Source organism: Pseudoalteromonas rhizosphaerae, assembly GCF_028885455.1.
Lineage (GTDB): Bacteria > Pseudomonadota > Gammaproteobacteria > Enterobacterales > Alteromonadaceae > Pseudoalteromonas > Pseudoalteromonas rhizosphaerae.
In genome coordinates this window covers 4382623-4440293 of the sequence record NZ_CP118496.1, presented here as the reverse complement: position 1 = coordinate 4440293, position 57671 = coordinate 4382623, and the positions used below count along the sequence as shown (strand labels likewise).

Sequence of the window (57671 nt, the reverse complement as noted above, 5' to 3'; positions counted from 1 at the left end):
GTATTTTATAAAACCATCCGGCGAAGCGTGATTTATTATAAAAAGACTATACATTTTAGTTTGTTGCTGTTTTGATAGAGTGATAATTAAACACAATGCAAGAGAGCATAATGAAATACGTTACTTTTTTATTGTTAGCTGTTATCGCAACTTTTAACTTACATGCAAAAGACGAAAATAACGAACTAGAAGGACTCGCCCAGCAATATTTTTCCACCATGACGGCAACTCAGGCGCCTAAAGCTAGCAGTAAAGAACTAGAAGCTTTTTTAGCGTTACTCACTGACGATGTTGCTAATCAACACCTACCTTATCAAAGCGATGATTCTCGTTCACCTGACGGTAAGGCCATGATGCGCAAAGGTATGACTTTTTATCTAGGTGCCCACACTGAATATGAAGCAAAGTTACTTGATACTTTCATATTTAATAATACCGCGATTGCGATTCGTTACACGCAACACGCGAAAGGTGTGCACCCGCAAAACAAGCAACTGATTGAATACACCCAAACGTTGATGGATGTTCTGGAAATTGAAAACGGTAAGATTGCGGTGATCCGTAAATACCATGAGTAATTTTTAAATAGCGGTGTGAAGGTTATTTTTAGTTTTTGCTTAAATCAATATCTTAGCGTATTTTTAGAGATTACCTCTGTTAGCTTTAATAGGAATTAAAATGAATAAAGTAATTGGTATTGTGCTGATCTGTATTGGAGCTGCACTGGCTTTTTGGGGTTATGACGTTTATGACTCTGCAAGTGCGCAAATTACGCGAACTTTTAGTGGTGATACACCCATTGAGGCTTGGGCTGGAATGGTCGGTGGTGTTGTCTGTATCGTATTGGGTGCGCTGAGAGTTAAAAATTAACAGTAACTGATTCTTTTAAGATAAATGATCTAACTTGAAGAACTACTTACATTTACGATGGTATTAAATACTTTTGGCTCATATTATTATTAATGGTTTAAAGCACAACAGCAGATAGTATAAAAGAAGGTAAGAAAGGTGTTCCCCAAGTATGCGGCACTCGGTGTCAGTCCTGAAACCATAAGGTCTCAGGGCGGGAATCTGCGGTTTGCCGTAGGCTTCTCGGTACATGCCGAGCTTGCACAATAGCAGACGAACAGAAACCCTAACATAAAATTTATCGGCTCAGGGACTTAACCAAGCTCCAACACCCTAGGGAACAAATTCAGTATATAAGACATAAGCCAATCCTTACACCCCAAATTCAAAATAATTATACTGTTCGAGTGATTTTCCAGCACTGGTAACTGGCTATTTACTTTTCGGATTGCTTTTTGACCTCAATCATACTTTTCATTGGAGTTGCTATTTATCGAGTGGTAGCATTGACTTAATTAGCCAAGCGAAGATCTCAGCATGAACGAATTACCAGATTACCAACAAGCCCAATTACTATTGGAAAAAAACGAAATATTTGTCACTCCTTCAGAAGCACACGGCGTGATCAGTGGATTATTAGCCTGCGGCTTGAGTATTGAAGCCAAAGAATACTTAGGCTTATTAAGCGATGTGTTTAATGATGGCCAAGCATTTAGCCATGATCTGAAAGAATTTTTTGCCATTATTTATAAGCAAGTTGTAGAAAGCTTTAACAACGAAGAGTTTCAATTTGATTTATTTTTACCAAGTGATGACGAAACCTTAGTAGATCAAGCGAATGGTTTAGTGTCATGGGTCGCTGGGTTTATGCTTGGTTTTGGCTTAAAGCAAAAAGATTATGGCAAGTTATCAGCTGATGTAAAAGAAGTGATCAGTGATTTTAGTGAAATTACGCGTTTAGATACCATGTTTGATGAAACCGAAGAAGACAGCCAAGCATTGCACGAAGTAATTGAATATGTGCGAGTTTCTGCGCTGTTGTGTTTTGCTGAACTTGGTCAAGAGCAAACGCCAAAAAGCACTAAAAAAACACTTCACTAAGTTAAAATTAACAGTATAAACAGGGTTTATAATGCCAACAGTTAAAATAGAAAAAGCAGAGTTTAAAGCACGCAGAGATCGTTTACTTGCCATGATGGAACCAAACAGTGTGGCTATCATTCCAGCGGCAAGTGAAGTAACCCGCAGCTGTGATACTGAATATGCGTTTCGCCAAGATAGCGACTTCTTCTACCTAACTGGCTTTAATGAACCCGATGCAGTGTTAGTGCTTTGCCCAAGCAGCGATACACCGAGTACGCTGTTTTGTTTGAACAAAGATAAGCTGGCGGAAATTTGGCATGGTCGTCGTATTGGTTTTGAAAAAGCTAAAAAAGATTATTTATTCGACCAAACATGTGCACTGAGTGAACTAACTGAACAATTATTGAATTTGGTGAACGGCCAGCAGATTTTATTTTATGCACAAGGTACTTATCCACAGTTTGACGATAAAGTGTGGGCGTTATTAAATACGCTGCGTGGCGCGCCTAAAAAAGGTTATAAAGCGCCACATACGATTAAAGATATTCGTGGTTTAGTGCACGAAATGCGTTTATTTAAATCACCTGCTGAGGTGAATATTATGCGCCAAGCGTGTGAAATAAGTGCCCAAGGACATATTCGTGCTATGCAGTTTGCAAAGCCAGGCGCTACCGAATATCAGCTAGAAGCCGAGCTTCATCATCATTACGCTATGCATGGTGCGCGTCATCCCGCCTATGGCACCATTGTCGGCGGTGGCGATAACGCCAATATATTGCATTACACTGCTAACAGTGATGTGCTGACCGACGGTGATTTAGTGCTGATTGATTCTGGCGCTGAACTGCAAGGTTACGCGGCAGATATTACGCGTACTTTCCCTATTAATGGGCAATTTAGTCAACCTCAAGCTGAGCTTTATAACATTGTTCTAGCGGCGCAAGCAGCAGCGTTTACTGAAGTAAAGCCCGGTGGTAGCTTATCAAAGGCTAATAAATTAGCGATGACAGTGCTCACCCAAGGCTTAGTTGATTTAGGTATTTTGCAAGGTGAGTTACAAGAGTTACTTGATAACCAAGCATGTAAAGCATTTTATATGCACGGCCTTGGTCATTGGCTTGGCCTTGATGTGCATGATGTAGGCGACTATAAAAAAGACGAAAAAGAACGCCCATTTGAAGCTGGTATGGTACTCACTATTGAACCTGGCTTGTATGTTAGCCTAGATGCGCAAGCACCTGAGCAATATAAGGGCATTGGTATTCGTATTGAAGATAACCTGTTAGTGACCGAGCAAGGCCACGAAAATCTTACCTTGAGTGTGCCAAAAAGTATCAGCGAGATTGAAGCGTTAATGCAAAAGCAAGCAATTAACCGCTAGGAGCATAACGTGGCAGAGCAGTTTGATGTTGTTATTATCGGTGGTGGCTTAGCGGGTGCCAGTTGTGCGCTGAGTCTTGCGAAACATGCGCCGCAATTAACGATTGCGGTGGTTGAAGCAAATCAACCAAGCACTGAACACCATCCTAGTTTTGACGACCGAAGTATCGCCTTAGCACAACAATCGGTGCAATTTTTACAGACCATTAATGCCTTTGATATTGATGCCTCATTTGCTGCGGCAATTAAAAAAGTGACCGTGTCGGATCGCGGTCACTTTGGTAAAACGCAGATCGATTGTGCGCAGTTTTCACAGTCAGCTCTAGGTTATGTTGTTGAGGTAAATCCGTTTGGTCGTGCTTTACATCAACAACTTGCAGCTACCCAAGTGGTCATGTATTGCCCTGACAGTGTTGCAGATATTACCTATCATCATGACTTTGCAAGTATTACTTTGCAGTCTGGTGCTCAACTTAATGGCCAATTAGTGGTGATTGCCGACGGTGCACAATCGGCTACTCGCCAGCTGGCAAAGATCAATTTTACTCCTGAGCCTTATTCACAAGGGGCGATCATTGCCAATATTGAAGTGGCAGGTGGTCATCATAACCATGCTTTTGAGCGCTTTACTGAGCATGGACCAATGGCATTACTCCCGATGAGTAATAACCGTTACTCGTTAGTATGGTGTATGGATAAAGCCGATATTGACGCGCATATGCAGCTTGACGACAGCGCTTTTGTAAGTGCTTTGCAAACTGCATTTGGTTATCGTGGCGGGCAATTTACTAAAGTCGGCATGCGTGCAAACTATCCACTGGTGTATGGTCGTGCAGAGTCATTAAGTGCTCACCGTACGGTACTAATTGGCAATGCAGGGCATGCGATTCATCCTATTGCAGGGCAGGGCTTTAATTTAGGCCTGCGCGATGTGCAACTTCTATGTGAATTAGTAAATAGCGAATTGGCAATTGGCAGTTACCTATTTACCCGTGAATATGCCAAACAACGTAACCAAGATATAACCACTGTAATGACGTTAACAGATTCTTTAGTGCGGTTATTTTCAAACTCATCACGAATACTCGCATTTGGTCGCAGCTGTGGTCTATTCTCCATGGATTTGTGTGCTTCTTTAAAAACACCTTTAGCTAAGCAATTAATGGGTCAGGTTAAACAAGGTAAACGACTATGAAACAGACACAAGTATGTGTTGTGGGGGGCGGCTGTGTTGGCTTAACCCTCGCGCTGGGGCTTGTTAAAGCCAATATAAGTGTAGTAGTAATTGATGCTGCAGCAAAACAAGTATTGCCAGGCGATGAATACGCTTTGCGCGTAAGTGCACTGAGCCTTGCCAGCCAACACTTGTTTGAATCTTTGCAAGTGTGGCCTGAGATCATTGCTCAAAGAGCACGCGCCTATACCCATATGGATGTGCGCGACCAAGATAGCTTTGGCAAAATTGCTTTTAACAGCGATGAACTGGACCTTCCTCATTTAGGTCATATTGTTGAAAACGACATCATTCGTTATGCACTGATCAATGAATTAGAACAATACAGCCAAGCAACGCTTATGTTTGATACACGCTATCAACAAATACACCAAAGTGACAATGACGTCTTTATAACCTTAGACTCTGGTGAGCCAGTTATAGCCAAGTTATTAGTGGCAGCCGATGGCGCAAATTCAGCGATTCGGAAACAGTTTAATTTGCCCATTACGTTTAAAGATTATGATCATAACGCCATCGTTGCGACGGTAAGAACCACTGAGCCACATAATAATACTGCGCGCCAAGTATTTTTACCTACTGGACCACTGGCGTTTTTACCGCTGCCAGATGCCAATACGCACTCAATTGTATGGTCAACCAGTCCTGCGCATTGCCAAACGTTACTAGCCATGGATGATAGCGATTTTAATAAAGCAGTTATGGCAGCCCTTGATGGCCAATGCGGTTTATGTGAGGTACAAAGTGCGCGCACAGCGTTCCCTTTGAAAATGCGTTACGCGCAGCAATGGGTGACAGGTAAAGTGGTATTAATGGGCGATGCCGCACATACCATTCATCCGTTAGCAGGACTTGGTATGAACTTAGGCCTTAAAGATGCCGCTTACCTTATTGAGCTGTTAACTGCTGACAATAAAGAGTTTGCCAGTAATCGACTATTGCGTGATTACGAGCGTACCCGCAAGCTTGATGCACAAAAGCATATTGCCATGATGCAAGGCTTAAAAGAATTATTTGCAGGCGCTAACCCACTTAAAAAACTGGTACGTGGTGTGGGTTTAAGCTTGGTTGATAACTTAGGCCCAATTAAGCACCTGTTTGCCAAGCAAGCGATAGGGAAGTAGCAGAGATTCATTTTGTTTGATTAATACCTAAATTGCATTGCTTCGTATCAGTCGATGGCTAAATAGCATGCAATATTAATTAGGTGTTAATTAATGGAGAACAAAATGAAAAATAAAACGGCAGTAACGCTATTGTGTGCAAGTTTATGCTCAACTTACAGCTTTGCAGATGACGACAAGGTTATCTATTTAACGTTTGATGATGGCCCGATTAATGCCACCTCAGGGCTAATTGATGCTTTAGATGAGGCACAAATAAAAGCGACATTTTTTATCAATGCTTTTCACATGTATGGTGAAGGCGATGAAAATGAACAACACTCACAATTAGCATTAGCTAAGCTTTTAAATAGCGGTCACCTTTTAGCTAACCATAGTTATGACCATATGTTGCATAATTGCACGGATGGAGAGCGCTCTGGTGCTGTTTATTGTAACGAAGTTGGTTTATGGCCAGTTAAATCCTACCAAGATGTAAGTACCGATTATGATTACTTTGAGCTTAATACTCAAAAGGTCTTGGCGTTATTACCTAATGCAGAAAGCTTCCCAAACTTTAAAATGAGAACAATGGCACGCTTGCCGTATACCAATGCGTGGCGTGTTACGAAAACTTTTAAAGGTGATGGTTTATGCGCAACATCTGATAATTTACCACCTTGGGATCCAGCTTTTTCTTGTGATCCACAGGTTTCTACCAATAGCTCACAAGTCGCAGTAAAAATATCTGATAAATTAGCAAGCGAAGACTATAAGGTTTATGGTTGGGATTTTGATTGGGGCCCAGTGAACTGGGGCGTTGATTACCCTGCAGAAACAATGGCAGATGGTATTCAAATGGTCGAAAGCATTAATCAAATCGTCAATACTTGCCCTGGCAAAACAATGGATCCTGTCAATAGCCGCACGCAAAACTTAGATTGCAGCGATGGATTAGCAGCGAATAAAGTAGTGATACTCACCCATGACTTTTTGTTTGAAGATGGTCCGCGCGGGCTAGGTGCGACGATTAACTTGCCCAAAATTAAAAGCTTTGTTGAGCACGCAAGAGCAGAAGGTTATCGATTTGATACACTTGATAATTATGCGCCTCAATGGCAACAAAACAGGCAATACGAAGCTACTAATTTTGTAAGTTATCAAGATAAAATTTATTCTGTGTTACAAGCACATTATTCCCAAAGTAATTGGCAGCCTTCAAACACGCCTGCATTGTGGTTACTTGAAAAATAACGGTATTTATAAAAGGTAGGTAGCCCTACCTTTTTACTCTTTCACACTAATGATTTTTGTTTTAAGCGCTTTCTAAATTGGCTTGGTGTTGTCCCTTTTAGTGTTAAAAAGCGGCGATTAAAGTTAGAGGTATTTTTAAACCCACATTGATCGCTGATAGCCGTAATAGCGCGGTTAGTATTGATCAATAGCTTACAAGCTTGACCAATTCTTAACTGGTTAATAAATTCTGTTAAAGTGCGTTCCATGCGCTTTTTAAAAAAGCGGTGAAAGTGGTTAGTGCTCATATGCGCCATGTTAGCTAATTGTTCTGCGCTTAAGCCCTCAGTGTAATGGCGATAAATATAATCAATCACTTTATCAAATTTATCTTTTGCGGGATCAGTTTTATTAGTGTAGCAAAAACTCGCGCTAGAAAGCTGCTGAGGGACTGCTTCTTGGCTCATTAAATACAGTAATTTAAATAAACCTAAATATTGCTCAAAAGGGTTACTGACCTCGATTTTTTCAAAATATGATTTCGCTATCATCGCTGTTTTAGTCGAGAATTTAAGGCCTTGTCGCGCAGCGATTAATAACTCTTCAAGTATGGCAAATTCAGGGTGACTAGTAATTTGCTGACTAAGCCATTTTTTTGGAATTTGTGCAACGTGAACAACTTGTACACTGTTATCTATATTCGGTGACGATTGCCAAGTATGGGGCAAATCAGCACCAAGGATCACTAGATCAAGTTCGCCATAAGGAGCAATGTAATCGCCAATATGGCATACCCCTTGACTGTTTAAAGTAAGGCAAATCTCAAAGTCTGGATGGTAATGCCAATTAAATGGAATGTAATCAAGCGTATATTTACAATAGCGCCACGATGAATTGGTATTAGGAATGACTTTTTCACACATTGCCCGCATGACGACCTCCTTATTTATTTTAGTCCCTATATTGAACAATTTTTAGCAGTCTAAGTAATACTTTTCAATTCACTTTTAGTATTAATCTATTGCACGCGATTCTTTGCTAACAGGACATTGAACATTTTGCCATCAAAATTAACATTCCTTTGATAGGAAAGTACCGGATAAAGTGTCAATTGTACTGCTTAACACGAATGCGGCGCGATACCCTAGTAACGCTTTCAATAACAATAAATAGGGGACTAGGAATGAAAAACATCAACAAAGCATCGCTTAAACTATCGACATTGGCGATATGTATCTCAGCACTATACGTCAGTCCAATGGCATTAGCTGCAGCTCAAACTCAAGCTGACAGTGATATAGAAACCATTGAAGTGCGTGGCATTCGTCGCTCTTTAGAAGCGTCAATGAACACTAAGCGTTTTGCAGATGGAGTGGTAGATGCCATTACCGCAGAAGATATTGGTAAATTTCCGGATAAAAACATTGGTGATGCACTACAACGTATTTCAGGAGTGACGGTTGACCGCCAATATGGTGAGGTAAATGGCGTAACTATTCGTGGTACTGCACCAGAGCAATCAAGAATATTACTCAATGGTCAAACAGTAGCAAGCACCTCATGGTACGATTTAGGCCCAGCGACACGTACTTTTAATATGGAATTGTTATCAGCAGAGCAAGTGTCGGGTGTGCAAGTGTATAAAACACCGGAGGCAGATATCGAAGAAGGAGCACTGGGAGGAACCGTTAACTTAACGACTCGTAAACCTCTGGAGTTAGATGCAAATACGTTACTGCTCTCTGCAGAGTTGGCACAAAGTTCATTGTATGATGAGACTGATCCTGGTGCATCAATTCTTGCTAGTTGGAAAAATGAAGATGAAAAATTTGGTATTTTAGCTGCGTACTCTTATGAACAATTAACTTCAGGGCGCCATGTACTTGAGTCTATTGGCGGCTACTATGAGTACTTTGCAGAAAACCAAGCAACAGGACAAGAATCGACAGTCGGTGCATGGAGTTTAGGTTCGCAAGCATTTAAGTCTGAGCGTGAGCGGACCAGCGCGCAATTAACCGCGCAGTTTGCACCAACCGATAATATGGAGTTTGTGCTTGATTATTTTCGTTTTGAATTTGATAACCCGCATGTAAACCATAACTTTCTGACGGTTGGCGCCCGTGGTGCGGGTTCTACTAATGTAACCAACAATGCATTAGGCGGTACCGAGCAAGCAACTATATTACCTGCATATGCTTCTATTATTTATAATCCAGTAGTGCGTAATGCCGTTAATATGAAAGCTGATGTACTAAACCTAACTGGTAAGTTTCAAGGTGATGGCTTTGAACTCAGTGGTGTAATTGGAAAATCAACATCAGATGGCGGCACGCAATTTGGCGCATCTTCATGGTGGATCCCAGCCTCAGATGAAGGAGGTAAAATAGGTGATCCTGCATTTCCTAATGGACAAAACAGCACTGATGGTGGTTTTACTTATGATGCTACTGGTCCTTATCAAGTTTGGCTAACTTCGCTAGATGCTACCGATGCAACGCAATTTAAACATGCGCAAGAAGCAAATTTTGATACCACAGTGCAAGAGCATGATGTGAGTTATGCTCAAGCTGATGTTAAATTTGAGTTAGATGGTAATTTCTTTACTGCAATCAAGACCGGCATTAAATTTAATAGTAGCGAATTTTCGCGCATTGCATTTAACCGTAATCCAGACGAAGTACTTGGTTTTGTTCCCGATGGTAATTTATCAAATTGGAGTGATGGCGTATTAACTGGGCTGCATTCACAAAGCTCTGGTCATACGCTTGATGCATATGCCTCACTTGATACAGATAAATGGTGGGATTTCATTAGCGGTAAATATGCAGCTGGCGAACTGACCGAAGTCGCTAACTTAGGTAATACTTTTTCAGTGGATGAAGATATGATCGCCATTTACGCGAAGGCTGATTTTAGTGGCGAAAACTACCGAGGTAATATTGGTTTACGTTACGTTGAGACTGAGCAAACATCGAGCGGCTACGCCGACGGCGCGGTTTTCAAAGAGACGGTCGATTATAATAACTTACTCCCTAGCGTAAACTTTGCTTATGATTTATCGGATGACATTATTATTCGCGCGGCAGCATCACAAGTTATGTCTCGCGCAAACTACAGTGATTTAAAACCCGGCTTAGCAATTAATGCCAATTTTGGTAGCGCCACAGGGGGAAATCCTGATCTAAAACCCTATGAAGCTAACCAGGGCGATATTGCTATAGAGTATTACTTTACAAGCGCTTCTATGGCATCAGCAGGATTTTTCAGCAAACAAATTGATAACGTTGTTTTTTCGACTGAAGCGGTTGAATTTGTAGATGGCTGTGGCGCCAGTCCAGATCTATATGAGCAATGCCGTGTTACTCGTCCTCGTAGTAACGGCGAAGGCTCTGTAAATGGTATTGAACTGCAACTACAGCATAGCTTTGCTAACGGTTTTGGGGTGGTGACTAACTATACGTACGTAGACAGTGAAACAACCACGCCAGATGGCTCAAAAGAAATGGTACCAGGTGTTTCTGAAAACAGTTTTAATGCATCAGTGTTCTTTGAGAACGATATTATCAGCACTCGTTTAGCATATAACTGGCGCAGTGAATGGATTGGTGTTGGTGCAGCCCAAGCAGTTAAAAACGATAACTATCAACAAATTGATGCGTCAATCATCTGGCATGCCATGGAAAACTTAGATGTTAGCCTTGAAGGCGTTAACTTAACCAATGAAGTGGTGCAATCGTACGATACTAACTTTGCTTTAACGCAAAATACTATCGAGTTTGGTTCACGTTATTACCTTGGTGTAAGTTATAAATTCTAATGGAGATAGGCCGCCACTTGGCGGCCTTTTTTAGTTATGGCTATCATAAATAAATTAGTAATTTTAGGCGGTGGTAGTGCGGGTTGGATGTGCGCTGCGTATTTATCAAAGCAGCATCTTGAATTAGCTATTAGTGTTATTGAATCGAGTAAAATTGGCAGTGTTGGCGTTGGTGAAGGTTCAACACCACACTTAAAAAACTTTATGGATTCACTCGGTATTAGTGAACAACAATGGATGCCCAAGTGCGATGCAAGCTACAAAGCAGGCATTTACTTTAATAATTGGAATGGCGATGAACGTTGTTATTTCCATCCATTTTATAGCGACATGGATGAAAAAACTGCCGAAGTTTATTTTGTAAACGCTAATGCCCGAAGGCGCGGTAATGGCGATTGGCAAGCCCCAGATGAGTATTTTTTAACAGGCCATATCGCAAAACAAAATTTAAGTCCAAAAGTACATACACCTATGCTCAAAGAGCAAACTTATGGTTATCATTTTGATGCCATAAAATTAGCGGGTGTGCTAAAAGCCTATGCACAAGAGAATGGGGTTGAACACATTGATGGTGAGTTTAGCCACGCGCATATAAAGAACAATGGCAATATAGCTGATATTACGCTGGTTGATGGACGACAAATTAACGGCGACATGTTTATCGATGCCAGTGGTTTTAATGCACTGTTAATTGAGCAAACACTGGGTACACCTTTTAATTCATTTGCTGATGAACTACTTAACGACCGTGCTGTAGCCGTGGCGACGCCAATTTCTAGCGATGCTGTGATGCCATGTGCCACTCAATCTACGGCGTTAAGTGCCGGTTGGTGTTGGCAAATTCCGCTCACTAGCCGTATCGGTAATGGCTATGTATATAGCTCAAAACATATCACTGATGAGCAAGCCCAGTATGAGCTTGCCCTGCAATTAAACATAAATCCACAAAATAGCGCGTTTCGGCATTTAAAAATGAAAGTCGGCTGTATGCAGTCTGCATGGCAAAGCAATGTCATGGCTATAGGGTTGGCGCAGAGCTTTATTGAGCCCATCGAAGCGACATCTTTGATGGTTACTCAACATAGTATTAAGTTATTTAGCCAAGCCTTAACAAAGCTAAAAAACAACGAGCAGTCATTAAAAGTAGCTGAACACGTCAATCAACAACTCCATCAATTAGTGTATGGCATTAAAGATTATGTGGTTGCGCATTATGCAACTAGCTTACGCACCGACAGTGAATACTGGCTTACAGCCAAGCAACTGAATCACAGCTCTAGTGCTTTAAAGTCTTTACTAAAAGCATGGCTTAATGGCGATGATTTTGATGCGTATTTGTCAAAGCTTACCCAACAGCAAGTTTATTTTAGACCTAGTTGGTATTGCTTACTTGGTGGCATGGACTACCAAAGCTCGCTGTGCCAGCAGTCATTTGAACCCGCTTGCGCTGCAATTTGTAATGGCGCAAAAATGTATTTGCATGAACTGTGTAATAAGCATTGTAAACCACATGCAGAGCAACTACATGCAATGAAGACTGCATAAAGTGAGTTGAAAAGTATCAACAAGCCGTAGAGTAGTGCCGCATAACTCATTTTATGATGGCAGACTTAGCTAATTAAGAGTGGTGATTAATTATTCCCTTGAATCATTTTGTTTGTATGCCCACGAACAGATGGCTATCACCACTCTATTTATTTTTAGAATGAGACTTTCAGGTAGAACAATTATGAAAAGAAATTATTTGATAGTGCTACTAGTACTGGTTACCTTTTTTGTTATTTCATTTATAACGAACTTATTAGCGCCGATATTTCCGGCTCTGATCCAAAGCTATAATATAGGTTTAACCCTTGCTGGTTTTTTCCCATTTGCATTTTTTATCGCGTATGGAGTGATGTCGATCCCCGCAGGGTTGTTAGTGCAAAGCTTAGGTGAAAAAAAGGTCATGCTCATAGCATTCTCACTGGCATTATTTGGCAGTGTGTTATTTGTTAGCTTGCCGATTTTTGCTGTTGCAATGTCAGCATTATTTTTGATCGGTACCGCCATGGCTCTATTGCAAGTGGCAATTAATCCGTTACTTAGAGCCAGTGGCGGCTCTAAACATTTTGCGGTTTTTTCGGTCGCAGCCCAGTTAATGTTTGGTGGTGCAGCGACCTTATCACCGCTGGTATATAGCGCGCTTGTTAAAGCAGATTCACAAGCACAGAGCCAAAACTGGTTATTGCAATTAGTACCCGCCGATATGACTTGGCTAAGTATGTACTTATTATTTGCACTGTTATGCACAGTGATGTTGGTGGTTATTAGCGTGTTACCGATAAAACACAACACCCAAGCAGAAAATCCGCAACAAGGCAGTATCAAACAAAGCTTACAATTATTTAAAGACCCCACCGTGATCAAGTTCTTTTTTGCCATCGTGGCTTATGTGGCGCTTGAGCAAGGAGTGGCTAATTCAATTTCAGTATTTTTACAAACCTATCACCAACTTGACCCAAATACAGGCGGAGCACAGATAGTGAGTCAGTTTTGGCTATCACTGACATTAGGCTGCTTATTGGGCATCGTGCTGTTAAAACTCTTTGATGCTAAACATGTGTTACTTACTTTTAGTGTTGGTGCGGCGGTTAGTCTATTTACCGCATTATTTGCACATACTGAGCTGGCATTATGGGCGTTTCCTGCGGTTGGGTTTTTCTTATCAATTATGTGGTCGGTGATATTTTCGTTGGCATTAAACTCAGTTGCAAAAGGGCATGGCACTGTATCTGGTATTTTATGCACAGGGATTGTCGGCGGTGCATTTGCCTCGCCTATTATTGGTGCGGTGAGTGAGCTTACAGGTAGCTTACAAATATCACTATTACTGCTGTTAATGCCGCTTGGTTATATTTTTAGTGTCGGTATTTGGGCTAACCCACTGATTGCTAATCACACGCTTAAAAGTAATCCACAGGCAGCAAAGCTTGCTGAAAGTAACTAATGACAAAAGAGGTTGTAATGTCACAAACTTTATTATGTGTTGATCTTGGTGGCACCAAAGCGCTGGTCGCAAAAGTAACCGCAACAGGTGTAATAGAAAAACGCTATTTTGATGTGGACGGCTCAGCAAGTAAGCAGCAAACAAACGACTTTTTATGTCGAATCATCAAGCAAGTGATTGACAATACTTGCATTGGTATCGTCGTAGGTGTACCTAGCATGGTGCTAATGGAAACTGGCGAAGTGATCGAAACGGTTAATATCCCCAATTGGAAAAATGTGCAGTTAAAGCAGCTATTAAGCACACATTTTAAACTGCCCGTACGGGTGCATAATGATGCAAATTGTTTTGCTATGGGAGAATTTACTCAAGGTAATTTTAAATCAGATACGAATTTAATTGGCATTTGCCTAGGCACTGGACTTGGCGCCGGACTGGTGCTTAATGGTCGATTATATACGGGTAAGCACTCAGCCGCAGGAGAGTTTGGCAGTTTTAGTTATTTACAAGGGATTATTGAGCACTTTACCTCTGGGCAGTTTTTTATTAATCAAGGTACAACGGGTAAGCAAGCTTACCAAGAGGCACTGGCAAATGACGCATACGCACAACGTTTATTTGATGAGTTTGGCAAGCATCTCGCTCATGCAATAAACCATGTGATACTCGCGTTTGACCCTGACGTTATTGTACTTGGTGGCTCGGTTGCACAATCATCAGCGTGCTTTTTACCTAGTTTGCATATTCAGTTAGCTAAGTTAGTTAATCCAGTTATTTTGCAGTCGTTAGATATTCGTATTAGTGAGCTTGGCGACGATGCTCCATTACTTGGTAGCCATGCGTTATTTATAAACGACATGGCTTATGAACAATCGTTGGGAGCTAGCTATGCGTAGAATTATATTATTGGTGCTTGCCATATGTTCGGCTGCAGTTTTTGCTAAAGCACCATCGCAAACTGAGTTAGATACCCTCGCGCAGCAGTTATCGATAAAATATGAGTTACTTTCGGCAAAGCCCGATACTTGCCCTGCACCTCATCAAAAGCAGTGTTACTTATCGCGTTTGACGTTCAGCACACCTTTTGACGCAAACAGTCAACAGTGGTCAATTTATTTTAGTCAGCTAATGCCAATTTATAGCACTGACTCGTCGCAGTTTACCATTACGCATATCAATGGCGATTTACACCAAATAAAGCCCACCTCGGCATTTGCCGGATTTAAAGAAAATACGCCGATAAGTATAGAGTTTTATAGTCAAGAATCGCAAATTACTCGCGCTGAGTTTATGCCTAATTACATGTTGGCAAGTGCGGGTTTAACAAGCCGAGTTATTAAAAGTACTAAAACCGCGATTGATCCTGACACTAAGCTAGAGTTACAACCATATTTAGCACCATTTTTAACCTATGAACAACTACAAACTAGTAACGACGATGCGACACCATGGATGGACGCTGAGTATTTATATGAAAGTGAGTCTCGGCCTATATTAAATACGCCACCGCTGAGTTTGATCCCAAAGCCGGTCGCTTTAACTTTATTATCGGGTGAGGCGGTAGATTTAAGCCAAGGCCTAAATCTACAACTAGCGAATGATATTGATCAAGTACAACTTACAGCGGCAATAGAACGCTTAGCACGTTTTGGTATTAAGCAGCATAGCCAAGGGATTAAAACTACGCTCAAGTTAGATTTAGCAGCTGATAACCCAGAGGCTTACACGTTAAAAATTCAACATGAGCAAATAACGATTAGCGCAACGAGTTCTGCAGGGATATTTTATGCGTTGCAGAGCATCGCAGGGTTAGTCAGCCTTGATAATTTAACCATCCCAGCACTTAATATTACTGATGCGCCGCGTTATGAATTTAGAGGCATGCACATTGATGTAGCACGCAACTTTCGTTCAAAAACATTTATTTTAAATACCATAGAGCAAATGGCCGCCTATAAGCTTAATAAATTACACTTGCATTTAGCGGATGATGAAGGCTGGCGATTGGCTATTAACGACTTACCAGAGCTTACGGAAGTCGGTGCCAAGCGTTGCTTAGATTTAACCGAACAGCGTTGTTTGTTACCACAGCTAGGCGCAGGACTTGATAGTCAATCAGCGGTAAATGGTTACTACAGCCAGAATGACTACATTGAAATATTAAAATATGCTCAAGCGCACTTTATTGAAGTGATCCCATCACTTGATATGCCAGGGCATTCGCGCGCGGCAATTGTTGCAATGGAGGCAAGGTTTAACCGTTTAATAGGCCAAGGCAAAAGTGTACAGGCGCTACAGTATCGTTTAGTCGAACCCGCTGATAAAACTCAGTACAGTTCAATCCAGCATTATCAAGATAACACCTTAAATGTTTGTTTAGAATCGACTTATCAATTTATCGATAAAGTGCTCGATGAAGTAAACGCATTACATGTGCAAGCCGGTGTGCCTCTTAAAACTTACCATATTGGCGCCGATGAGACGGCTGGTGCGTGGGTTGACTCTCCAAGCTGTCGGCGTTTGCAAAACCAACAACCGGCGCTGCATTCATTTAATGGCTATTTTATTGAAAAAGTCAGTGCCATGGTCGCTAAAAAAGGCTTTAAAGTGGCCGGATGGAGCGACGGTATGAACGACGTTACGCTAAAGAGCATGCCAGCAAATGTGCAGTCAAATGCGTGGGCAACGCTGAGCGATGGTGGGCATGAGGTTGCGCATCGTCATGCTAACCAAGGCTGGGATGTGGTGTTATCAAGCCCGGATGTAACTTATTTTGACTTCCCATATCAGTCGCATCCGCAAGAGCCTGGGAATCACTGGGCGAGTCGCGCGATTGACAGTAAAAAAGTGTTTGAGTTTATGCCGGATAATTTACCTGCGCATGCTGAAATTTGGCGCTCGGTAAACAATCATCATTACAGTGCTGATGATCGTAAAACGATGCGCACAAAACCTTTTATTGGTTTGCAAGGGCATTTATGGTCAGAGCTCATTCGCAGTGACAGGCAAGCTGAGTACATGTTATATCCACGGTTATTAGCGCTTGCAGAGCGAGCTTGGCATAAAGCGCCATGGGAATTAGATTATAACGGGCAAGGCGCTAAGTATGATCAAAATACAGGCCATTTTAATACAACGCTTAAGCAACAAAAAGCAGCTGATTGGCAGCGTTTTGCGGCGTTAGTTGGCTTTAAAGAATTTGCAAAGCTAGAGCAAGCAGGGCGCTTTTATCGTTTACCTAGCGTAGCTGCACAACAACAAAGTGAAGGCTTAGATGCATTTACTTTGTATCCGGGGATTGTCATCGAATATCAAAATAGTCTTGGCAATTGGCTCATTTATGATGATGAAAATAAAGCCACTAATGTAAAGCAAGTTCGTACGCTTTCTCAAAGAGGTATCCGTAAAGGGCGATCATTGGCGGTGAAATAAAAGCCTTTTAAGCGTTGCTTATTATAAAGCCTTATAACAAACAGGGTTGATTTTTTGCTTTTTAAAAATGATAGCGCTGTCATTTTTGTTGGTGTATGATTAATTTAATGTAATAAAAATGATTTTAGGATTGCAGCGCCTTGGTTTATAGAGCTTTCACGGCGTAATGCTAAAATAATTAATTAAAATAAACTGTTGAGATAAATTTATGGAAGCAACTGTCGAGTGTGAAGCAAACACTAAACATAGTATTTGGCTGCCAATGACATTGGCAGGCTCAATGTTTTTCATTCTAGGTTGTATAACTTGGCTAAATGGCGCTATTACACCGTTTTTACAGCAAATGTTGGTGTTATCGCCACTGCAAGCCTCATTTATTATTTCCTCATTTTATATTGCCGTAACAGTCGCTGGCATCCCATCTGCAATGCTTATTAAGCGTGTAGGTTACAAAAATGGTATGGCAATTGGCTGTGCAGTAATGGCCGCGTCAGCCTTGATGTATATTCCTGCTGCTAAAATGCAGATGATTGAAATATTTTTATTTGCACAGCTAATGATAGGTGTTGGGCAAACAATCCTACAAACAGCGGTAAATCCGTATGTTGTTAAAATGGGATCTGAAAAATCAGCGGCAGTTCGTGTATGTATTATGGGCTTACTGAATAAATTTGCTGGGGTTATCGTGCCTGTTATTTTTGCTGCCGTTGTTGTCAGCGGTGTAGTCGCTGATGGTGAGCAATTATCACAACAGCAAAAAGATGCGATGGCGAATAGTCTTATTTTACCTTATATGGCAATTGCAGGTTTGATCTTTGCGTTTGCAGCATTTGCTAAATTTTCATCGCTACCTGATTTGGTTTTTGAAGAGTCTGAAGGTAATGGTAAAGGCGAAGTAAAAGAAGCACTAAAACATCCTCACCTAGTGCTGGGTGTAATTGGTATTGCCTTATATGTTGCTGTTGAAGTGATTGCCGCAGATACCATTGGCTCTTACGCATTACAGATTGGGATTGCCGATTACTCAGTGATGACCTCATACACCATGGCGTGCATGTTGGTTGGTTATGCCATTGGTATCGCACTGATCCCCCGTTTTATGTCGCAGCAAAATGCGCTCGTTATGTCTGGGCTTGCAGGTATCGTAACTGTACTTGCAGTAATAATGGGAAGTAATGACTCATTTATTCTTGCTAATCTATTATTAGTACCATTTGGTGGCCCTGAGCTGCCAGATCCATTGTTATGTATTGCCTTACTTGGTTTTGCCAATGCCATGGTTTGGCCGGCAATATGGCCGTTAGCATTAACTGGCTTAGGTCGTTTAACTGGCACTGCATCCGGTTTACTTATTATGGGTATTGCCGGTGGTGCATTAGGCCCATTACTGATTGGTTTGGGTAACGTAGCAGGCTTAGGTGCGCAAGGTGCTTACGCCTTGATGATCCCAAGTTACTTATTCATCTTATTCTATGCGCTTAAAGGCCATAAAATGAGAAGTTGGAAGTAGATTAAAGTTGGCGAGAGTAAAGTTAGCTCGTTAAGAAAGTTTGTAAGTGAGCAAAAGCGCGATTTATAACACATCGCGCTTTTTCTTTTTTAATCAGTGTTTATTTAATTTCATACTGAGCCAACAACTTATCGACTTCATCTAATTTAAGCTTCAAGTCGCCATATACTTCTGGACAGTCGTTGTAAAAGCAGAGGTTTTCTCTAAAGTGCTGATTAACAAGTACAGCTTTATCAAGGATCTCTTTGTTACTCACTATTCCTTGCTGCAGCTTATCCGCTAAAAGACCCATATAACAACTAGATATACAGTTTGCATCCATAGAGTCATGCCTGCATTTTAAAACATAATTTTGAAAGTGTGGAAAATAAATATTAAAAAGTGGTGGAGTGATTTCCCTTAGCTCACTGGTGCTCTCAATAACACTTATACCAAATTCCACGAATATTTGTTGTTCTGTACGATTGAAAAAGTTTTGTTTGGCATATTTTACGTCAGGGGATGCGTCGGGTATGGCAAAGCATTCATCCCATAAAGCCTCAAGGTCTAATTCAGTTTCCATCAAGTCTACTCCTAGAAAATGAGCTGCAATATGCAGCTCATGAAAATATAGTTATTTTATTCTACAGACGATGCCTGTTATTACTCTTGCAATTCCTCTACCAGAACCTTTACATTGCGACTTTTCTTTTTCTCTTTGGTTTTGATATTTATTTTTTTACTTCCCTGTGTTTTACAGCCCTTTCATAAGCTTTTCTGTATTCATTAGCACGTTTTTTATTTTCTTTTATTTTAATTGCATGCCTACCAGGCTGCCATTTATCGTCCCATTTCTGGTAGTTGGTAGTTGGTAGTTGGTAGTTGGTAGTTGTTTGCTATTAGATTTTGAAATTAAATTGATGTGTGAATACTAGTATTAATTGAACTGTAATGAATACAAAGCAAAAAGCCGTGCTTGATTTAACAAACACGACTTTTATAATTTTAGCCTTTAGCCTTTAGCCTTTAGCCTTTAGCCTAAAACGCGTAGCTGTAACCCATTTGGATTGTGCGTGGTTTACCTGGTTGAATACCACCGTTTGCGCGGTTAGCGATGTAAGTGTTATCAAACAAGTTATCAACCGTTAGATATACTTTTTGATTGTCATCAATTAAATATTTAGCGGCTAAATCCCACACAACACGGCTGTCGATTGCATTCAGGCCGTCAGCACTTAAATCAGCATGTGCGTCAGATACATAACGCACCTGCGTATCAAATGCAAAGCTTGAAAGCACGGCACCAAATGAAAGAGCGATTTGATTCTCTGGAACGTAAGGCATTGCATCACCTTTATTTACTTGCCCCCAGATATCTGATGCAAAATCATTTTTAAACTGTGAATCCGTATAAGTGTAAGTTAAGCGTACAGGGAATGTTGCGCTATTAGTTTCGAAAATACGACCTGCAGAGAACTCAAAGCCCGATACTTCTACTTCGCCGTAGTTGTATTGGTCGCCAATGTTCTCATCACTACAGCCTACAGATGCAGTACAATTTCCATGCATATTGCTGTAATCAGAGAAGAATGCAATGATTTCACCATTAAAACCAGCAACGTTATAACGGCCACCAAACTCAATGTTTACGCTTTCCTCTTCTTCTTGGTCAGCATTACCTGGTGCTGCAGGAGCGTAACCTTGCTGAATACCTGCAAGTAGCGTTAGGCTGTCGCTTACGGTGTAAGTTGCACCCAGTGATGGCACTAAGATTTGTGTATCGTTTGAAACGTCTTTAGTTAAGCCATTTTCACGTTTAGGATCAGACTTTGACCACTCTACGCGGGTAATTGTGATGTCTTCATAACGAAGGCCTGCATTAATCACTAATGCATCGATTGACCACTGGTCTTGAATGAATAACGTTGTTGCTTTTGCACTATCTACACGATTGCTGTCAGAACCCGGAACGCCCTGAGACGTTAAGGTCATACTTAAATCTTGATTAAGTGTGTATTTGTCTTCCCACTGAAAACGATCCATTTCGTCTTCGTGGTAGCGCACGCCAACAGTCACATAGTGATCGCCCGCAGGAATGTGCAACTCTGATTGCACACCTTTGGCTTGGTAGTCGCGGTTATTTGCTTTAATACCAATGCCTTCAATACCTTCAGCTGTTGGTGCCGCTTCAAATTCACTGTACTGTGCTAAATAGCTTTCACTTACTTTGCTCGCTTTGTACCAATTACGATGAAAATCATTGAGATAAGCTGTCGCTAATAACTCATAACCATCACCAAAACGATAAGCATAATTTAATTGGTATGCATTATGTTGCGTGTTCATTTGGTCTTTTTGTGATGCGGCATAACGACGGTTTGGTGACGCTTTATAATCTTCTTCTGTTAAACCCATGTAAGTCTCATCAGATTGTTCATCAGAGTACTTAATTTTCATCTCTAGGTTATGCGCGTTGTTTTCACCAAACTTATAACCAAATTTAAGTAGAACGTCGTTCTTTTCAAAGCCTGTGTTGTCGCTACCTACAGGTAATTCTTTAAAGCCATCTGCGCCATAGCTGAAAACTTCAATAAGGCCGGCTGCATTGTTTTTTTCTTTACCGAAGTAAGCATGGCCCTTATAAAAACCATCGCTACCGAGTTCGGCGTTTACTAAACCCGTTGAACCTTCGGTCGGTAAGCTGCGCGAAAGTAAGTTTAAAACACCACCGGTAGTGCGTGGGCCATACTTAACAGAGGCTGCGCCTTTTAATACTTCAATAGACTCCATACGGCCCATAGTAGGGAAGTAGTAAGCCGATGGCGCTGAGTAAGGAGCGGGTGCTACGAGAACGCCATCTTCCATTACAGATATTTTATCGTTACGGCCAGTGCCTGTTCCGCGCATACCAATGTTAGGGCGCAGGCCATAACCATCTTCTTCTTGCACGTAAACACCTGGTACAGATGCTAAAACACGAGAAATATCGGTAAATTCGAATTTTTGTAATTGTTCGTCTGAGATAAATGTAGCAGAACCCGGAATATCGTTAATTGCGGCTTGCGAGCCAATAACGGTAATTTGCTCAAAGTTCTTTTTTTTATTTGTTGCATCATTTGCAACGGCATTAGCGCTTAATGATAAAGCAATAGCCATCGAAAGTGTTGAAACAATAAGCTTAGGAGGCATTATAGATCCTGTATGTGTCTAATTTTAACTGGCGCAATTTAAACATGTAAAATAATACGAATCAATCCTATTTGTAACAATTCCGATCGTTAAGTAAGTTTTTGAATATAAATATGAAAACATATTGTTGTTAATATTGTATTACTATATTAATTGCGTTAATTTAAATTATCAAAAGGTAACTAAAGGCGGATTTTTGTTAGCTATTAGGTCAAGCGTAATGCAATAAACTCGGCAAGTTTATCTACCGCATGCTCGGCTTGTTCTGCATGCTTTGTTAAGCTAATACCTATTTTACCTAGGCTCGGTAAAATAGCGGTGTTTAACTCATAATTAAGTTCATTAGGCACTGTGCTTCTAGCCAAAACGGTGATCCCTAATCCTTCTTTTAAAGCCGCAGTAAGGCCTGTTAAATCAGCGTTACTATAACTTATGCGGTACTTAATACCTGCAAGTTGCAATGCCTCGATGGCGCGGCGTCGATAAATACAACCTTCCGGTGCAGTCACAAGCGTAACAACGTCATTTTGTGCTATTGATAAATCACCAACCCAGACCAGTTGGTCTTGCATAAAAACAGGGAACTTTTCAGAGTTTAAATCTTCATTTAACGCCAGTACTAAATCAAACTGGTCTTCTCGTGAAACCGACAATAAATGCTTACTTAAACGCGATTTAACCTCTAACGATACTTCAGGGTAAAGTGCCACAAAGTCACCGATAATAGCGGGTAAGATCCGAGCGGCAAATTCGCTGGGTATTCCCAAACGTACCTTACCGGTCACATTCTCTTTAGTAAATAATTGCAAAATGGTGTCGTTTTGCAGCAGCATTTGCTTTGCCATCGGCAGCAGCAGTTCACCGTATTGATTGAGTACTTGGCGCTGGCCTTGTTTTTTAAATAGCTTATGCCCGAGCATTTCTTCTAACCGCTTTATTTGTAAACTTACAGCGGGTTGCGATAAGCCAAGTAAATCACCTGCTTTAGCAAAACCTGCTACTTCAACCACAGTAACTAACGTGCGTAAGCTGTCTGTTGAGATATTTTTCATATTAAAAATTACAATTTATGGGGGTAGATTGATAAGTATTATTTATCAATTGATTAATAATTACAATTTGTTGTTGCTAGACTTGCACAATATACTTTTGCCATTAAAGATTGATAGGTGTCGATAATGACTTTTAGCCCGATAATGTTTGCTCGTCATAGCCAGATTGAAGCAGCTGATAGCAATATGCTGCAGGTCAATACAAACACCGTGGTGATCGATTTTAGCGGCACTGAAGCAATCCCGTTTTTAACCACTATATTAGGGTTAGATTTAAACAAACTAACCGCCAGTGGTTTAGGTGTGAAAGGCACCTTAGATGGTGACCTAAACAGCAATTATAGCTTTGCGTTATATTACTTTAGTGCAACAGCGTTTAGATTCGTGTTGCACACAGATGCAGCGGCTCAATTACAAGCACTGATCAGTGAACAGCAACTGCGCTACGATATTGAGTTTGTTACACGCACTGATTTAGCGACCTTAACTTTGTCTGGTGAGCAGGCATTTGACGCGTTAGTCGAAGCATTTAAACTCACCCCTGGACTGCGCTTGTCAGACGCCAACAGCTGCTACGGTGCGCAAAGTGGTGAGGTATTTATTACCGCTATTGATAAACAATCAATACAGTATTTTCAGCTGGTGGCCAAAGCGCCTGAGCTGACTAAATGGCAAACATATTTACAGCAACGCGGTTTTGATATGTCACTACCAGACGTTGCTTAAACATAAATTGATAAGCTGGCTAGCGTATTTTTTAGTTGCCAGCTTTTGTAATTTATTTGTTAGAACAAATCGCAATTTGGGTGTTAGGTGCATTACAACTTATGTATAATCGCCGCCCATGTTATTCCCCCTCATTAAATTGAGGCCACGCCCAATCTTGGGTTAATTATAAAGTGAAGGAATATTATGACTTCTAAAACAGTTTTACATGCAAAGCACCTAGAATCAAAAGCAAAAATGGTTGATTTTCATGGCTGGGAAATGCCAATCAACTATGGTTCGCAAATCGAAGAGCACAACGCAGTGCGCACCGATGCAGGCATGTTTGACGTTTCACACATGACTATTGTTGATGTCAAAGGCGAGCAAGCACAAGCATTCCTTCGTAAACTAGTCGCTAACGATGTTGCTAAATTAACCGTTCCTGGTAAAGCGCTTTACACTGGCATGCTGAATGAGCAAGGTGGCGTAATTGACGACCTTATCATTTACTTCTTCTCAAATACTGATTATCGCTTAGTGGTTAATTCTGCAACTCGTGAAAAAGATTTAGCGCACATGGCTAAAGTTTCAGCTGATTTTGCCGTTGCAGTAACAGAGCGCCCAGAGTTTGCCATGATTGCAGTACAAGGCCCTAATGCTAAAGCAAAAACTGCCACTATATTAACGGCTGAACAACAAGCAGCTGTTGCAGATATGAAGCCGTTTTTTGGTGTGCAAACTGGTGATTTATTTATTGCTACAACAGGCTATACTGGCGAAGACGGTTACGAAATTGTTGTACCGAACGAGCAAGCTGCGGATCTTTGGCAACAACTGCTAGATGCTGGTGTTGCGCCTGCGGGCCTTGGTGCACGTGATACACTACGTTTAGAAGCGGGTATGAACCTTTACGGCCTAGATATGGACGAGAGCGTATCACCACTTGCTGCTAACATGGCGTGGACCATTGCATGGGAACCTGAAGATCGTGACTTTATCGGTCGTGACGTACTAGTACAGCAACGCGCTGACAAAAGCACTGATAAACTTGTTGGCCTAGTACTGGAAGAAAAAGGCGTATTGCGTAGTGGTTCTAAAGTAATTGTTGATGGTGGCGAAGGCGTCATTACCTCTGGTACTTTCTCACCTACACTTGGTTTTAGTGTTGCCCTTGCACGTGTACCACGTTCAACTGGCGAAACTGCTCAAGTAGAAATGCGTAAAAAATTAGTTAACGTAAAAGTAGTTAAACCAAGCTTTGTACGTAACGGTAAGTCTGTACTTTAAGTATCAATTAAAAGATTTGGTGTTATCACCCAATATAAACCAAAGGATGAATAAAATGAGCAATATCCCTAGCGAGTTAAAGTATGCCTCTTCACACGAGTGGGTTCGCAACGAAGGTGACGGTACTTTCACTGTAGGTATTTCTGAGCACGCACAAGAACTACTTGGCGACATGGTATTTGTTGAATTACCAGAAGTAGGCGATGAAGTAGATGCAGGCGAAGACTGTGCAGTAGCGGAGTCAGTAAAAGCGGCATCAGACATCTATGCACCAATCAGCGGTGAAATCGTTGCAATCAACGAAGACCTTGAAGATGCACCTGAAACAGTTAACAACGACGCTTACGGCGACGGTTGGTTATTCCGCATTAAAGCATCTGACGAGTCTGAGCTAGAAAACTTGCTTGACGCTGAAGGCTATGCAAACACCATCGACGAAGACTAATAATTAGTTTATCGCCGTACTAAAAGCCCCATTATACCTAACATAATTGGGGCTTTTATGATTTTACTGCTTACTTTCCATACACTGTAAGTTATTAAATCAAAAGCTTTTAAGTTATTACTGGTCACCCATTAGTAATAACCATTTATTTTTTGGATCATAGGAATCTGGACAAATGTCAAACGCCAAATCTCTTGAACAATTAGAGCAAACGCAAGATTTTATTCGCCGCCATATTGGGCCAAGCCCAGCACAAGTAAGCGATATGCTAAGTGCTCTTGGAGTATCGAGTGTTGAAGAGCTGATCGGTCAAACTGTACCTGCAAGCATCCGCTTAGAGCAAGGCCTAACAGTGGGCGAAAGCCGCACTGAAGTTGAAACACTAAGCTACTTAAAATCAGTAGCAAGCAAAAATAAAGTGTTTAAATCTTACATCGGTCAAGGCTACCACCCAACTCATGTACCACACGTGATTTTACGTAACGTGCTTGAGAACCCAGGCTGGTATACAGCGTACACTCCATACCAACCAGAGATTGCTCAGGGGCGTTTAGAGTCATTACTTAATTTCCAAACTATGACCTTAGACCTTACCGGTCTTGATTTAGCAAGTGCATCATTACTTGATGAATCAACTGCGGCTGCCGAGGCCATGGGCCTTGCAAAGCGTGTATCTAAAGCTAAAAAAGCCAACATCTTCTTCATCGCTGATGGCGTACACACACAAACTATTGACGTTGTGGCAACCCGTGCCGACCAATTTGGTTTTGAAGTTGTTGTAGGTCCTGCTGCTGACGCTGTAAATCACGAAATTTTTGGTGCGTTATTTCAATACCCATCAACATCAGGTGAAGTAGTCGATATCACAGATTTAATCGCTGGCGTACAAAGCAAAAAAGCGATTGCCTGTGTTGCTGCTGACATCATGAGCTTATTATTATTAAAAGCACCAGGTAAACTTGGCGCAGACGTAGTACTTGGTTCTGCCCAGCGTTTTGGTGTACCAATGGGTTACGGCGGTCCCCACGCTGCATTTTTCGCAACACGTGATGCATACAAACGTTCATTACCAGGTCGTATCATTGGTGTGTCTAAAGACCGTTTAGGTAACGATGCACTACGTATGGCAATGCAAACTCGCGAGCAACACATTCGCCGCGACAAAGCCAACTCAAACATTTGTACAGCGCAAGTATTGCTAGCTAACATGGCTGCGTTTTATGCGGTGTACCATGGCCCACAAGGCTTAAAAACTATTGCACAGCGTATTCATCGCTTTGCTGATATTTTAGCCGCAGGCCTTAAAGCTAAAGGTGTAAACCTTAAGCACAGCACCTGGTTTGATACCCTAACAGTTGTTAGCGATAACAAAGACGACGTAACAGCGCGTGCTGTAGCAAACGGCGTAAACTTTGCTACTAACCATGATGGCGAATACTCAATCTCAGTATCTGAGACCACAACGCGCGCAGACGTAGCACAGTTGTTTGATATCATTCTTGGCGAAGACCACGGCTTAAGTGTTGATGCAATCGCAGCAGACATCGAAGCAAACGGTAGCGATTCAATCCCTGCAAACCTTGAACGCGATGATGAAATCTTAACGCACCCTAACTTCAATTCGTATCACAGCGAAACTGAAATGCTGCGTTATATCAAACGCCTTGAAAACAAAGATTTAGCACTTAACCACTCAATGATCTCGTTAGGTTCATGTACTATGAAACTAAACGCGACCGCAGAGATGATCCCAATCACTTGGCCTGAGTTTGCTAATCTTCACCCATTCTGCCCGCTAGACCAAGCAGAAGGTTACCAAATCATGATGGGCGAACTACATGATTGGTTAGTTAACATCACCGGTTACGACGCCGTTTCATTACAGCCAAACTCTGGCGCACAAGGTGAATACGCAGGCTTAATCGCGATTCGTAAATACCACGAGTCTCGTGGCGATGCGCACCGTAATATTTGTTTGATCCCAAGTTCAGCGCACGGTACTAACCCAGCGTCTGCACAAATGGCGAGCATGAAAATTGTAGTTGTTGATTGTGACAAAAACGGTAACGTAGATATGGCAGACCTCAAAGCGAAAGCTGAAGAAGTCGCAGAAAACCTATCGTGTATCATGATCACATACCCGTCTACGCACGGTGTATACGAAGAAACAATTCGTGAAATTTGTGACATCATTCATCAACACGGCGGCCAAGTTTACATGGACGGCGCGAACATGAATGCACAAGTTGGTGTAACAAGCCCAGGCTTTATCGGTTCAGACGTATCGCACTTAAACTTGCATAAAACGTTCTGTATCCCACATGGCGGCGGTGGCCCAGGTGTTGGCCCAATCGGTGTTAAATCACACCTAGCGCCATTTATGCCTAACCACAGCGTAATTAACGTATCAGGTACGAGTATCGGCAACGGTGCAGTATCAGCAGCGCCATACGGCTCAGCAGCTATTTTACCTATCTCATGGGCTTACATCACCATGATGGGTAGCGAAGGCCTTAAACAAGCCACTGAAATGGCAATTGTAAGTGCAAATTACCTAACTCACGAGTTAAGCGCGCACTTCCCAATTTTATACCGTGGTCGCAACAACCGTGTTGCTCACGAATGTATTGTTGACTTACGCCCACTTAAAGAGCTTTCAGGCATCACTGAAATGGACGTGGCTAAGCGCTTACAAGATTACGGCTTCCATTCACCAACTATGTCGTTCCCTGTAGCGGGCACCTTGATGATTGAGCCTACTGAGTCGGAGTCTAAAGTTGAGATCGACCGTTTCATCGAAGCGATGGTATCAATCAAAGGCGAAATCGACAAAGTGATCTCTGGCGAATGGTCTATCGAAAACAACCCGCTAGTGTTTGCACCGCATACACAAGGCGACGTACTTGGTAACGAGTGGGACAGAGCATACGACCGCTTCTACGCTGCGTTCCCAGTACCAGCAGTGGCTAAAAACAAATTCTGGCCTACAGTAACGCGTATCGATGACGTTTACGGCGACCGTAATCTAGTGTGTTCATGCCCAGCGGTAGAGACATACAGAGATTAATAATTTTATTGATCAGAGTTATTATAGTTTGGGAATGAAATTATAGATTGGGAATCCAATCTCTATTCCCAAACCATAATTATTAAAAAGGGTGAGCTATCGTGGCTCACCCTTTTTTATTTCTAGTCCAATGTTTAGTTATTTTTCAACTTTTGCAACTGGTTCAAGTGACGTCATTTTTAGATAAGTCATACTTTCAATATCTAACTTATCAAAAGGGTATTGGCCTCGAATATTATCATTAAAAACCTTCCCCATTGATGTTGAGTAATACAACTCATCCCATACTAAAATAGGTATATTGTAATAACGATAAACACTTCCTGATTCAAATTTGAGATCAAGAATTTTATTAATCGTTGAATAGCCGATGTGTGAAAAAGCATCTGAATTTACAGGGTGTTGTTCAAATAAGGGGAAAGGAGTTTGGTTTAAAATAGAAGCTTCAATTTTAGCACTTATTGCATTTGCAACTGCATTATTTCTTAGGTATGCATCAATTAACCCATGACCAGTTGAGTCAAATAAAGACTCAGCAGAATAGTTTGAAGGTAAACTACCAAATAAAATCCTTACGGCTCGTATGACCCAGTCTTCGTCAAGTGTAAGGTGTGAAATGATCTCTTTATATTCCTCCCCCAAACTTCCTCCTATTGAACTTGTTGGTGTTGCTATTGCGGCTAGGCTAACCAGTGGATAATCGGAAGCAAGATACCCGTCGCTATATTGATAAGTAGATATGGTTTCCTCAAAAAGAGCATTGGTGTAAAAGTTACCTTGCGAGTGACCAATAAGAATAATACGGTTGCAAGAATGCATCTGAAATTGAAGTCTTTGAAATGCATTTTTATAGTCTGTCTCGTCAATAATAGAGTAATTTACTTCAGTAAATACATCCTGTAAAACAGACTCAATTTGAGCGATATCTATATCTGATAGTGAGCTAACAGTGCCTCCAATTATTGCAGTTATTATACGATACTCAGGTGAAAATACGGGCAAGTCACTATACTTTTGCTGTGCGACTTCATATATTTGTATAAGTATAGCTTCACTTTTATTATAACTTCCCGCAGGAAGTGCTCCTTTTTTAAATTCTGGTAGATAAGAATCTTGAAAGTAACTTAATTCATTTAAATTAGCTTTGTATTGCTTGATATTAGTCCGCATACCATTGACATAGAAAATGCGTACATTATCAATATTTTTAGAGCAGTACCGATCTAGTGCTTGATAATTACCATAAGTCAAAATTGGAAATATAAGTAAGAACAAAATATATGTAGCTTTCATTTTATGTCCTCCTTAAGTATTTTGCAGTCTCTATCAGCGCCGTAATGAAAGTCGTCATCCCAAGCAATATAGTCACTAATTTTATTTTGGCTTTTCCGGTTAGCGTAAGCTCTATCTATCGTATTAAAGTATAAAACTTCGGGTTCTCTAAAGTGTGGGTGTGAATTTTGTAAATATCGAACACAGTAGCTTATGTTGATCATATCCAAAATAATCTGCTTACCGATCTCAGCATCTAAATTTGGTATGCGCCCTTGCTCAATATCAATAACCAGTTGTAATGTTGAAGCTGCACCTAAACTAAAGGTGATGAGCTGTGGAGAATCAAACTTTTCATACACATAGCGCTCATAATCGTCGCGGATACCGTTGTCATTTTGATCAACACCGTCCAGCGTTTTATAGTCGTCAGGGTGTTCAGGTGGTAAATCTGGGGTTTGGTAAAATAAATCTTTAATTTTTTGCCAACTACTGTGGGGGGCGGGTTCGTTATTCTCATTCCAGTAGCGGGCAAGGTAGTAGTCGGCTCCGTGTTTTACAAGGTTGCCGGCTTGATACACTTTGTTTGCTTGCCATTTTTCTATCACAGTATTTTGCAGCCAAATCCAACCATCCCAATGGGGTTGGTTTTCTATCGGTTCAATGCCTTTAACCCAAAAAGCGGCAATAAATAAGCTGTTGTTGTGAGTCACAACATCGCCGGCTACATAAATTGAGCTGGCATTCCATTGTGGGTGGTTTGGTTGAATATCAGCTAAATCTGTATTTTTAGATTGTGAGTTAAGCTTAAAAATATTTGTCGCGTAAGCATGCGAACAAAAAAGTAACCAAGCAATAATGATGAGTTTAGTCATTGCAAATTCCTTTTGATGAAGTTCCATTACTTTTTAATTAAGTTCACTTTTTAGGTAAATGCAAGGTGGGAGGATTAAATATTTCAAAATCATTAATGAGTTTGAAAAGTAGCAATACTTGGTTTTTGAATACAGAGAGCAAGAAAACACAGTCGTCAGCATGATCGGAAGCTTCTTATGGGTGACCACTTTCAGATCTTTGGTGAAAAAGCATGGCGTGAGTGATATTGCTTAGGCAATAGGATTAAATCGTGAAAGCTCGTATAAGGCGGTGAATGGTAAAACCAAAACTCGTTGCGAAACTTTTTTCAAGTGATAAAAGCACTTAACTTTCACCTTACAACGCAAGTGGCGTAGGTTGGGGAGAGTGCAACGAAAGCCTACTGGTGTGGGGTCGTTCTTAGGGCGATAAATGAATTTCACCACAGAGGTCAAAGTGGCGCTTCGCGCTGCACCGAGGGTAAATATTGTTGTAGGGGATGGCTTCAGCCACGAATTGTTTAACGCCACCGTAGGCGCTGAGCTTGCTGGCGCGTCTGGTTTGTAGGTTGGGCTTTAGCCAAAAAAGTTGTATCACCTTGACTGATGGTTTTTACTTCTAACTTGCTAACTTTTGTCGGGATAAATCCGTGACCTACATTAGAAACCTTATTCAAGGTTTTTTGCCAGATTGCTGGCGGCAACCAAGGGGGGCTGCCGCCGACCGCCCCTTGGAACCCCACGGCGCCCCGAGCATCACGCTTAATCCTTCAAATAATTAATTGATGTGAACGTAAGCGGCGAAAATAGGCCATCCATGGCCTAGTTTCGCCTTATCGCGCATCCATGCGCGATATTACTCATCAATTACTTATTTTCAGGGCGTGATGACGGGGGAAAGGGGGTTAAACGTGAGATTGGTGTTTGGTCTTGGCAACAGTCAAGAGCTGCTCCTAAGTTTTGTGTTTTTCCTTATATTTAGTGTATGATATTTTATTGATATTAAAGAGTAAGTTAATTAGCTGGGATGCACTTTGTATTAGCAATACCTAGCATTACTATATTAGGGAAGCTAATAAAATGAGTAAAACTCTTGTCGTTATGATTCATGGTCTCACTGGTGGAGGTGGGACTTGGATTAATGATGAAAATGGGGCTAGTTTTTCTGAGTTATTGCAAGCCGATAGCAAAATAAGCGATCAAATTGATGTAATTGAGTTCGACTACTTTACAAAAATTGTCAACCTTACTCAAAATGTTTTGGGGAGTTCATTTGTAGGTTTAATTAATAAATATACAGGATCTTTTTTTAACAAACCAAAAATTAGAAAAAATTCATCCATTAATTCACTAACAAATTCGTTGGCAACATTTCTAGAAGTCGAAAGTGCAAACTATGACAGTATAGTATTTATTTGCCATAGTATGGGCGGGCTTATTGGCAAAAACTTTATCTTAAATCACATGGCTGAAGAATATGAAGATATCCAAATACCTGTAATTGGTTATATTTCTTTGGCTACACCTCACAGGGGATCATTTCCAGCTGTAATCCTTGGCCCTATTAATGTGAATGCTAGAGAGCTACAACCATTAAATGAAGATATGACGACATTAAATGATCTTTGGGTTGAAAGCTTTGATGACTTGCCAAAAAGCTACTACGTAGAAGCGCTACATGACGAGTGTGTTGGAAAATTAAGTGCTACCCCGAATACGGTGAAAAAGTTCAAATCTAAAACATTACAAGTTAGTCATAGTGAAATTTGCAAGCCATCAAATTCTAAGGATTTAACTTACAAAGTAGTAAGTAAATACCTAGAGGAGATACTTCATACCCATAGACAAAAAAAGTTAACTCAAGTTGAATATGAATCAGATGTACACTCATACGATAAAGAAATTTTTGTCATTAAAATGGTATTAGCATCCGTAGAAGAAAGGCTAATAGAAGATGCGAAAGAGTCTTTTTTCCATGCAGAGCTTATTATGAAATCTGCTAAGAAAAATGAACTAGAGGTTTTTAAAGAACTTAGAAGTAAAATTATAAGTCTGTACAGAACCTATAGCTCCTGCAAAGGTGTGAAATCAAATAGTGAAGTTGTTAAAGAGATTCATAGTAAAATAGTTGAATTAGATAAAAGTTCTTTAGATTGCCTTGTGGAGTACCTTAATTTTCTTCATAAAAAAGGAATTTTGCATCAGGAGTCTAATCGCCTAAATTTGGATGTAAATTGGTGTGATGGTGTAACAATAGACTCAATTGAAAATGAGGTCAGATGATTTGTTTGATTATAGAAACGAAAGGTTTTATAGAGTTTTTTTAGTATCATTTCTAATTCATAATTTATCTGAAAATAGGAGTGGACGAAAAATTCTGACTCTAGAGAAGTTAGAGTTGTTGTATTTCATTGTTAATAATCCAATGCTTTTAAAAAAAATTTCAAATGCTATGGATTTAGGCAGTGTGTATGGTTACCAACAGGATCTTTATGAAAATGGTTATCAATTTTCTGATATCAAAAGCAAGAGTGATGCAATAATACCTTTTTTACTTTTGACTGAGTCCAAAAAGGTGCGCCTCAATGATGAAGGCATGATTGAGGCTCTCGAACTACCTGACTTCAAGTCTTCATCAGAATTCTTAGATAAAAATTTATCGATCTTGAAGAAGCTCGCAACATTTAACGAAAGCAAACTAGTAAGCCTTGTATCGGAGAATTCATGAATAAAATAAAAATGGAATTTAAAAAGTTAATAATAGTAGGTGTTGAGCGTGAGTATCGATGCACATTTGAATCTGGATTGAATTTGATTTGGGGAGATCTTGATTCAGGTAAATCTAGTATTCTTAACCTTATCGATTTTGCTTTAGGTGGTAAGTTTGGTGACTTAGATAATGACGAAATTAAACTATACGGTAGAAGTGTAGTTTTAGAGGTTTCAATCAACCAAAAAGTAATAACGTTAAATCGAGTTTTAGGAGATAAAGTAAACCTAATTAAGGTGTATGAATGTTCCTATGCAAATATTAATGACCATTACCCTTTATTATGTTCTGCATCTTCCGAAGGTCAAGAGCCTGATGGCTGGATTTCAGATATATTACTTGATTACTTAGATATTCCAAAAGTAAAGCTTAAACAATCAAAATACAAAGATGACTCAAATAGTAGTCGATTGAGCTTTCGTGATTTAATGAAGCTAATTCATTTAAAACAAAAGCGTGTCGCAAGTGACAACTTAATGGATTTAGCTAATGGCCCTTTATTCAACAGAAATGTAGAAGTACAAAAGTTTGTTTATGGTGTCCATGATGATCAGTTAGCGCAATTGAGTGAAGAAATCAAAAAAGAAGCCGAAGCTTTTAAAGCACTTAGCAGCAAAGCAAAGTCTATTGATGAGTTTTTATCTGCAACTAACTCTAAAATAAACTCAGGTGAAGATGCAGTTAAGTTGAAAGTGGAATTAGAAGCTGTTGATGAAGAAATCCAATTGCTAAAAACAAATAGTAAACTTGCTTCATCTACTTCAGATAAGTTCAGCGTTGAAATAAAAGAGTTAGTTGAAAACATTCAGAATCTTGAAAACAGTAGGTATGCAATAAAAGCAAAACTAACCGACTATAAACGACTTAAGGCTTCTTACGAAAAGGATCTTAGTTGTATTAAAGATTCACTTATATTGAGGGATTCGTTAAGTGTTCATGAGTTAACCCAAAAAGAAGTTAGTTGTCCTACATGTAGTGGTGCCATAAAACTAGATGACGAGGTTCTCACTAATGAACAACTGGAATTTGAACAACGCTCCGTAAAAAATAGACTGTCTGGTTGCTCTAAGGCAATTGATAAAATTAAGTTGGATCTTACCTTATTAGATCAAAATATTACTGAAAGGAAGAAGCTATTAAGCACAGTGAGATATGATTTTGAACAGAATAATTTAGAATCACTATCTCCAATAATTGAAATGATTTCGAGGGCTGAGGCTGTAAGGCGCTCATTATCCGAAAGACTTGTAGAGATTGAAAGGAATTCAAAGTTAGTTCAAAAGCTTGAGGATATTTATTCCAGAATTAGAAGTAAAGAAATACATATTGGAAAGCTGAAAACTGACCTTAAAAAAGTAGAGTCTCAGTTAGTATCTACAGATGATATAATTAAGGAGCTTTCTACACATTATAAAAATCTTATGGATAGCTCTAAGCTGACCAGAATTTACGGTTCCTCTATAGACAAAAAGTTTATGCCTAACTTTAGAGAAAGATCTTACTCTAAAATATCATCGGGTGGTGTTAGGACTTTAATGTCGGTGTACTTGTACATTTCTAGATTAAAATACCTCCTTGAGAATGGAGGATACTTACCAACAACTTTATTATTGGATACTCCAGGACAAAATATAGGGAAATATTCAAGGGAAGATGGAGATGATAGCAGTCTATCAGATCCAGCTATTTACGAGCAGATTTATAAATCAATGGTTGATTTGAATGAGACTGCATTAAAAGACAGCTATCAAATAATCGTAGTTGATAATGATCTTGCTACATCTTTGAATGAGGATGATTACTTTTTAGTGAAAAGATTTGATAAGACTGAAAAACACGGCGAAAAAGGGTTGATAAGCGATGCAAATTTGGCCGATAAGCCCTAAAAAAAGCCTAGCAAAACTGTCACATACTCAGAGTGTATTAGAGTGTAGGAACTAAAGGGGTCAAATCTTGACTTCAGACATCAAAGGTCTAGATTTATAGTTTACTACTCATTGAGTGAATTACTATGTCTAGGCCGCTGCGAATAGAGTATGAAAATGCGTTTTATCATGTAATGAATCGTGGAAGAGGGCGCGAAAATATCTTTTTAAATGATAACGACTTTGAGTATTTTTTACATTGCATTGAGCAAGCAAGCCTTCGCTTTAATATTGAATTGCATTCATATTGTTTAATGACCAATCATTACCACCTGCTAATCAAAACCCCAGATGCAAATTTAGGTCGAGCCATGAAGCATATTAATGGCCTTTATACTCAATACTTTAATAGAGCGCATAATACAGATGGTGCGCTGTTTAGGGGGCGGTACAAAGCTGTGTTGGTGGATGCTGATAACTACTTATTGCATGTTAGTCGATATATTCATCGTAACCCAATTGAAACGAGTACACCGTTGGTAGAAGAACTTGTTAAATATAAGTGGTCTAGCTATTCAACCTTCATTAGAAGGGTAGCGACGCCCAAATGGCTCGTTCGAGATTTTATATTTTCGCTGCAAAGCAAAAAGCGTAAATATGCTGCTTATAAACAGTTTGTTGAATTTGAAAATAATAAAGAAATAAGCGCTTTTTATAGTGCTAAAAAGTTATTGTCGGTTTTGGGTTGTGAGGACTTTATTGAAAACATAAAAGACTATATTGCCAAGTCAGATAGCGAAAGAAAGCTTGTTAGTAAAAAGCACTCAGCAGATGATGTTATAGCTTACTTAGCTCAATACTTTAATGTTTGCGTATTCTCATGACTTTGATCACCGATTCTCATCAGCTTTGATCACCTGATTTATCATTTTGTAGAGCCGTTTTTAAATTAGCTTAACTGATCATCATCAGTCAATTTATTTAACTGTTTTCGTATCGATTCTCCTTTTAAGTTCAACTTAATCGAACCATGAATTAGCCTATCTAAAATGGCGTCAGCATGGGTTGATTCTCCAATCATCTCATGCCAGTTTTCCTGCGGGAGCTGACTTATAATTATGTGTGATTTATACCCATACCGCGCATCGATTAATTCGAGTAAGTCACCTCGTTGCTGTGCACTCAGTGGTTCAAGCCCCCAGTCGTCTAAGATCAGTAGATCATACTTTATTAACTTCGCCAGTAATTTCCGGTAACTACCATCTGCTTGTGCTAGAAACAGGCTTTCAAGTAGTTCTTTTAATCGAATATAGTAAACGCTTTTTCCTTGTAGGCAGTGCTCATGCCCTAAGGCACATGCGAGGTATGTTTTTCCACAGCCTGTTGCCCCGGTGATTAAGATATTTTGATGTAAGTTCAGCCAGCTATTTTGGCTTAAGTTACGTATCTGTGCTTTTTCTATATTACGTGCCGGTGAGTAAATCAGTTGATTTAACTGAGCTGGTAAGCGGAATTTAGCGTGTCGCACGAGCCGGTCGATTTTTCTTTGCTCACGCGTGTCAATTTCATGTGTTAGCAATAAACTGACGCGCTCTATAAAGCTTTGTTCTTGATATAGATTTGGCTGTTCAAACTGCTGCTTGAGTGCTTGCTTTATACCCGATAACTTGAGTAGTTGAAGTTGCTGGTTAATGGTGTTTATCATGATTCATTTCCTTAATGGTAATACTGTGTGCCGCGTATGTTGCCATGCTTAATTGGCTTTTCTGGCTCTGTTGTCAACAACAACCGAAAAGTGATCCACTCCACCATTTGAATAATGATCCACTATTTATTAAGGTTTTCCATTAATCCGGCTTGTTTCTTTTCTTTGATCCTATAACTTTCCCCCTTAATTTGAACAATATGTGAGTGGTGTAAAATTCTATCTAACATCGCTGATGTTAACGCTGTGTCATTCGCAAAAATGCTCCCCCATTGTCCAAATGGGAGGTTACTGGTGAGTATGACCGCTCCTTTTTCATAACGCTTTGCAATGACATCAAACAATAATTTAGATTCCTGAGCACTAAACGGTAAATAGCCTATTTCATCAATTATTAGTAGCCTGGGTGCCAGAACTGAGCGCTGCATCACTTGTTTATACTTATCTTGACGTTGCGCTGTGGTTAATTGCAATATTAAATCAGACGCGCTAATAAAGCGGGTTTTTAAGCCTGCTTGCACTGCCTTGTAACCTAGCGCACTGGCAATATGTGTTTTGCCTACACCTGATGGCCCGAGCAGAACGACGTTTTCTTTTCGTTCAATAAACGAGAGTGTGGCAAGCTCGTTAACTTGTTTTTTTGGCACACCGGTGGCAAACGTAAAGTCAAACTCCTCAAGCGATTTTAATGACGCAAATCCAGCCATACGCGTAAACATAACCTGTTTACGTTGGTGCCGGTACGCCTGCTCACCTTGCAGTACGCGCTCTAAGAACTGTAAATAATCCCATTCCTCTTTTGCTGCTTGCTGCGCTAGCGCTGTTGCATTTGTTTCAACACCGGCGAGTTGCAGCTCCTCCGTTAGTTCATGTAAGCGTGCGAGTTGCAAGTTCATAGTGCCTCCGAGAATTGCGCGTAAATGTTTAAGTCATGATGTAACGGGTGAGTCTCGAAGGACATATCAAATACAGGTATAGCCACTTCTGCCGGCTGTGGTGGTGCAACAGGTTGGAGCGGGGGTAAAGGTTGTAGGTACGCTTGCTCTTCTTTTAATCTATCTGCGGGCTTTACTTTTATTGTGTCGTGAATGCGCTGGTTAGCCACTGTGTTCAACCAGTTAATGACTTCAACATTGGCTGTTTCAACGTCCAAAGTAAGTTCAAGGGCAAATAATTTAGTGGCTAATGGCTGATAAAAGTTATCGCGCACATAGCGCACCATTCGCTCTACTTTCCCTTTTGTTTGTGGGCGGTAGGGTTTACAGAGCTTTGGAATGAACCCCATTTCTTTACTAAATTGATAAAAGCATTGATTAAAGCGATGTTTGCCTTCACCGTAAGCATCACGCTCTATTACCACTGTTTTCATATTGTCATACCACACTTGCTGTGGAATGCCTTGGAAATACTCAAAGGCTTGGCGATGACACGCTTCGAGTGTTTCATAGCGCATGTTATCAGTGATTGCGACAAACAATGCACGGCTGAAGCCTAAAACAGCGACAAAGGCGTGCAGTGGTGATTTCCCACCTCGCATTTGGCCCCAATCAACTTGCATTTGTTTGCCCGCTTCTGTTTCAAAGCGAATAATGGGTTGGGGTTCAACGCTACCTCGATATTGATACAAGTACTGGCGTAGTAACGATATTTCTCCGGTATAGCCTTGCTCTTTAATTTCTCTGAGTAAAACAACGGCTGATAAATGTATTGGAGCGGCTTTAGCTAATCGAGAATGTAAATACGGTTTAAATGCCTCTAATTTTGAAATACCCGTTTTACGAGTAGCATAATGCGGCTCGTCAAAGTCACCTTGAAGGTATTTTTTAACGGTGTTGCGCGATATGCCCAATTGTTTAGCGATGGCTCGTTGAGACATGCCTTGCATGGCTAAGACTTTTATTTTCATGAACTCTTCTTTTGAAATCATGGTGCTTATCCAAAAGCACCAGTGTTAAGTTAACTGGATCAGATTTCAATTGTTGAAGTGGATCATTTTTGCATTGCTGGTAACATCTGTTTGCTGTGTGGGTAACGGTTGTTGATCCAACCCCTTTTTCAGCATCTGCTTAATTGATTTGAGTGTTGTCGTATTCATCACGATTGCGCGATAACACGCTTGCTCAAGCCGTTCTTTTGAATAGGTTTTAGCTAAACTCAACACCCCTAAACAGGCGCGATAAGCGTGCTCGGGGTGACGCCGTCCACTGAGCTGTAACTCAATAACTTGGTGGGTATACTCCCCGATACTTAATGCCCATGAGCGTAAATTTATCGGTGACTGCTCATGCTGTTTTTGATGCGCCAGAGGCATATGATGAGACTGTGTTGTATGCCCACCTAAACGATGTGAGCGAGGATGTTGTGCGATTAAGGTATCGTCATGATAAAGCTGTACTAGCTGATTGGTTATGTGTGCGCGTAATTGTTTCTTAACCCACTGATACGGCACACTGTAGTAATGTTTTTCTATTTCGACATGATAATCAATGTGTACTCGCACCGTTTTGATTTGTGTATAGTGATAGGGCTTTTCAGGCAATGGCTTTAATGCGCTTTTATCCACCCTATCAAATAGCTGTTTACGTGACTGTTGATATTGCTTCATGACCTTATTGTTCATTACATCAAGTAGCTTTGCTATTTCTTGATTTAGGTGCGCTAAGCTGTAGAAGGTTTGGTTACGCAGACGTGCCATGATCCAACGCTCAACAATTTGTACACCGACTTCAGTCTTCGATTTATCTTTGGGTTTATAAGGTCTAGCCGGTATGACAGCGACATTAAAATACTCGGCTAATTGATGATACGTGGGGTTTAAATCAGGCTCGTAGCGACAGGGTTTACTAACGGCGCTTTTTAAGTTGTCGGGAATAACAAGCTCTGGAACACCGCCTAAAAATGCAAAGCAACGGGCATGACTCATCACCCAATCTTCAAGTTGTTGACTATACGTTGCCTCAGCATAGGTATAATTTGATGCGCCGAGCACGGCAACAAACACTTGAGCAGTACGTGTTTCCTGTGTTGTAGGGCACGTGATGGTCAGCGTGGGGCCACAATAATCCACAAACAGCTTTTCACCGCCTTTATGATGCTGACGCATCGACAACCGTTGTTTTCCTAACCATTGCCGGTAGGCGCGGCAGAAGTGGCTATAGCTGTAATAAGGCTCAGCGACTTTCTCACGCAATTCATCGAATACTAACTGCAACGTCAAATGTTTGTGCTGCTTTAAATCCTTATTGATGGTGAGCCAGTCAGGTGTTGGGTATCTTTTTTGACGGGTTGAGAAGTCCCTGATTTTTGTATTAAGAAAAGTACCGTGTTGTTTATCTTCAGGTAATGGCCATTGGTTTAACCCTAATTCATTGGCCTTTTTAACGTAATTAGCGACGGTCCCAGGGGAGATATTTAAGCTTCTAGCAATCTCTCGATGGGATAATTGTGCCGAATATTTCAGCCGTAAAATAGCATGTAATTTACTCATAGATATAGGTCTTGTTGACATTATTGTTATCCTCATCAAACGATTTAGATAACGGTTTAACATACCTACAAAAATGATAAAACGTGAACTCGGTAACGAGTGGCATTAAGCTTTGATCGGCAAAATCATTAAGAACACAAAAGTGATCATTATCGAGTGATTTTCGTGATCAAAGCTTAATGAGAATAAGTGATCAAAGTTAATGCCATTGGGTGATCAAAGCTGGGGAGAATATGCAATGTTGAAGTTGATGAGATTATAGCGGTTAAAAATGGGCGAAAAGAGAAAAATTTACCACGCTGGTTTGCAATTAAATTATGCCAAGATTTAACGGGATTAAATTTGCAGGCTTTAGCAGCTGTTTTTAATGTTCAGCATTATTCGGCGATATCGAAAGCTGTCGGTAGGTTGAATACATTAATGGTTGAAGATAAAAAGGTTAAATTACAATACGAAAAACTTCGAAATGGTTTGATGTCTGAAGTCAAGATTTGACCCCTTTGGGTTCTGGACCCCTTTGGGTTCTGACCCCTTTGGGTTCGACCCCTTTGGGTTCGACCCCTTTGGGTTTCTGATTTTCGAATTTGATTATGAAAAGGTTTATAACTTATCGTACAATTGGCCTGCGTTCGCAGGTTCTGATGGATATCTGACAAGTTAGCGTCTTGCAGGCAATATAAGCTTATGAACAGAGCTTTGGCAGAAAAACGCTCGACAGGCAACGGTGTCGAACTTGAAATCCAGAGGTTTTTGCAAGCTCAATGAGGTGTTTTTCTGAGATAAGGGCTTTTATTTGATTTGAAACTTGGTTAATCTGCATGTGAACTCTGTTTTTGGTCATGTTTTTATTGGCGTAACTATTTGATCATTAACAGAGTTCAACTTCAAGTTTTCTTAAGATCCAACCTATGAACACATCCTAGTATCTGGCCTTAAAATATAAGGCCAAATATTTTTTAGCTTTATACTTAATTTAAATCTGTTTCTTTAACTATGATCTCTACTTTTGGTTTTAAATATTCAGACACTGCGCTGCTATCACCGCCATACTTACTACTACCCCATGAAACAACTGAATAATCATTTTTTAGTGCAGCTAAAGAGTAGGTGTTTGCATAAGTACTTTTTACATTACTCAACTCAATAGTACTTGAGTCACCACCATATTTATTGTTTCCCCATGTTAAAACGGAATTATCTGACTTTTTAGCCAGAAATGTTGAGGGACCTGCGTATATGTTTTTGATATCAGTTACGTCTAAATGACTAGTGTCTCCACCGTACTGATTATTACCCCATGAAATGATTTCTGAGTCGTCAGTGAGTGCTGCAAAAGAGAACTGATTTGCAATGATAGTAGACACATCTTTGAGATCAACAGCACTGCTATCACCACCATCTTCATTATTACCCCAGGTGACGACAGAGCCATCTGGCTTTAATGCAGCAAAAGCTGTTCCGTATTGTGCGGAAAAAACCTTTATTGTGCCGGCAAGGTCTAAAGAGCTTATATCTCCACCATACTCTTGACTACCCCAAGCAACTAGAGTTCCATCAGTTTTGATAGCCACAAAAGCATAGCCATTAGCATAAATATCTTTAACATTAGTGAGCTCTACAGAACTACTATCCCCACCAAAAGTAAGCGAGCCCCAAGTTACAACCGAGCCATCAGATTTTAGTGCAGCAAAAGCAGAACCTGTAGTATAAATGTTTACTATATTAGTCAAATCAAGGGTACCGATAACATCTATATAAGCTTGGCTACCCCAAGTAACAACAGTGCCGTCTTTTTTAAGGGCTGCAAAGGTGTCTGAAGTCGCAAAAACTTTGCTTATGTTTTCTAATTCAATGCCATCTGAATTCGCCCCTGAACCATTGCCCCAAGTAATCACTGTGCCATCTTCTTTCAGCGCAGCGTAACTTGATGCAGTCGCAGTTATAGTGACAGTATCTTTTAGTTCTTCACTTGAAACGGAAATTTGTGGATCTTCGTCTCCCCAAATTACAACACTATTATCTTCTTTGAATGCAAAAAATGAGTAGCCTGCAGACAGCAATTTTTTTACATCTTTGATTGGGAACTGAACATTGTTATTACTAGGTCGAAAAAAGCCCCAGCTAGTAACCGATTTATCAGATTTTAATGCAGCAAATGCATTACCATTAGCACTAATCTCAGTTACGTGTTCAGTATAAATAGGTGCAATAATAGTGTAACCATCAGCAGGTAAGTTGTCTTCATTGTTAACAGAGACTGATATACGTATTTCTTTATTTACGTCATTTTGGGCTAAAATGTATTTGTTAGCACTTGAGACTTGTTCTCCATTAATCGACCAACTATATTCATGCATACTTGTTACGCAGTTTTTGCATGTAATTGCAGCTTCTAATACTTGGCCGGCTTGCCAACTACCGACTATATCTATAGCGCTTATCAATGCAGGCGAAGATTGTGGTTGTTCAGTTTGCTCATCGCTTTTCATATCAGCACTATCACTTCCTCCCCCACAGCCAGTGATTGTAGTAATAAAGATTGAGACCACCCAAATGCTCGTTTTGATTTTCATTATTCTTCCATTTATTGTTTAGTTATCTGAATTATATGTGAGTTTCATCTATTAAACACACTTTTAGGGCCTCTTTATTTGGAACCAAAGGGGGCACCCATTAGAAAGTTCCGATCAAGTAGGCCACTGTGTTTTCTTAATCTTTTTATTTAAATTCACTTTCGATATGAATACGCACCAAATAATAACGTCGATTGGTGAGAATATGCACGACGATTAAAACTAATGGGTGACCCATCTAGTTTCTATAATTATATTTTGCAGCCAAATCCAACCATCTCAATGGGGTTGATTTTCTATTGGTTCAACGCCCTTTACCCAAAAAGCGACGATAAATAAGCTGTCTTTGTGAGTCACAACATCACCGGCTACATAAATTGAGCGGGCATCCCATTGTGGATAGTTTGGTTGAATAGCAGTTAAATCTACATTTTTAGATTCTGGGTTAAGCTGAAAAATATTTGTAGCGTAACTGTATGAACAAAAAAGTATTCCAACAATGGTTATGCACTTGCTCATTTCAAAATCCTTTTGGTGATGTTTAGTTACTTTTCAATTTCTGCTACTGGCTCGAGTGTCGTCATTTTTAGGTAAGTCATACTTTCAATGTCTAATTTATCAAAAGGGTATTGACCTCGAATATTATCATTAAAAACCTTCCCCATTGATGTTGAGTAATACAACTCATCCCATACTAAAATTGGGATATTGTAATAACGATAAACACTTCCTGATTCAAATTTGAGATCAAGAATTTTATTAATCGTTGAATAGCCGATGTGTGAAAAAGCATCTGAATTTACAGGGTGTTGTTCAAATAAGGGGAAAGGAGTTTGGTTTAAAATAGAAGCTTCAATTTTAGCACTTATTGCATTTGCAACTGCATTATTTCTTAGGTATGCATCAATTAACCCATGACCAGTTGAGTCAAATAAAGACTCAGCAGAATAGTTTGAAGGTAAACTACCAAATAAAATCCTTACGGCTCGTATGACCCAGTCTTCGTCAAGTGTAAGGTGTGAAATAATCTCTTTATATTCCTCCCCCAAACTTCCTCCTATTGAACTTGTTGGTGTTGCTATTGCGGCTAGGCTAACCAGTGGATAATCGGAAGCAAGATACCCGTCGCTATATTGATAAGTAGATATGGTTTCCTCAAAAAGAGCATTGGTGTAAAAGTTACCTTGCGAGTGACCAATAAGAATAATACGGTTGCAAGAATGCATCTGAAATTGAAGTCTTTGAAATGCATTTTTATAGTCTGTCTCGTCAATAATAGAGTAATTTACTTCAGTAAATACATCCTGTAAAACAGACTCAATTTGAGCGATATCTATATCTGATAGTGAGCTAACAGTGCCTCCAATTATTGCAGTTATTATACGATACTCAGGTGAAAATACGGGCAAGTCACTATACTTTTGCTGTGCGACTTCATATATTTGCATAAATATAGCTTCACTTTTATTATGACTCCCTGTAGGAAATGCTCCTTTTTTAAATTCAGGTAGGTGAGAATTTTGAAAGTTACCTAATCCATTTAAGTTTGCCCTATATTGCTTGATATTAGTCCACATCCCATTTACATAGAAAATGCGCACATTATCAATATTTCTAGAGCAATACCGATCTTGTGCTTGATAATTACCATTCGCCAAAACTGGAAATATAAGTAAGAGTAAAATATATATAGCTTTCATTTTATGTCCTTCTTAAGGATATTGCAGTCTTGATCAGCACTTCGATGAAAACCGTCATCCCAAGCAATATAGTCACTAATTTTATTTTGGCTTTTTCGGTTAGCGTAAGCTCTATCTATCGTATTAAAGTATAAAACTTCGGGTTCTCTAAAGTGTGGGTGTGAATATTGTAAATATCGAACACAGTAGCTTATGTTAATCATATCCAAAATAATCTGCTTACCAATCTCAGTATCTAAATTTGGTATACGGCCCTGCTCAATATCAATAACCAGTTGTAATGTTGAAGCGGCACCTAAACTAAAGGTGATGAGCTGTGGAGAATCAAACTTTTCATACACATAGCGCTCATAATCATCACGGATACCGTTGTCATTTTGATCAACACCGTCCAACGTTTTATAGTCGTCAGGGTGTTCAGGTGGTAAATCTGGGGTTTGATAAAATAAATCTTTAATTTTTTGCCAACTACTGTGGGGGGCGGGTTCGTTATTCTCATTCCAATAGCGGGCAAGGAAGTAGTCGGCTCCGTGTTTTACAAGGCTGCCACCTTGATACACTTTGTTTGCTTGCCATTTTTCTATCACAGTATTTTGCAGCCAAATCCAACCATCCCAATGGGGTTGGTTTTCTATCGGTTCAATGCCTTTAACCCAAAAAGCGGCAATAAATAAGCTGTTGTTGTGAGTCACAACATCGCCGGCTACATAAATTGAGCTGGCATTCCATTGTGGGTGGTTTGGTTGAATAGAAGTTAAATCTGTATTTTTAGATTGTGAGTTAAGCTTAAAAATATTTGTCGCGTAAGCATGCGAACAAAAAAGTAACCAAGCAATAATGATGAGTTTAGTCATTGCAAATTCCTTTTGATGAAGTTCCATTACTTTTTTAATTAAGTTCACTTTTTAGGTAAATGCAAGTCTAAAGGGTTGAGTATTTTAAAATAATTACTGAATTTGTAGGTTGGGAATAGTTTAACGAACCCCAGTGGATTTTGATTTCACTTATAGATCTAGCTTTAGAGCGAGAAAATGAATGTCACCACGGAGAACACATAGGTGCATCGCGCCATGGCCTCTCGTTTAAAGCTGTACTTTTTACTTCTGGTAAAGTCATTACCTTCATGGGTTTAGGTATTTAGAGTTTGTCGCGAACAAAACCCTTCTTGAAAAGAATTACTCATCTATTGCTTATTTCAGGACGAGATAACGGGATAATAGTGTTAAATGTATGACTGTAGTTTTGTCATGGCACAACACCTTCCGTATTTTTACATGCGAATGGGTAATAATGTACTAATCATTCAGTAAACAGCGACCAACTAATTAGCTGAAATAACCATATAAGTAATGATTAATAAAGGTGCCGTTGAGGTAAATGGTTATTCGAAGGACTGGTTGATTAAATTTGTTATTTCAATCTGTTATCAAATTCAATTTAGTGCAATAATCGTTTGGATTTTAATGGCGATAACAAAAATAATAAATATCGCGCTGCGGACTAAGGGATTGTAGAGTATGTACAGGATGTTGTTACTTTTTTTCTTTTCAACCAGTCTTTTTGCCAGTGATGTAAAAAAACAGTATCGATCGCGTTTATCAAGGGTATACCACCACGCCTGAATCTATGGCTTTATTAGCTTCCCTTGAAGCTGGTATGCCATACAGTGATAACTTAGACGATGCTAGGGTTATGGCGTTTAAGTGCCTTTTTCTTGATACCGATACGCTAGATAAGCGCCAAGCATTTAAAGTGTTTTTAGCTGAGGCTAAGCAGGCTATAAGCTCTTCAGGGGATGCAGTGCTTTCGCAAGATCTTAGTGTCTGTGAGGCCTTCCACCTTTATAGCCAAGGTTTATATGAACGCGCAAAAATGATTTTGAAGCCAATCGCTGAAGTTGCTTTAAATCCCGAGCTTGATGATAAATCACAAACCTCTGCTATTGGTTTTGCTAATTTTGTCTTGAACCGCGTTTATTTAGCGAAAGGCCAATATAAGTTGGCTTTCGATACTGCACAAAAATCTTACCAAGCTTACGAACTGGCTGAAAACTATTACGAACGAGCTTTAACTCTTAGAGTAATAGCAGCTATACATTTAGCTCTTTTTAACTATGATTTAGCGATTGAACAGTTACTTCGTGCAAAGTCTGAGTTGGCAACATTCAATGTGCAAGAACATTATAAAGTGACTGACGAAATTGCTTACGTGTATGAACTAAAGGGTGAAGTTAGCAAAGCTCTTGAGCTATATTTATCGATCTTTGCTGCGGTGCGTCAATATGAAAATGATGATGGTTTTGGGTACTTGGTAATAAAAGTTGCCCAGCTTTATACTCAGTTGAATGAGTTTGAAAAAGCACAGCAATATTTTAGTCAAGTACAAACGCTTGATATTACAAGTGATTGGATAAAGCAATTGCATACAATGGCACTTGCTCAGTGGTTTTTAGCAACAGATCAGATATCCAATGCAGTACGTGAAAATAATGTGCTCGCTCAATTAGACCAACAAAATTGGCCTGCAAGTTTTACAGAGCGATATTTGCAGTTTTATGCTGCTTTAGCTATGCGACAAGGTGATTACCAAACACAAGCAGCTGTACAAAAGCAGTTGCTAACAATTGCAAATACCCAAGTGAATAATGTAGCTGATAGGGCGTTACTTTCTGAACGGTTAATGTTTAATTTAAATCAGCAAAACCGAGAAATAGCTCGGCTCGAAGAAGTTGCTGATATTAAAGAAAAGTTACTGGCTGTAGCTGTAGATAAGGCGTTTTGGCAGCGACTGACTTTAGCCTTTGCTTGTGTGATGCTTTTAATGTTGGCTGTGTATGCCTATAAGCAAGTTCAACATAAGCAACATTATAAAGTATTGGCATTAAAAGATGAGTTAACCGGTGTTGCCAATCGCCGAGCTATTTTAGACATGAAGAAAAGGGCAATTAGTAAGAGCAAAAGTACAGGCACTGCTAACTCACTTATATCTATTGATCACTTTAAAGCGGTTAATGATCAGTACGGACACGATATTGGTGACGAACTGATAAAGTCAGTGGTTAATACACTTTCACAAGGAGTACGCTCGTCAGATAACGTTGGTCGGGTTGGCGGAGAAGAGTTTTTAATTGTACTTGAGCAACAATCACTGCAACATGCTTTAGAAGTCGCAGAAAGAATTAGCAGCTCTATTGAGCAACAAACTCATACAGCAAAAAACATTAAGGCTACGGTGAGTATGGGAGTTGTGGAAGTTGCACCAGATGAAACGCCTGAACAAGCTGCAAAACGTGCTGATATTAATTTATATGCAGCAAAAAGAAGTGGTAGAAATACTATTACAGCCTAAGGCTTTAGGGCAATAACCGTATTAATTTTTAACGTTAGGCAACATCCAATCAGCTAAACCCTAAGGACGCCCATATTTCAAAACAGCATGGTCATTGAGCTTTTCCCCTCGATGTAGCGCAGTGACTCTTACCCTTTCTGTGCAAATTAAAACATTCACAAACGACACAACTACCATACTGCAAATCACTCCAGCACCTAAAACCTAGGTCCTTTATTCAGCTTGCGCTGCTGTCCCAAGTAAAGCATCAATGTAGGAGAGTTCTTCGCTAAAAATACCACTAAAAAATGCACTTTGTTCTAGTATTACGCTGTCATTAGGCTGGGTTTTGTAGTCTTGTTGGCATCTGGCAAGTTCGCTCGATAACCATTGGCATTCATTACTTGCTATGCTGATTGCTGTTTTGAAAAAAGATGACCATTTTATTTTTTGTAAATTAAAGCGGTAAAGCGTGACGGCGATATGGCTATATATTTGCTGCTCAACAGAGGGCGTGTTATCACTATTTATTGTGTAACCATTTAGCAGCTTGCTGTTGATAAGCGCTTGTTGCAGTGCGACTTGTTGTGGTTTACTTAGAAAATTCGTGGTCATAATGTGATGGGGGCCTCTATAAGCTAGTTACAATTAAATTGAGCAATAGTTTAGGTTAAGCAAAACGTTTTATGGTTCATGCAGTACCGAAAAAACATGCTAATAGTGATAACAAAATAGGGCTGACTGGTTACTGAATTAACAAAATACAATTGTAATTGAACAGGTAAACTTGGCTTGTTGTTAAGTTGCTGGTTTAGCTTTGCTAATTTTTTAAGTTAAATACTTATAGCGATCGACTGTCGTGATAAGGCCGTATCATATGGTCAGTACTTACATAGTTATAAAGGGGGTTCATTGGATTCACTGACACAAGTTGTACTTGGTAGCGCAGTTGCTTATTCAGTCTTAGGCAATAAGCTTGGCCGAAAATCGCTATTGGTCGGCGCGGGGTTTGGCACGTTACCTGATTTAGATGTGCTAATTAATTTTGGTGGCGATGTCGAAAACTTTGTCTATCACCGCAGTTTTAGTCATTCTTTGCTTATACAGCTGCTAGTGAGCCCTTTGTTTGCGTGGCTTTTACTTAAAATGAATTGGGCTAAGGGTGTGTCCCTGACGCGTTGGTCGGTTGCCATGTTTTTAATTTTGAGTACCCATTCATTGCTCGATAGTTTTACCGTCTATGGTACACAGTTGCTGTGGCCACTGACGACTTACCCCTTTGGTATATCGAGCATATTTATTATTGATCCTGCGTATACTTTGCCATTGTTGCTCTCTTGTATAGTGCTTTTATTTGTAAGCATGCGCCCTTATGCACAGCGTATTATTACTAGTGCATTAATTATCAGTTCGCTATATTTAACGTGGGGTTTAGCGGCTAAATGGCACATTAATGATAAGGTTTATAAGGCGTTGAATACGCAAAATATCACATTTACAGACTTTGAAAGTACGCCAACTCCTTTTAATACTTTGCTGTGGCGGGCGGTAGTCGTTACTGAGCAGGGCCATTATGAGGTTTATACGTCGGTGTTTGATGATGTTGAAAACGTTGATATGCAATTTTACCCAACCGAAAATGCGCTGCTAACACAGCTTAAAGATGCCAAACAGATCAAGCTACTGCAAGCATTTACTAAAGGCCTTTATGGTGTTTATCAACAAGATGAGCAAGTAATTATGAGTGATTTAAGAATGGGTCTTGAAGGTTATTATGTATTTTCATTTGTGGTTGCACAGCAAAAAGATCAGCAGTTGATCCCTGGCCCTTATCAACAACTCAGCAATCGATTTCCACTAGAGAAGCTTGGACTCATTTTTGCCCGCATTACTAACCCAAATGTTAATTTAGAAACTACCGAAAAATAGCCTACATCTCCCTGAAATAGACGGTTGCTTAGGCCTTAAATTTTTAAAGGCAAGATGAGGAAAACCGTTTTAGCAAAGCGCCATTCAGCAATACACGATAACTAAGTAAGAGCACTCTGTTCTACTTGAGCAATAAAAAGTTACCAAGGCGAAGCTCACTTCATTGATATAAATAAAGCTGGGTTGTTGACCGACCCAGCTGCGTTATATTTTCACTCTGCAGGTATTACTGCTAACTAATTATGTGGCTATTAGCCAATTATCGCCGGGTACCAATTTGCTAACACTACACCAAATAAGCCTACTAAAAATACAAAGGATATCAACACCATTAAGCCTGCTGTGACGGTTGTTATCACTTTATTCGTTGTTCTACCTGCGTACCTTACTAGCTCAGCTATGAGCAGCGGCATCACATAAGAACATATGCTAATAGTTAATACCGTTGGGCCTGTGAACGTTGCGGTATCAATTCCAAGTGAGCCGAATGTTAAAAACCAGGCAAAAATCATCAGCCTAAAAAATAACACACCATTTGCTGCAAGGTATAAACGGATCGCCCATATTTGATGAGTATTGATATTACGCCCTCTGGCGGCTTGTACTGCTAATATACTCGATAAAATGACCACGCAACCAGCAAATATAGTAAGGCTATGCATTAATGTGTTACCCACTGTTCCTCTAACAATAATGAGATACATGCCAGCCATTGAGATAGTACATGCTAACAAAACGAATACGCGTCCGTTGTAGCGGTGGAATTTGTTATACTTCGTTCTTAATGCGGGTATTAGCTGTAAACTACCGCTAATTATCATCACTATGGCCAGTAACACATGCGTCGCATACAGTATATTACCGGTGGGGTCACTCGCAGCATATGCTGTATTGTTAAGACGACTCCAACCTGACAAACCTGTGGTGACACTGGTCAGGCCATATCCCAATATAAGGTAAGTTACAAAGCAGCCTTGTGCCATGAGCAAGCAAATAAACCACAATTTTTTACTGTTATCGAGGAGCTTTTTGGGGGTTATTTTCATTTTTTGCATCAACATATATTTTTCCATCAAACCTTTCAATAACCCAAATATAAAGACTTACATGGCAAATGCTTATCAAATTCGAAACTTGAGCAACGATATATTGATAATTTTTGCGCTTTAGCTAATTAGTTATAGACACATTCTCTAACAAAGTCTTTTTGCTAATATGAGCGTTACTTTGTACTATGTGATTTAGACAACGTTGTTGGTTTAAACGTCACTTTAAGAGCACGCTATTATGCAAAATTATTCCCCTTATTATCTTCTTCTTTTTGTTTGTTTGGGGTTAATGTTTTTAAATGCGTTGAAAAAAGATAAGCAGCTGGTTCATTATTTATTTGTGATATTTTGTGGCTCGCTTTGTATGGTGGCAGCACAAAAGCTCAGTGCGCAAAGTGTTGGCGCGTATCAATATCTAATTGGGTTGTTTACTTGCGCAACATGTAATGTTTCATGGCTGATTGCAAGAACGTTATTTCGTGAGCACTCGCCAATTTCCCGCAGGCATGTGGCTTTTGCAGTAACCATTGCTGGCTTGATCATGTTTAATCAAACATGGCATTACTTAGTGAGCCTTGATCCTCAGCCTTTACCTACTAGCGATATAATGTGGCGCTTAAAGCAAGGGGTGAATGAGGTCACCATATTGCTTTCATCAAGTATCCTTGCGCTGTCTTTTTGGGAAGCGATAAGGGGCTACAGCGGTAAAACACAATCACAACAACTGCAATCAATACTCTTTGCTAGTGCATTCTTTTTAGCTGTGTTTAATGCCAGCATTCTGCCAAAGTTCATATTTAGTGCGGCTGAAATTGAGCTTTACAATCCCATAATTATTACTTCATCTGCGCTTTTAATTGTATTAGCGATGCAAGCAGTCATGGCCCTTCAAGCAAGAGTGAAAAATGACCAAGCGCTAAAGCAAGAAGATGATATTGGCACTATTAACAATGACACGAGTCATCTAAATGAAAGCGGCAATCAAGATGTAGAGCCTGAATTGATAGTTGGCATTACAAAGCTTATCAATGAGCAGCAGCTTTACTTACAAGCCAGCCTCAAAATTTCAGATTTTGCACAAGCGCTAATGGTGCCTGAGTACAAAGTTAGCCGAGCCATTCGCTATCACTATAAAGTAGCTAACTTTAATTTATTTATTAACCAATACCGCGTTAAGTATGCAAAAAAGTTATTGATATGCGATCAGGCCAAAGAGTGGAGTATTTTAAGCATAGCACTTGAGAGTGGCTTTTCTTCTCTTGCGACTTTTAACCGGGTGTTTAAAAGTATTGTGGGTGACATTCCTAATGAATATCGAAAACAAAACGGTGACTACTATAATGAAGGTATACGGGAGCTTGTTGATTAGCGAGTTATAGGTTTGTTTTTATAGTTAATCAAGAATATTAGATAGCTATAGTGAATGAGTAATTTAGTCAAACTTAGAGTATTATCTGCATTGTATTAACAATAACCGAGAACAGTGTGAACTACTTAGCTCATCTTTATTTGGCGCAGCCTACAGCAGATTCACACTTTGGCAACTTGCTTGGTGATTTTGGCGGTAATAGGCATGTAGAGCAATTGCCAATCACGGTAAAAAATGCACTAGAGAACCACTATTTAGTCGACAAATTTACAGATGCTCACCCTCTAGTAAAGGAAGCTAAACAATATTTTTCGTCTCAGCGTAAGCGCTTTGCGGCTGTAGCTATTGATGTAGTGTTCGATCATTTTTTAATTCAGCATTGTCAACGATTTAACGACCAACCTCTAAGTGACTTTAAGCAAGCCAGCTATCAGCTTTTGAATAACCGTCTTGCAGTTATGCCGCCAAGAATGCAAAGTGTTGTAAAACATATGACGCAGAATGATTGGTTTAAAGAATACGAAACCGTCGAAGGGGTCGGGGTTGCACTTGATAATATTGCCAAGCGCATTCGCTTTACTAATTCTTTTTCTGACGCTGCTGCGGATATAGCCCTTCATTACACTGAATTAGATGCCATATTCTTAGCGTTTTTCCCGGAATTGATTAAGTATGTAAATCAACGAGATATTGAAGGAGCTCACGATGCTAGTGTGGAAACTTTTAAATGTAGGTCAGGCTTTAGCTTAAAATGATGCGATATTGATAATTAGCTTTTGATGGAATAAATTCTGACCCAAAAAGGCCGCATCATAATAAAAACGGCTTGATTGATGGCTAATATCTGACTTAATCATCAGGCCCTTTCAGGGTGAAAACTAAATGCTTGCGCATATCTTTTAAAATAACGCCTTTTTTAAGCATTGCACCACTTAAACGTTTCTGCCACTTCAATAAATCAGGCTCTGCTGCTGTTAACGCCTGCTGATTCTCAAACTGAAAACACATTAGTAAAGAGCCCGGAAATAAGTGATATTCCACGTCAAACCAGCATTGCAGCATGCCAGAGAGTTCATTACGGCCTTGCTCTTCAATTGCATCAGCAACTTTAAGTACCAGTGCTTGTTGTTTTATTTGCACCGCAGAGAGTTTTTTCATCGTTTTAATCCAATTAGAGGCTAAAAATGTAGCCATAAAAACCGATTATAACCGAGCTTGTAGATGGGTAACAACTTTGGCAGTGACTTAAATTAAATATCAGATTAAATTGCATTTTAAATGTTTCTTGGTCACTTTACTTACTCTGCTGGTGGGATGAAATTGAGAGACCAGATCGTATGAAGCAGCATCCTGCTTTCATACTTGAGTTGTTCTACTAAACAATCACATTACTTATTAAAAAATCCCCCGCATACATTTACATGCTGGGGGATTTTGTGTTGTTAATTTAATTTGTGGCTAGGCGTCTTTTTTAAAAACGCGCTCTTACGCCAAGGCTAACTGAGCGGCCAGGAAGTGGTGCTTCGTCTTTTAAGTAAGATGAGTGCACGCGCGCTTCTTGATCGGTTAGATTGTCGGCTTTTAAATACAATGTCATGTCAACGTTACCTAAATCAAGGTAGTAGTTAGCAGCGGCTGATAGCATGGTATAGCCGTCGGTGGTGGTTTCGTTTGCGGCAATTTTATCTTGCTTACTGTTGCGAGTGACTTCTACTTCAGTGTGCCAATTACCGTATTCATAATGTATTGAAGAACCAACACGTAATGGTGGGATCCTTGGTACGTTACCGCCTTTATCTAGTTTAGCGCGGGTATAATCCGAAAACACATCCAGACGCCATTGTTCGTTTAAGTGCCAGTCAACTTGTGCTTCAAAACCATACAGCTGTGCATCTTGCTGGGCAAAGAGTACAACAGGTAAACCATCGGTTTCTTCCTCTGATCCTGCGCCGCTACTTTGTAGTTGTTGGTAATCTTGCGCCGTAATAAACTCACCATCATTGAGAACAAGGTTACTAACGTCTTCGTATATGTAGTCATTCACTTGGTTTTGGAACAGGCTTAAGCTTGCATTCCAGTTGTCAGTATTATAACGATAGGTTGCATCTATATTATTAGACACTTCTTTATTCATGCTTTGGCCGTTTTGCACCACCGAATAATTACCGTTATCGTTAGTAAGATTAAAACCACCACCTACTTCGTAAGTGCCAGAGCCAATGTGTGGGCCGTATGCAAAAATTTCAGATGAAGAGGGGGCGCGTTCTGAATATGCATAATTAAATGCTAATGAGTGCTTGTCGTTAATGCTCCAAACTACTCCTGCAGAGCCTGAAACCGCCGTGTAATCTTCATCTGCAAATGAGATACTATTATCGGTTGATAGCTCATCAAAAAATTGGTTATTCACTTTATGGGTTAGTTGCTCCACGCGTGTACCAAGCTGCCACAATAAAGCACCTGTTTGTTTTTCTTCCATTAAAAATGCGGCTAAACTATCGGTTTTTGTTGGTGGTGTGAATGCTTCTTCGCCAATCGCTTCAAAATCACTTTTGTTATAATGTAAGCCCATTATGCCGTGCCAACCATAAACCGCGCTGTGCTCTGCCCATAGTCTAGACTCGATACTTTCATTTTTAAAAGTAGTGCCTATTTCAGTCCCTTCAATTTCTGAGTGTTGGTAATCAGTATATGCATTTTGCCAATGCACCGATTTTATAAAACCGTCAAGATTATTCCAATCAACAACACCTTGATAGCGGTCTTTTTTTAACTTAATAAATACACCATCTTCACCCGGTAAACCATATTCTGAGTCCATTGAGCCATAGGCAAAAGCAACCCGAGTATCGTCAGTGATCCAGCCAGCTCCTAAGTTATAACCGTGTGCATCGATTGCTGAGTTTGAGAGTTTAGTACTGCCACCATGTTCATTAATATCAGCGGGAACAGGTATTTTATAGTCACCGGTATTACGGTTGTAAGCATCAATATGAACAGCAAAGTCGCCCGTTCCGGCATTTAAATCAGTAGATGTTGTTTTTGAATCTGCTACGTTATCGTACTGAGCAAATACTTCTCCAGTAATACCTTGTTGTCTTTCAATGGGAAGGCGGTTATCAACCACATTAACAACGCCGCCAATTGCACCACTACCATAAAGCAAAGTAGCAGGGCCGCGTAATAGTTCAATTTGTGTGGCCGTAGAGGTTTCGGTTGATACTTGGTGATCGGGGCCAACGCGTGATGCATCAGATGCGCCTAATCCGTTTTGTACAACTTTGATTCGAGGTCCATCTAATCCTCGGATAATTGGACTACTGGCAACGGGTCCAAAATAAGAGCTGTGTACACCCGGCACATTTTTTAAGGTTTCGCCAAGGGTTGCTGCTTGGTGCTGATCAAGCTCTTCGCCACTCAAAATAGATACAGGTGTACTTGATTCAAGTACGGTACGTTTAAGTGGTGAAGCTGTAATAACAATTTTTTCTAAATCGCTTTCATCTTTTTGTATTTGTTTCTCTGCTGCCATTGCGTGTGTACTGATAGCAGTTAATACCGCCAAAACTAATGGTGAATACTTAATTTTCATTGTTTAATCTCTAAAATTTGCACTAAAACTGGCTGCTTACCCAATGGTAAACAGTCTTTATAAAACGGTTTTTTAGCAGTGAACTTTAAAGAGTATTCGGTGGATCACGGTTACCTGAAAACGCAACGGTTGCGCTAAATTGCGGGGAGTGTAAAGCTAAAACAGCGCCGTAGCGGTTACTTTCAGGTTCAAATATGCTGGTGGTAGGGGATATTAAATCGTCAAAATCAAACGAACTTATGCAGAGTTGGCACTCTGTGCTGCTTTGTACTGCGTGAACAGTTGAGTGCCACTGTGAAAAAACACTGATCAGCAGTAAAAGCACCATTAAATATTTTAATAGTGTTTTATTGTGTCTGAATGAGTGTAAATTCATGTGTTTCATCAAGTGATAGTATAACGTTGTTTTTTTTGCAATGTCGAGAGCTGAATAAGTAAAATAATCTGTTTAATTATACAATTTTAGTTAATTTATTTAAAATCAGTAGTTTGCGTTTTTTTGATAAATGACACCTCTAAATCAGACATGAATCAGGGAATAGGCTGTGCTTTGTTAGTTTGCCATTTTTTATCAGTTCAACGCTTTTTAACTAAAAGCGATAATTTATAGGCTGTCGTTATGAGTGACAACGTCACTAGCGACATAGACTGAGCAGCCATATTTGATGATTTGATTGCTTGTTAAAGTAGCTTGATTTTTAGGTAATTGTAAAGCGCGAGGTTTGATAGTGTGAAAGGGTTAAATATGAGATTTTGGCATCTTATAGGGCTTTATTAAATGGTATTAAAAAGCCCTAAATTCAAATAATTAATAATTTCAGAGTAACTCTTAGCGACCATCTTCAAATGATGCAGTTGCAGACGCTTTGCTCCAACTTCCATTGGTATAAAGGATTGTTGCTTCCGCTTTATAAGGTTTAAAAGACCTTATTTCAAATGAGCAAGAAGTACCTGAGGTGCCACAAGATTGAGCTGCATTGGACCAAATTACACTATCGATAGCAGACCCATTGCCGATAACACGAAATACTGCTGTTGCCTTATTTTGACCATAGATGAGTGCCATACATCTATTTGGTGTGTATTGATCATATGCTTGAGTGTCTACATAGCATTCCATTGAACTTGCACTTGCTTGAACAGAAAATACGCTAGCGGCTAGTAAAGTTGCTATTGTTAATACCTTTTTCATTTTTTCGTCCTTATGTTTATTTTTCAGATACAACAACATATCAATTAATGCACAAAATAAACGCTTCATTAACATTTTTGTTCATTAATAATAATTCAATCAAGTATTGCAGCCATGGTTATTAAATTCGCGTTTTGATAAGGTTCTTCATTTTTGCCAATAATAGGTTTATCAAGATTGAAATTAGCTAATCCCAAGCGATATGTTTACGGAAAATTACTTTGCTTTTTGATAAGTGCTAGCCGGTAATATACACAGTAGAATAACTAAATAACAAACTATAAAGGCAAGGCTTAGCTGGTTAATCGCTAGGACGTGTTTATACTATTTAGAAAATTATTTACTCTAACAGCCCATTACACTTACTTTTATCAGTTTGAGCTTTGGTTAAGATGTTTACAGGGATCACAAGGCGAGTTGAGGTGTTAATATCGAGTTTATTGTCAGTAAATTTAACATGGTTAGCGTTGAAAATACCCGCTGGAGATAGATTTATTCCCGAAGAACAGGTTAATTAGGTGCAATAAACATATTTATTTAGCATCGTCACTTCATCGATCGCCAAGCAAATGTTGATGCTGCAATGACGATAGCAATTGCAATACCTAAGTAAAGCGTTTCTATAGTTCC

Annotated in this window: 46 protein-coding genes, 1 other RNA gene and 1 pseudogene (1 of these 48 running past the window's edge); 26 read left to right on the top strand and 22 right to left on the bottom strand. The window is 39.8% G+C overall.

What is annotated here, in order from left to right; all coding sequences use genetic code 11:
* The first annotated feature begins 110 nt into the window (after window positions 1-110).
* A complete protein-coding gene (locus PVK79_RS19130) occupies window positions 111-578 on the top strand; it encodes a nuclear transport factor 2 family protein (RefSeq protein ID WP_145241905.1) in 468 nt (155 codons plus the stop codon).
* Between the two features lie 100 nt (window positions 579-678).
* Entirely contained in the window at window positions 679-870 is a 192-nt protein-coding gene (locus PVK79_RS19125) for a DUF3185 family protein (protein WP_182734656.1), read from the top strand.
* Window positions 871-1008: 138 nt separating this feature from the next.
* Here PVK79_RS19125 and ssrS read toward each other — a convergent pair.
* A non-coding RNA gene (gene ssrS / locus PVK79_RS19120) (6S RNA) lies at window positions 1009-1192 on the bottom strand.
* 194 nt (window positions 1193-1386) lie between these two features.
* Here ssrS and PVK79_RS19115 point away from each other — a divergent pair.
* The 5 genes from PVK79_RS19115 (at window position 1387) to PVK79_RS19095 (ending at window position 6903) form a co-directional block, all read left to right on the top strand.
* Window positions 1387-1950 carry a UPF0149 family protein gene (locus tag PVK79_RS19115; protein WP_257324016.1) on the top strand — a complete coding sequence of 188 codons (564 nt, stop codon included), beginning with the start codon at window positions 1387-1389 and terminating at the stop codon, window positions 1948-1950.
* 31 nt (window positions 1951-1981) lie between these two features.
* Complete coding sequence (gene pepP / locus PVK79_RS19110) at window positions 1982-3313, top strand: Xaa-Pro aminopeptidase (protein ID WP_257324015.1); 1332 nt, start codon at window positions 1982-1984, stop codon at window positions 3311-3313.
* A 9-nt stretch (window positions 3314-3322) separates the two neighbouring features.
* The gene (gene ubiH / locus PVK79_RS19105; RefSeq protein WP_182734655.1) at window positions 3323-4507 is read left to right on the top strand and encodes a 2-octaprenyl-6-methoxyphenyl hydroxylase; all 1185 of its coding nucleotides are present in this window, start codon (window positions 3323-3325) and stop codon (window positions 4505-4507) included.
* The gene (locus PVK79_RS19100) at window positions 4504-5670 is read left to right on the top strand and encodes an FAD-dependent monooxygenase (protein WP_182719172.1); all 1167 of its coding nucleotides are present in this window, start codon (window positions 4504-4506) and stop codon (window positions 5668-5670) included. Before ubiH ends, PVK79_RS19100 begins: the two co-directional genes overlap by 4 nt.
* 105 nt (window positions 5671-5775) lie before the next feature.
* Complete coding sequence (locus PVK79_RS19095; protein WP_257324014.1) at window positions 5776-6903, top strand: polysaccharide deacetylase family protein; 1128 nt, start codon at window positions 5776-5778, stop codon at window positions 6901-6903.
* A gap of 41 nt (window positions 6904-6944) precedes the next feature.
* On the opposite strand, the gene PVK79_RS19090 is transcribed toward PVK79_RS19095, so the two are convergent.
* Window positions 6945-7814: an AraC family transcriptional regulator gene (locus tag PVK79_RS19090; RefSeq protein WP_145241883.1), complete on the bottom strand. Its 870-nt coding sequence runs from the start codon at window positions 7812-7814 to the stop codon at window positions 6945-6947.
* 251 nt (window positions 7815-8065) lie between these two features.
* Between PVK79_RS19090 and PVK79_RS19085 the strand changes: the two genes are divergently transcribed.
* From PVK79_RS19085 to nagP, 6 genes are all read left to right on the top strand, one after another.
* Entirely contained in the window at window positions 8066-10699 is a 2634-nt protein-coding gene (locus tag PVK79_RS19085; RefSeq protein ID WP_220494549.1) for a TonB-dependent receptor, read from the top strand.
* 36 nt (window positions 10700-10735) lie between these two features.
* Window positions 10736-12244 carry a tryptophan halogenase family protein gene (locus tag PVK79_RS19080; RefSeq protein ID WP_257324013.1) on the top strand — a complete coding sequence of 503 codons (1509 nt, stop codon included), beginning with the start codon at window positions 10736-10738 and terminating at the stop codon, window positions 12242-12244.
* A 184-nt stretch (window positions 12245-12428) separates the two neighbouring features.
* The gene (locus tag PVK79_RS19075) at window positions 12429-13688 is read left to right on the top strand and encodes an MFS transporter (protein ID WP_257324012.1); all 1260 of its coding nucleotides are present in this window, start codon (window positions 12429-12431) and stop codon (window positions 13686-13688) included.
* A gap of 17 nt (window positions 13689-13705) precedes the next feature.
* Window positions 13706-14584: an ROK family protein gene (locus PVK79_RS19070; protein WP_257324011.1), complete on the top strand. Its 879-nt coding sequence runs from the start codon at window positions 13706-13708 to the stop codon at window positions 14582-14584.
* Window positions 14577-17120, top strand: a complete 2544-nt coding sequence (locus tag PVK79_RS19065) for a family 20 glycosylhydrolase (RefSeq protein WP_257324010.1) — start codon at window positions 14577-14579, stop codon at window positions 17118-17120. The genes PVK79_RS19070 and PVK79_RS19065 overlap by 8 nt, the downstream gene beginning before the upstream one ends.
* Window positions 17121-17328: 208 nt before the next feature.
* Complete coding sequence (gene nagP, locus PVK79_RS19060) at window positions 17329-18630, top strand: N-acetylglucosamine MFS transporter NagP (RefSeq protein ID WP_257324009.1); 1302 nt, start codon at window positions 17329-17331, stop codon at window positions 18628-18630.
* A gap of 100 nt (window positions 18631-18730) precedes the next feature.
* On the opposite strand, the gene PVK79_RS19055 is transcribed toward nagP, so the two are convergent.
* The 3 genes from PVK79_RS19055 to PVK79_RS19045 all read right to left on the bottom strand — a co-directional run bounded on the left by PVK79_RS19055 (window position 18731) and on the right by PVK79_RS19045 (window position 22850).
* Window positions 18731-19192: a hypothetical protein gene (locus PVK79_RS19055; RefSeq protein WP_257324008.1), complete on the bottom strand. Its 462-nt coding sequence runs from the start codon at window positions 19190-19192 to the stop codon at window positions 18731-18733.
* A 455-nt stretch (window positions 19193-19647) separates the two neighbouring features.
* Window positions 19648-21798: a TonB-dependent receptor family protein gene (locus PVK79_RS19050; RefSeq protein ID WP_257324007.1), complete on the bottom strand. Its 2151-nt coding sequence runs from the start codon at window positions 21796-21798 to the stop codon at window positions 19648-19650.
* A gap of 206 nt (window positions 21799-22004) precedes the next feature.
* A complete protein-coding gene (locus PVK79_RS19045; protein ID WP_145241866.1) occupies window positions 22005-22850 on the bottom strand; it encodes a LysR family transcriptional regulator in 846 nt (281 codons plus the stop codon).
* Between the two features lie 126 nt (window positions 22851-22976).
* Here PVK79_RS19045 and PVK79_RS19040 point away from each other — a divergent pair, with 126 nt between their 5' ends.
* From PVK79_RS19040 to gcvP, 4 genes are all read left to right on the top strand, one after another.
* The gene (locus tag PVK79_RS19040; protein ID WP_257324006.1) at window positions 22977-23576 is read left to right on the top strand and encodes a hypothetical protein; all 600 of its coding nucleotides are present in this window, start codon (window positions 22977-22979) and stop codon (window positions 23574-23576) included.
* 186 nt (window positions 23577-23762) lie between these two features.
* Window positions 23763-24845: a glycine cleavage system aminomethyltransferase GcvT gene (gene gcvT / locus PVK79_RS19035; RefSeq protein ID WP_257324005.1), complete on the top strand. Its 1083-nt coding sequence runs from the start codon at window positions 23763-23765 to the stop codon at window positions 24843-24845.
* Window positions 24846-24900: 55 nt separating this feature from the next.
* Window positions 24901-25290, top strand: a complete 390-nt coding sequence (gene gcvH, locus PVK79_RS19030) for a glycine cleavage system protein GcvH (RefSeq protein ID WP_145241859.1) — start codon at window positions 24901-24903, stop codon at window positions 25288-25290.
* 175 nt (window positions 25291-25465) lie between these two features.
* Window positions 25466-28357 carry an aminomethyl-transferring glycine dehydrogenase gene (gcvP, locus tag PVK79_RS19025; RefSeq protein ID WP_257324004.1) on the top strand — a complete coding sequence of 964 codons (2892 nt, stop codon included), beginning with the start codon at window positions 25466-25468 and terminating at the stop codon, window positions 28355-28357.
* Between the two features lie 138 nt (window positions 28358-28495).
* Here the strand turns inward: gcvP and PVK79_RS19020 are convergent, their stop codons facing one another.
* Together PVK79_RS19020 and PVK79_RS19015 are read right to left on the bottom strand one after the other, a co-directional pair.
* The gene (locus PVK79_RS19020; protein ID WP_257324003.1) at window positions 28496-29650 is read right to left on the bottom strand and encodes a KTSC domain-containing protein; all 1155 of its coding nucleotides are present in this window, start codon (window positions 29648-29650) and stop codon (window positions 28496-28498) included.
* Complete coding sequence (locus PVK79_RS19015) at window positions 29647-30504, bottom strand: chitodextrinase (RefSeq protein ID WP_257324002.1); 858 nt, start codon at window positions 30502-30504, stop codon at window positions 29647-29649. Before PVK79_RS19015 ends, PVK79_RS19020 begins: the two co-directional genes overlap by 4 nt.
* A 412-nt stretch (window positions 30505-30916) precedes the next feature.
* Here PVK79_RS19015 and PVK79_RS19010 point away from each other — a divergent pair, with 412 nt between their 5' ends.
* The 5 genes from PVK79_RS19010 to PVK79_RS18990 all read left to right on the top strand — a co-directional run bounded on the left by PVK79_RS19010 (window position 30917) and on the right by PVK79_RS18990 (window position 36002).
* Window positions 30917-31051: a hypothetical protein gene (locus PVK79_RS19010; protein WP_257324001.1), complete on the top strand. Its 135-nt coding sequence runs from the start codon at window positions 30917-30919 to the stop codon at window positions 31049-31051.
* Window positions 31052-31563: 512 nt separating this feature from the next.
* The gene (locus PVK79_RS19005; protein ID WP_257324000.1) at window positions 31564-32766 is read left to right on the top strand and encodes an ABC-three component system protein; all 1203 of its coding nucleotides are present in this window, start codon (window positions 31564-31566) and stop codon (window positions 32764-32766) included.
* Between the two features lies 1 nt (window position 32767).
* Window positions 32768-33211 carry a hypothetical protein gene (locus PVK79_RS19000; RefSeq protein WP_257323999.1) on the top strand — a complete coding sequence of 148 codons (444 nt, stop codon included), beginning with the start codon at window positions 32768-32770 and terminating at the stop codon, window positions 33209-33211.
* Window positions 33208-35139: an AAA family ATPase gene (locus PVK79_RS18995; RefSeq protein ID WP_257323998.1), complete on the top strand. Its 1932-nt coding sequence runs from the start codon at window positions 33208-33210 to the stop codon at window positions 35137-35139. The genes PVK79_RS19000 and PVK79_RS18995 overlap by 4 nt, the downstream gene beginning before the upstream one ends.
* 125 nt (window positions 35140-35264) lie before the next feature.
* A complete protein-coding gene (locus tag PVK79_RS18990; RefSeq protein ID WP_257323997.1) occupies window positions 35265-36002 on the top strand; it encodes a transposase in 738 nt (245 codons plus the stop codon).
* 65 nt (window positions 36003-36067) lie between these two features.
* Here the strand turns inward: PVK79_RS18990 and istB (PVK79_RS18985) are convergent, their stop codons facing one another.
* The 8 genes and pseudogenes from istB (PVK79_RS18985) to PVK79_RS18950 all read right to left on the bottom strand — a co-directional run bounded on the left by istB (PVK79_RS18985) (window position 36068) and on the right by PVK79_RS18950 (window position 45437).
* Window positions 36068-36823 carry an IS21-like element helper ATPase IstB gene (istB, locus tag PVK79_RS18985; RefSeq protein WP_257323996.1) on the bottom strand — a complete coding sequence of 252 codons (756 nt, stop codon included), beginning with the start codon at window positions 36821-36823 and terminating at the stop codon, window positions 36068-36070.
* 122 nt (window positions 36824-36945) lie between these two features.
* Window positions 36946-37719, bottom strand: coding sequence for an IS21-like element helper ATPase IstB (istB, locus tag PVK79_RS18980; protein WP_182762799.1), 774 nt, complete (start codon window positions 37717-37719; stop codon window positions 36946-36948).
* A complete protein-coding gene (gene istA / locus PVK79_RS18975; protein WP_182762801.1) occupies window positions 37716-38750 on the bottom strand; it encodes an IS21 family transposase in 1035 nt (344 codons plus the stop codon). The genes istB (PVK79_RS18980) and istA (PVK79_RS18975) overlap by 4 nt, the downstream gene beginning before the upstream one ends.
* Before the next feature lie 84 nt (window positions 38751-38834).
* A pseudogene (istA, locus tag PVK79_RS18970) lies at window positions 38835-40331 on the bottom strand (IS21 family transposase); the annotation flags it as partial.
* A gap of 947 nt (window positions 40332-41278) precedes the next feature.
* A complete protein-coding gene (locus PVK79_RS18965; protein WP_257323994.1) occupies window positions 41279-42883 on the bottom strand; it encodes an RCC1 domain-containing protein in 1605 nt (534 codons plus the stop codon).
* Between the two features lie 279 nt (window positions 42884-43162).
* Window positions 43163-43402, bottom strand: coding sequence for a hypothetical protein (locus PVK79_RS18960; protein WP_257323993.1), 240 nt, complete (start codon window positions 43400-43402; stop codon window positions 43163-43165).
* Window positions 43403-43428: 26 nt separating this feature from the next.
* Window positions 43429-44583, bottom strand: a complete 1155-nt coding sequence (locus tag PVK79_RS18955; protein ID WP_257323992.1) for a KTSC domain-containing protein — start codon at window positions 44581-44583, stop codon at window positions 43429-43431.
* Complete coding sequence (locus tag PVK79_RS18950; protein WP_257323991.1) at window positions 44580-45437, bottom strand: chitodextrinase; 858 nt, start codon at window positions 45435-45437, stop codon at window positions 44580-44582. The genes PVK79_RS18955 and PVK79_RS18950 overlap by 4 nt, the downstream gene beginning before the upstream one ends.
* A 772-nt stretch (window positions 45438-46209) precedes the next feature.
* On the opposite strand from PVK79_RS18950, the gene PVK79_RS18945 reads away from it, so the two are divergent.
* On the top strand, window positions 46210-47931 hold the full coding sequence (locus tag PVK79_RS18945) for a GGDEF domain-containing protein (RefSeq protein WP_257323990.1): 1722 nt from the start codon (window positions 46210-46212) through the stop codon (window positions 47929-47931).
* Window positions 47932-48144: 213 nt separating this feature from the next.
* On the opposite strand, the gene PVK79_RS18940 is transcribed toward PVK79_RS18945, so the two are convergent.
* Window positions 48145-48525: a hypothetical protein gene (locus PVK79_RS18940; RefSeq protein WP_257323989.1), complete on the bottom strand. Its 381-nt coding sequence runs from the start codon at window positions 48523-48525 to the stop codon at window positions 48145-48147.
* Window positions 48526-48822: 297 nt separating this feature from the next.
* Between PVK79_RS18940 and PVK79_RS18935 the strand changes: the two genes are divergently transcribed.
* Entirely contained in the window at window positions 48823-49839 is a 1017-nt protein-coding gene (locus PVK79_RS18935) for a metal-dependent hydrolase (RefSeq protein ID WP_182757949.1), read from the top strand.
* Window positions 49840-50090: 251 nt separating this feature from the next.
* Here PVK79_RS18935 and PVK79_RS18930 read toward each other — a convergent pair whose 3' ends face one another.
* On the bottom strand, window positions 50091-50900 hold the full coding sequence (locus PVK79_RS18930; RefSeq protein WP_257323988.1) for a DUF2306 domain-containing protein: 810 nt from the start codon (window positions 50898-50900) through the stop codon (window positions 50091-50093).
* A gap of 226 nt (window positions 50901-51126) precedes the next feature.
* Between PVK79_RS18930 and PVK79_RS18925 the strand changes: the two genes are divergently transcribed.
* Window positions 51127-52257: a helix-turn-helix domain-containing protein gene (locus PVK79_RS18925; protein WP_257323987.1), complete on the top strand. Its 1131-nt coding sequence runs from the start codon at window positions 51127-51129 to the stop codon at window positions 52255-52257.
* Between the two features lie 116 nt (window positions 52258-52373).
* Window positions 52374-53012: an acyl carrier protein phosphodiesterase gene (locus PVK79_RS18920; RefSeq protein WP_257323986.1), complete on the top strand. Its 639-nt coding sequence runs from the start codon at window positions 52374-52376 to the stop codon at window positions 53010-53012.
* A 94-nt stretch (window positions 53013-53106) separates the two neighbouring features.
* On the opposite strand, the gene PVK79_RS18915 is transcribed toward PVK79_RS18920, so the two are convergent.
* From PVK79_RS18915 to PVK79_RS18895, 5 genes are all read right to left on the bottom strand, one after another.
* Window positions 53107-53415, bottom strand: coding sequence for a hypothetical protein (locus PVK79_RS18915; RefSeq protein ID WP_145241827.1), 309 nt, complete (start codon window positions 53413-53415; stop codon window positions 53107-53109).
* 313 nt (window positions 53416-53728) lie between these two features.
* Entirely contained in the window at window positions 53729-55849 is a 2121-nt protein-coding gene (locus PVK79_RS18910; RefSeq protein ID WP_257323985.1) for a TonB-dependent receptor, read from the bottom strand.
* A gap of 85 nt (window positions 55850-55934) precedes the next feature.
* Window positions 55935-56225 (bottom strand): hypothetical protein, encoded by a 291-nt coding sequence (locus tag PVK79_RS18905; protein WP_145241823.1) that lies wholly within the window; start codon window positions 56223-56225, stop codon window positions 55935-55937.
* A 453-nt stretch (window positions 56226-56678) separates the two neighbouring features.
* Window positions 56679-57116, bottom strand: a complete 438-nt coding sequence (locus PVK79_RS18900; RefSeq protein WP_257323984.1) for a hypothetical protein — start codon at window positions 57114-57116, stop codon at window positions 56679-56681.
* A gap of 471 nt (window positions 57117-57587) precedes the next feature.
* On the bottom strand, window positions 57588-57671 hold the 3' end of the coding sequence (locus tag PVK79_RS18895) for a YqhA family protein (protein ID WP_145241820.1). Its footprint extends 390 nt past the window's final position; the window shows 84 of its 474 coding nt (coding positions 391-474); its start codon lies beyond the right edge, outside the window — the gene reads right to left on this strand; it ends in the stop codon at window positions 57588-57590.

What these genes read in the sequence shown, in the direction of transcription:
- PVK79_RS19130 (WP_145241905.1), top strand. Translation starts at nt 111, where the DNA reads ATGAAATACGTTACTTTTTTATTGTTAGCTGTTATCGCAACTTTTAAC.
- PVK79_RS19125 (WP_182734656.1), top strand. Translation starts at nt 679, where the DNA reads ATGAATAAAGTAATTGGTATTGTGCTGATCTGTATTGGAGCTGCACTG.
- PVK79_RS19115 (WP_257324016.1), top strand. Translation starts at nt 1,387, where the DNA reads ATGAACGAATTACCAGATTACCAACAAGCCCAATTACTATTGGAAAAA.
- pepP (WP_257324015.1), top strand. Translation starts at nt 1,982, where the DNA reads ATGCCAACAGTTAAAATAGAAAAAGCAGAGTTTAAAGCACGCAGAGAT.
- PVK79_RS19100 (WP_182719172.1), top strand. Translation starts at nt 4,504, where the DNA reads ATGAAACAGACACAAGTATGTGTTGTGGGGGGCGGCTGTGTTGGCTTA.
- PVK79_RS19095 (WP_257324014.1), top strand. Translation starts at nt 5,776, where the DNA reads ATGAAAAATAAAACGGCAGTAACGCTATTGTGTGCAAGTTTATGCTCA.
- PVK79_RS19090 (WP_145241883.1), bottom strand. Translation starts at nt 7,814, where the DNA reads ATGCGGGCAATGTGTGAAAAAGTCATTCCTAATACCAATTCATCGTGG.
- PVK79_RS19085 (WP_220494549.1), top strand. Translation starts at nt 8,066, where the DNA reads ATGAAAAACATCAACAAAGCATCGCTTAAACTATCGACATTGGCGATA.
- PVK79_RS19080 (WP_257324013.1), top strand. Translation starts at nt 10,736, where the DNA reads ATGGCTATCATAAATAAATTAGTAATTTTAGGCGGTGGTAGTGCGGGT.
- PVK79_RS19075 (WP_257324012.1), top strand. Translation starts at nt 12,429, where the DNA reads ATGAAAAGAAATTATTTGATAGTGCTACTAGTACTGGTTACCTTTTTT.
- PVK79_RS19070 (WP_257324011.1), top strand. Translation starts at nt 13,706, where the DNA reads ATGTCACAAACTTTATTATGTGTTGATCTTGGTGGCACCAAAGCGCTG.
- PVK79_RS19065 (WP_257324010.1), top strand. Translation starts at nt 14,577, where the DNA reads ATGCGTAGAATTATATTATTGGTGCTTGCCATATGTTCGGCTGCAGTT.
- nagP (WP_257324009.1), top strand. Translation starts at nt 17,329, where the DNA reads ATGGAAGCAACTGTCGAGTGTGAAGCAAACACTAAACATAGTATTTGG.
- PVK79_RS19055 (WP_257324008.1), bottom strand. Translation starts at nt 19,192, where the DNA reads ATGGAAACTGAATTAGACCTTGAGGCTTTATGGGATGAATGCTTTGCC.
- PVK79_RS19050 (WP_257324007.1), bottom strand. Translation starts at nt 21,798, where the DNA reads ATGCCTCCTAAGCTTATTGTTTCAACACTTTCGATGGCTATTGCTTTA.
- PVK79_RS19045 (WP_145241866.1), bottom strand. Translation starts at nt 22,850, where the DNA reads ATGAAAAATATCTCAACAGACAGCTTACGCACGTTAGTTACTGTGGTT.
- PVK79_RS19040 (WP_257324006.1), top strand. Translation starts at nt 22,977, where the DNA reads ATGACTTTTAGCCCGATAATGTTTGCTCGTCATAGCCAGATTGAAGCA.
- gcvT (WP_257324005.1), top strand. Translation starts at nt 23,763, where the DNA reads ATGACTTCTAAAACAGTTTTACATGCAAAGCACCTAGAATCAAAAGCA.
- gcvH (WP_145241859.1), top strand. Translation starts at nt 24,901, where the DNA reads ATGAGCAATATCCCTAGCGAGTTAAAGTATGCCTCTTCACACGAGTGG.
- gcvP (WP_257324004.1), top strand. Translation starts at nt 25,466, where the DNA reads ATGTCAAACGCCAAATCTCTTGAACAATTAGAGCAAACGCAAGATTTT.
- PVK79_RS19020 (WP_257324003.1), bottom strand. Translation starts at nt 29,650, where the DNA reads ATGAAAGCTACATATATTTTGTTCTTACTTATATTTCCAATTTTGACT.
- PVK79_RS19015 (WP_257324002.1), bottom strand. Translation starts at nt 30,504, where the DNA reads ATGACTAAACTCATCATTATTGCTTGGTTACTTTTTTGTTCGCATGCT.
- PVK79_RS19010 (WP_257324001.1), top strand. Translation starts at nt 30,917, where the DNA reads ATGAATTTCACCACAGAGGTCAAAGTGGCGCTTCGCGCTGCACCGAGG.
- PVK79_RS19005 (WP_257324000.1), top strand. Translation starts at nt 31,564, where the DNA reads ATGAGTAAAACTCTTGTCGTTATGATTCATGGTCTCACTGGTGGAGGT.
- PVK79_RS18995 (WP_257323998.1), top strand. Translation starts at nt 33,208, where the DNA reads ATGAATAAAATAAAAATGGAATTTAAAAAGTTAATAATAGTAGGTGTT.
- PVK79_RS18990 (WP_257323997.1), top strand. Translation starts at nt 35,265, where the DNA reads ATGTCTAGGCCGCTGCGAATAGAGTATGAAAATGCGTTTTATCATGTA.
- istB (WP_257323996.1), bottom strand. Translation starts at nt 36,823, where the DNA reads ATGATAAACACCATTAACCAGCAACTTCAACTACTCAAGTTATCGGGT.
- istB (WP_182762799.1), bottom strand. Translation starts at nt 37,719, where the DNA reads ATGAACTTGCAACTCGCACGCTTACATGAACTAACGGAGGAGCTGCAA.
- istA (WP_182762801.1), bottom strand. Translation starts at nt 38,750, where the DNA reads ATGATTTCAAAAGAAGAGTTCATGAAAATAAAAGTCTTAGCCATGCAA.
- PVK79_RS18965 (WP_257323994.1), bottom strand. Translation starts at nt 42,883, where the DNA reads ATGAAAATCAAAACGAGCATTTGGGTGGTCTCAATCTTTATTACTACA.
- PVK79_RS18960 (WP_257323993.1), bottom strand. Translation starts at nt 43,402, where the DNA reads ATGAGCAAGTGCATAACCATTGTTGGAATACTTTTTTGTTCATACAGT.
- PVK79_RS18955 (WP_257323992.1), bottom strand. Translation starts at nt 44,583, where the DNA reads ATGAAAGCTATATATATTTTACTCTTACTTATATTTCCAGTTTTGGCG.
- PVK79_RS18950 (WP_257323991.1), bottom strand. Translation starts at nt 45,437, where the DNA reads ATGACTAAACTCATCATTATTGCTTGGTTACTTTTTTGTTCGCATGCT.
- PVK79_RS18945 (WP_257323990.1), top strand. Translation starts at nt 46,210, where the DNA reads ATGGCTTTATTAGCTTCCCTTGAAGCTGGTATGCCATACAGTGATAAC.
- PVK79_RS18940 (WP_257323989.1), bottom strand. Translation starts at nt 48,525, where the DNA reads ATGACCACGAATTTTCTAAGTAAACCACAACAAGTCGCACTGCAACAA.
- PVK79_RS18930 (WP_257323988.1), bottom strand. Translation starts at nt 50,900, where the DNA reads ATGTTGATGCAAAAAATGAAAATAACCCCCAAAAAGCTCCTCGATAAC.
- PVK79_RS18925 (WP_257323987.1), top strand. Translation starts at nt 51,127, where the DNA reads ATGCAAAATTATTCCCCTTATTATCTTCTTCTTTTTGTTTGTTTGGGG.
- PVK79_RS18915 (WP_145241827.1), bottom strand. Translation starts at nt 53,415, where the DNA reads ATGAAAAAACTCTCTGCGGTGCAAATAAAACAACAAGCACTGGTACTT.
- PVK79_RS18910 (WP_257323985.1), bottom strand. Translation starts at nt 55,849, where the DNA reads ATGAAAATTAAGTATTCACCATTAGTTTTGGCGGTATTAACTGCTATC.
- PVK79_RS18905 (WP_145241823.1), bottom strand. Translation starts at nt 56,225, where the DNA reads ATGAATTTACACTCATTCAGACACAATAAAACACTATTAAAATATTTA.
- PVK79_RS18900 (WP_257323984.1), bottom strand. Translation starts at nt 57,116, where the DNA reads ATGTTAATGAAGCGTTTATTTTGTGCATTAATTGATATGTTGTTGTAT.